The organism is Imperialibacter sp. (assembly GCF_040222385.1).
Taxonomy (GTDB): Bacteria; Bacteroidota; Bacteroidia; order Cytophagales; family Cyclobacteriaceae; genus Imperialibacter.
Map to the genome: position 1 here is coordinate 170542 of NZ_JAVKDF010000023.1, position 56948 is coordinate 227489.

54 protein-coding genes (2 of these 54 only partly in view) are annotated in these 56948 nt (G+C 47.0%); 20 read left to right on the top strand and 34 right to left on the bottom strand.

The genetic code is table 11. From position 1 onward, the window contains the following. On the bottom strand, positions 1–674 hold the 5' portion of the coding sequence (locus tag RIG68_RS11030; RefSeq protein ID WP_350122057.1) for a trans-sulfuration enzyme family protein. The gene continues 508 nt to the left of window position 1, outside the view; only the first 674 of its 1182 coding nucleotides appear in the window; its start codon is at positions 672–674; the stop codon falls past the left edge of the window. 151 nt (positions 675–825) lie between these two features. On the opposite strand from RIG68_RS11030, the gene RIG68_RS11035 reads away from it, so the two are divergent. Continuing rightward, positions 826–1140, top strand: a complete 315-nt coding sequence (locus tag RIG68_RS11035; RefSeq protein WP_151998036.1) for a rhodanese-like domain-containing protein — start codon at positions 826–828, stop codon at positions 1138–1140. Between the two features lie 91 nt (positions 1141–1231). Continuing rightward, positions 1232–1846: a Uma2 family endonuclease gene (locus RIG68_RS11040; protein ID WP_350122059.1), complete on the top strand. Its 615-nt coding sequence runs from the start codon at positions 1232–1234 to the stop codon at positions 1844–1846. Here RIG68_RS11040 and RIG68_RS11045 read toward each other — a convergent pair. The 8 genes from RIG68_RS11045 to RIG68_RS11080 all read right to left on the bottom strand — a co-directional run bounded on the left by RIG68_RS11045 (position 1843) and on the right by RIG68_RS11080 (position 10251). Continuing rightward, entirely contained in the window at positions 1843–2310 is a 468-nt protein-coding gene (locus RIG68_RS11045) for a nucleotidyltransferase (RefSeq protein ID WP_350122061.1), read from the bottom strand. The genes RIG68_RS11040 and RIG68_RS11045 overlap by 4 nt on opposite strands. After that, positions 2303–2503, bottom strand: a complete 201-nt coding sequence (locus RIG68_RS11050) for a hypothetical protein (RefSeq protein ID WP_350122063.1) — start codon at positions 2501–2503, stop codon at positions 2303–2305. Before RIG68_RS11050 ends, RIG68_RS11045 begins: the two co-directional genes overlap by 8 nt. Positions 2504–2512: 9 nt before the next feature. After that, entirely contained in the window at positions 2513–2857 is a 345-nt protein-coding gene (locus RIG68_RS11055) for a TfoX/Sxy family protein (protein ID WP_350122065.1), read from the bottom strand. A 4-nt stretch (positions 2858–2861) separates the two neighbouring features. Further along, positions 2862–5258: a glycoside hydrolase family 95 protein gene (locus tag RIG68_RS11060; RefSeq protein WP_350122067.1), complete on the bottom strand. Its 2397-nt coding sequence runs from the start codon at positions 5256–5258 to the stop codon at positions 2862–2864. A 91-nt stretch (positions 5259–5349) separates the two neighbouring features. Further along, on the bottom strand, positions 5350–7734 hold the full coding sequence (locus RIG68_RS11065; RefSeq protein ID WP_350122069.1) for a T9SS type A sorting domain-containing protein: 2385 nt from the start codon (positions 7732–7734) through the stop codon (positions 5350–5352). 249 nt (positions 7735–7983) lie between these two features. Then, positions 7984–8541 (bottom strand): GNAT family N-acetyltransferase, encoded by a 558-nt coding sequence (locus RIG68_RS11070; protein WP_350122071.1) that lies wholly within the window; start codon positions 8539–8541, stop codon positions 7984–7986. Beyond that, positions 8538–9482, bottom strand: coding sequence for a bifunctional helix-turn-helix transcriptional regulator/GNAT family N-acetyltransferase (locus tag RIG68_RS11075; protein ID WP_350122073.1), 945 nt, complete (start codon positions 9480–9482; stop codon positions 8538–8540). Before RIG68_RS11075 ends, RIG68_RS11070 begins: the two co-directional genes overlap by 4 nt. A 97-nt stretch (positions 9483–9579) precedes the next feature. Then, positions 9580–10251, bottom strand: coding sequence for a LamG domain-containing protein (locus RIG68_RS11080; protein WP_350122075.1), 672 nt, complete (start codon positions 10249–10251; stop codon positions 9580–9582). A 152-nt stretch (positions 10252–10403) separates the two neighbouring features. On the opposite strand from RIG68_RS11080, the gene RIG68_RS11085 reads away from it, so the two are divergent. Then, positions 10404–11705 carry a flagellar basal body-associated FliL family protein gene (locus RIG68_RS11085; protein ID WP_350122077.1) on the top strand — a complete coding sequence of 434 codons (1302 nt, stop codon included), beginning with the start codon at positions 10404–10406 and terminating at the stop codon, positions 11703–11705. A gap of 7 nt (positions 11706–11712) precedes the next feature. On the opposite strand, the gene RIG68_RS11090 is transcribed toward RIG68_RS11085, so the two are convergent. From RIG68_RS11090 to RIG68_RS11105, 4 genes are all read right to left on the bottom strand, one after another. After that, positions 11713–14955 carry a DUF7948 domain-containing protein gene (locus RIG68_RS11090; RefSeq protein ID WP_350122079.1) on the bottom strand — a complete coding sequence of 1081 codons (3243 nt, stop codon included), beginning with the start codon at positions 14953–14955 and terminating at the stop codon, positions 11713–11715. A 201-nt stretch (positions 14956–15156) separates the two neighbouring features. Beyond that, positions 15157–15525 (bottom strand): plastocyanin/azurin family copper-binding protein, encoded by a 369-nt coding sequence (locus tag RIG68_RS11095; protein WP_350097988.1) that lies wholly within the window; start codon positions 15523–15525, stop codon positions 15157–15159. A gap of 27 nt (positions 15526–15552) precedes the next feature. After that, complete coding sequence (locus RIG68_RS11100) at positions 15553–16101, bottom strand: carboxymuconolactone decarboxylase family protein (RefSeq protein ID WP_350122081.1); 549 nt, start codon at positions 16099–16101, stop codon at positions 15553–15555. A gap of 78 nt (positions 16102–16179) precedes the next feature. Further along, positions 16180–17061, bottom strand: a complete 882-nt coding sequence (locus tag RIG68_RS11105) for a helix-turn-helix domain-containing protein (RefSeq protein ID WP_350122083.1) — start codon at positions 17059–17061, stop codon at positions 16180–16182. Between the two features lie 183 nt (positions 17062–17244). Between RIG68_RS11105 and RIG68_RS11110 the strand changes: the two genes are divergently transcribed. From RIG68_RS11110 to RIG68_RS11120, 3 genes are all read left to right on the top strand, one after another. Next, positions 17245–17673, top strand: coding sequence for a MarR family winged helix-turn-helix transcriptional regulator (locus RIG68_RS11110; RefSeq protein ID WP_317487881.1), 429 nt, complete (start codon positions 17245–17247; stop codon positions 17671–17673). 80 nt (positions 17674–17753) lie between these two features. Continuing rightward, a complete protein-coding gene (locus tag RIG68_RS11115) occupies positions 17754–18758 on the top strand; it encodes an NAD(P)/FAD-dependent oxidoreductase (RefSeq protein ID WP_350122085.1) in 1005 nt (334 codons plus the stop codon). Position 18759: 1 nt separating this feature from the next. After that, positions 18760–19086, top strand: a complete 327-nt coding sequence (locus RIG68_RS11120; RefSeq protein WP_350122087.1) for a 2Fe-2S iron-sulfur cluster-binding protein — start codon at positions 18760–18762, stop codon at positions 19084–19086. Positions 19087–19088: 2 nt separating this feature from the next. Here the strand turns inward: RIG68_RS11120 and RIG68_RS11125 are convergent, their stop codons facing one another. The 3 genes from RIG68_RS11125 to RIG68_RS11135 form a co-directional block, all read right to left on the bottom strand. Then, complete coding sequence (locus RIG68_RS11125; protein WP_350122089.1) at positions 19089–19559, bottom strand: OsmC family protein; 471 nt, start codon at positions 19557–19559, stop codon at positions 19089–19091. A 120-nt stretch (positions 19560–19679) separates the two neighbouring features. Continuing rightward, entirely contained in the window at positions 19680–20204 is a 525-nt protein-coding gene (locus tag RIG68_RS11130; protein WP_350122091.1) for a hypothetical protein, read from the bottom strand. 40 nt (positions 20205–20244) lie between these two features. Beyond that, on the bottom strand, positions 20245–20769 hold the full coding sequence (locus RIG68_RS11135) for an RNA polymerase sigma factor (protein ID WP_350122093.1): 525 nt from the start codon (positions 20767–20769) through the stop codon (positions 20245–20247). Between the two features lie 374 nt (positions 20770–21143). On the opposite strand from RIG68_RS11135, the gene RIG68_RS11140 reads away from it, so the two are divergent. Together RIG68_RS11140 and RIG68_RS11145 are read left to right on the top strand one after the other, a co-directional pair. After that, on the top strand, positions 21144–21725 hold the full coding sequence (locus RIG68_RS11140) for an outer membrane beta-barrel protein (protein WP_350122095.1): 582 nt from the start codon (positions 21144–21146) through the stop codon (positions 21723–21725). A 66-nt stretch (positions 21726–21791) separates the two neighbouring features. After that, positions 21792–22409, top strand: a complete 618-nt coding sequence (locus tag RIG68_RS11145; RefSeq protein WP_350122097.1) for a hypothetical protein — start codon at positions 21792–21794, stop codon at positions 22407–22409. 17 nt (positions 22410–22426) lie between these two features. Here RIG68_RS11145 and RIG68_RS11150 read toward each other — a convergent pair whose 3' ends face one another. Further along, positions 22427–22933 carry a GTP cyclohydrolase gene (locus RIG68_RS11150; protein WP_350122099.1) on the bottom strand — a complete coding sequence of 169 codons (507 nt, stop codon included), beginning with the start codon at positions 22931–22933 and terminating at the stop codon, positions 22427–22429. A gap of 214 nt (positions 22934–23147) precedes the next feature. Beyond that, positions 23148–24020, bottom strand: a complete 873-nt coding sequence (locus RIG68_RS11155; protein ID WP_350122101.1) for a M55 family metallopeptidase — start codon at positions 24018–24020, stop codon at positions 23148–23150. Between the two features lie 318 nt (positions 24021–24338). Between RIG68_RS11155 and RIG68_RS11160 the strand changes: the two genes are divergently transcribed. Beyond that, on the top strand, positions 24339–25535 hold the full coding sequence (locus RIG68_RS11160) for a hypothetical protein (RefSeq protein WP_350122103.1): 1197 nt from the start codon (positions 24339–24341) through the stop codon (positions 25533–25535). A 263-nt stretch (positions 25536–25798) separates the two neighbouring features. Here RIG68_RS11160 and RIG68_RS11165 read toward each other — a convergent pair whose 3' ends face one another. The 3 genes from RIG68_RS11165 to RIG68_RS11175 all read right to left on the bottom strand — a co-directional run bounded on the left by RIG68_RS11165 (position 25799) and on the right by RIG68_RS11175 (position 30077). Further along, positions 25799–27892 (bottom strand): hypothetical protein, encoded by a 2094-nt coding sequence (locus RIG68_RS11165; RefSeq protein WP_350122105.1) that lies wholly within the window; start codon positions 27890–27892, stop codon positions 25799–25801. A gap of 159 nt (positions 27893–28051) precedes the next feature. Continuing rightward, positions 28052–28855: a PDDEXK family nuclease gene (locus RIG68_RS11170; RefSeq protein WP_350122107.1), complete on the bottom strand. Its 804-nt coding sequence runs from the start codon at positions 28853–28855 to the stop codon at positions 28052–28054. 34 nt (positions 28856–28889) lie between these two features. Then, on the bottom strand, positions 28890–30077 hold the full coding sequence (locus RIG68_RS11175; RefSeq protein ID WP_350122109.1) for a hypothetical protein: 1188 nt from the start codon (positions 30075–30077) through the stop codon (positions 28890–28892). Between the two features lie 232 nt (positions 30078–30309). Here RIG68_RS11175 and RIG68_RS11180 point away from each other — a divergent pair, with 232 nt between their 5' ends. The 5 genes from RIG68_RS11180 to RIG68_RS11200 all read left to right on the top strand — a co-directional run bounded on the left by RIG68_RS11180 (position 30310) and on the right by RIG68_RS11200 (position 34059). Then, positions 30310–30777 carry a helix-turn-helix transcriptional regulator gene (locus RIG68_RS11180; RefSeq protein WP_350122111.1) on the top strand — a complete coding sequence of 156 codons (468 nt, stop codon included), beginning with the start codon at positions 30310–30312 and terminating at the stop codon, positions 30775–30777. A 106-nt stretch (positions 30778–30883) separates the two neighbouring features. Then, complete coding sequence (locus tag RIG68_RS11185) at positions 30884–31429, top strand: DUF4199 domain-containing protein (protein ID WP_350122113.1); 546 nt, start codon at positions 30884–30886, stop codon at positions 31427–31429. After that, positions 31426–31815 (top strand): VOC family protein, encoded by a 390-nt coding sequence (locus RIG68_RS11190; RefSeq protein ID WP_350122115.1) that lies wholly within the window; start codon positions 31426–31428, stop codon positions 31813–31815. Before RIG68_RS11185 ends, RIG68_RS11190 begins: the two co-directional genes overlap by 4 nt. Before the next feature lie 184 nt (positions 31816–31999). Then, the gene (locus RIG68_RS11195) at positions 32000–33139 is read left to right on the top strand and encodes a glycoside hydrolase family 26 protein (protein WP_350122117.1); all 1140 of its coding nucleotides are present in this window, start codon (positions 32000–32002) and stop codon (positions 33137–33139) included. Between the two features lie 71 nt (positions 33140–33210). Beyond that, a complete protein-coding gene (locus RIG68_RS11200) occupies positions 33211–34059 on the top strand; it encodes a class I SAM-dependent methyltransferase (RefSeq protein ID WP_350122119.1) in 849 nt (282 codons plus the stop codon). Here the strand turns inward: RIG68_RS11200 and RIG68_RS11205 are convergent. Beyond that, complete coding sequence (locus tag RIG68_RS11205) at positions 34037–34504, bottom strand: hypothetical protein (RefSeq protein WP_350122121.1); 468 nt, start codon at positions 34502–34504, stop codon at positions 34037–34039. The two genes, RIG68_RS11200 and RIG68_RS11205, sit on opposite strands and share 23 nt — an antisense overlap. A gap of 143 nt (positions 34505–34647) precedes the next feature. Between RIG68_RS11205 and RIG68_RS11210 the strand changes: the two genes are divergently transcribed. After that, a complete protein-coding gene (locus RIG68_RS11210; protein WP_350122123.1) occupies positions 34648–35013 on the top strand; it encodes a BlaI/MecI/CopY family transcriptional regulator in 366 nt (121 codons plus the stop codon). Continuing rightward, positions 35006–36814 (top strand): M56 family metallopeptidase, encoded by a 1809-nt coding sequence (locus RIG68_RS11215; RefSeq protein WP_350122125.1) that lies wholly within the window; start codon positions 35006–35008, stop codon positions 36812–36814. Before RIG68_RS11210 ends, RIG68_RS11215 begins: the two co-directional genes overlap by 8 nt. Before the next feature lie 87 nt (positions 36815–36901). Here the strand turns inward: RIG68_RS11215 and RIG68_RS11220 are convergent, their stop codons facing one another. From RIG68_RS11220 to rnhB, 5 genes are all read right to left on the bottom strand, one after another. Next, positions 36902–37816 (bottom strand): sugar phosphate isomerase/epimerase family protein, encoded by a 915-nt coding sequence (locus RIG68_RS11220; RefSeq protein WP_350122127.1) that lies wholly within the window; start codon positions 37814–37816, stop codon positions 36902–36904. Positions 37817–37891: 75 nt separating this feature from the next. Next, complete coding sequence (locus tag RIG68_RS11225) at positions 37892–38815, bottom strand: sugar phosphate isomerase/epimerase family protein (protein WP_350122128.1); 924 nt, start codon at positions 38813–38815, stop codon at positions 37892–37894. Between the two features lie 183 nt (positions 38816–38998). Next, a complete protein-coding gene (locus tag RIG68_RS11230) occupies positions 38999–39505 on the bottom strand; it encodes a DinB family protein (protein ID WP_350122129.1) in 507 nt (168 codons plus the stop codon). Positions 39506–39542: 37 nt separating this feature from the next. Next, positions 39543–45725 carry an Ig-like domain-containing protein gene (locus tag RIG68_RS11235; protein ID WP_350122131.1) on the bottom strand — a complete coding sequence of 2061 codons (6183 nt, stop codon included), beginning with the start codon at positions 45723–45725 and terminating at the stop codon, positions 39543–39545. 99 nt (positions 45726–45824) lie between these two features. After that, the gene (rnhB, locus tag RIG68_RS11240; protein ID WP_350122133.1) at positions 45825–46421 is read right to left on the bottom strand and encodes a ribonuclease HII; all 597 of its coding nucleotides are present in this window, start codon (positions 46419–46421) and stop codon (positions 45825–45827) included. Positions 46422–46507: 86 nt separating this feature from the next. Between rnhB and RIG68_RS11245 the strand changes: the two genes are divergently transcribed. The 4 genes from RIG68_RS11245 (at position 46508) to RIG68_RS11260 (ending at position 51165) form a co-directional block, all read left to right on the top strand. Further along, on the top strand, positions 46508–47956 hold the full coding sequence (locus RIG68_RS11245) for a Gfo/Idh/MocA family protein (RefSeq protein ID WP_350122135.1): 1449 nt from the start codon (positions 46508–46510) through the stop codon (positions 47954–47956). A gap of 69 nt (positions 47957–48025) precedes the next feature. Beyond that, positions 48026–48937 (top strand): ROK family protein, encoded by a 912-nt coding sequence (locus tag RIG68_RS11250; protein ID WP_350122137.1) that lies wholly within the window; start codon positions 48026–48028, stop codon positions 48935–48937. Positions 48938–49042: 105 nt separating this feature from the next. After that, positions 49043–50446, top strand: a complete 1404-nt coding sequence (locus RIG68_RS11255; RefSeq protein WP_350122139.1) for a flavin monoamine oxidase family protein — start codon at positions 49043–49045, stop codon at positions 50444–50446. Continuing rightward, positions 50443–51165, top strand: coding sequence for an outer membrane beta-barrel protein (locus RIG68_RS11260; protein ID WP_350077688.1), 723 nt, complete (start codon positions 50443–50445; stop codon positions 51163–51165). Before RIG68_RS11255 ends, RIG68_RS11260 begins: the two co-directional genes overlap by 4 nt. Before the next feature lie 8 nt (positions 51166–51173). On the opposite strand, the gene RIG68_RS11265 is transcribed toward RIG68_RS11260, so the two are convergent. The 7 genes from RIG68_RS11265 to RIG68_RS11295 form a co-directional block, all read right to left on the bottom strand. Next, complete coding sequence (locus RIG68_RS11265; RefSeq protein ID WP_350122141.1) at positions 51174–52580, bottom strand: MATE family efflux transporter; 1407 nt, start codon at positions 52578–52580, stop codon at positions 51174–51176. Between the two features lie 22 nt (positions 52581–52602). Continuing rightward, positions 52603–53151, bottom strand: coding sequence for an NUDIX domain-containing protein (locus RIG68_RS11270; RefSeq protein WP_350122143.1), 549 nt, complete (start codon positions 53149–53151; stop codon positions 52603–52605). A 113-nt stretch (positions 53152–53264) separates the two neighbouring features. After that, entirely contained in the window at positions 53265–54365 is a 1101-nt protein-coding gene (locus RIG68_RS11275) for a hypothetical protein (RefSeq protein WP_350122145.1), read from the bottom strand. 6 nt (positions 54366–54371) lie between these two features. Continuing rightward, complete coding sequence (locus RIG68_RS11280) at positions 54372–55223, bottom strand: hypothetical protein (RefSeq protein WP_350122147.1); 852 nt, start codon at positions 55221–55223, stop codon at positions 54372–54374. Beyond that, positions 55213–55797, bottom strand: coding sequence for an RNA polymerase sigma factor (locus RIG68_RS11285; protein WP_350122149.1), 585 nt, complete (start codon positions 55795–55797; stop codon positions 55213–55215). Before RIG68_RS11285 ends, RIG68_RS11280 begins: the two co-directional genes overlap by 11 nt. A 111-nt stretch (positions 55798–55908) precedes the next feature. Beyond that, a complete protein-coding gene (locus RIG68_RS11290; RefSeq protein WP_350122151.1) occupies positions 55909–56361 on the bottom strand; it encodes a carboxypeptidase regulatory-like domain-containing protein in 453 nt (150 codons plus the stop codon). Continuing rightward, positions 56358–56948, bottom strand: the 3' end of a protein-coding gene (locus RIG68_RS11295; protein WP_350122153.1) for an MBL fold metallo-hydrolase RNA specificity domain-containing protein. The gene runs 807 nt beyond the window's last position; the window shows 591 of its 1398 coding nt (coding positions 808–1398); its start codon lies off the right edge, out of view — the gene reads right to left on this strand; it ends in the stop codon at positions 56358–56360. Before RIG68_RS11295 ends, RIG68_RS11290 begins: the two co-directional genes overlap by 4 nt.

The following is a 56948-nucleotide window of genomic DNA, read 5'->3' on the forward strand; positions in this document are numbered from 1 at the left end:
TTGCTGCCGAGCACAGCACCGCCAATCGCTCTTCCCTGGCCGTCGATAAACTTAGTGGCTGAGTGGGTAACGATGTGCACACCGTATTTGGCTGGGTTTTGCAGGTAAGGGGTAGCAAAGCAGTTGTCGATATTGACAATCAGGTTGTGTTTTTTACCGAACTTCCCTAACCACTCCAGGTCTATCAAGTCGAGCGCTGGGTTAGAGGGAGTTTCCGCAAAAACCATTTTTGTATTGGGTGTTACAGCTTTTTCCCATACTTCAGCGGGGTCGCTCAGGTCTACGTAAGTATGTGTGATACCCCAGCGAGGGAAAAGCTGCGTCAGAATCTGGTGGGTGGAGCCGAAGACAGAACGGGAAGCGATGATATGGTCGCCGCTGTTCAGAAAAGCCGCCATGCTGGTGAACATGGCTGCCATACCCGAGGCCATGGCCATACCGTCCTCTGTTCCTTCTAACAGACATAGCTTCTCGATAAATTCGTCATTATTGGGGTTGGAAAACCGGCTATATATGTTGCCTTGCTCCTCATTGGCAAATAACGCACGGGCTTGCTCAGCATTATCGAATACGAAACTAGACGTGGCGTAGATGGGCACACTGTGTTCTCGTTGTGAAGAACGTTCTGCCTGTATACGGATGGCATTGGTTTCGAAATGTTTTTTGCTGCTCATATGCTGTAACTACAAAATTGAAGGCGACAAAGTGAAGGCTTATTTGGAACTTTTCAAAAAAATTAGTGGCTTTAAATACTGATTAAGCATTTAATTGTTGTTTTTTGAAGGACTTAATTTGATCTTCGAAGATTAAAGAACGGGAATAGCCATGAAGGAAATAAGTGTAAACGAACTGAAAAAACTGATGGATTCAGGAGCTGACTTTCAGCTGATTGACGTAAGAGAGCCCAATGAAGTGGCTCAGGCCAATATTGGCGGGCTGCACATACCTATGGGTAACATGGCCGACAATATTGATAAAGTGGAGAAAGGTAAGCAAGTGGTTGTGTACTGCAGAAGCGGAAGAAGAAGCGGTACGGTTGTGGAGTTTCTCGAAAGAAAGGGACTTGATAATGCCTATAACCTGGCCGGTGGAATTTTGGCCTGGAAGGCTGAATTTGACCCGAACATGAATGTGAACTAACGTATATTCGGGTAGATATATACAAGCCCTGATCATTCAAAATGGTTGGGGTTTTTTGTTTAAAGAGGCGTTAAATCTTTATATTTACGTGATGCCTGTAAAATATAAAATTCCAGAGGAAAACGTAGACGATATTACCCTCCTTGATTCGGGAGCAGCCTATTCCTATGCCGACTATTTGCGGTGGACTTTTGAGGATAGGGTGGAGCTTATCAAAGGAAAGATTTTTCATATGTCGCCTGGCCCTAACCGCAAGCATCAAAAGGTGAGTATTGACTTGGGAGCTCGAATTTACAACTTCCTTCAGGGGCAGAGTTGTGAGGTTTATATGGCACCTTTTGACGTCAGACTTCCCTCGAAGAAAGGTAGCAAAGACAAAGAGATTTTCAATGTAGTTCAACCTGACATAATGGTCGTTTGTGACCAGAGGAAGCTGGACGACAAGGGATGCATAGGTGCTCCTGACCTGGTGGTGGAAATACTTTCTCCTTTTACAGCAGCGAAGGATCTGAAAAACAAATACAGCCTGTACGAAGAAAGCGGTGTTAGAGAGTATTGGATAGTGTATCCGGGTGAGGAGATTATCGAAATTTTTGCGCTGACCGACAACCGTAAATTTGAACTGCAAAATCGGTTTATTGGCGAGGACGAAATCCAGTCTGTTGTGCTAGTCGGTTTTAGTTTGAAAGCGAGAGATATATTCTAATCCTTTCTTATTTTCCTTAACTCTTCGAGGTCAAGCAAGTCCTTATTTCTACCAGTACTTTCCTTGTTCATTAATAACTGCCGAAACCCGATGTAAAAAACGGGTACCCCCTGAATAATTGCCGTTTCACATTGCGCCAGGTCTGCGTCGAAAGCCAGCGGATCAATTCCTGGAATTTGTGCCATCAGGTCGACGTACATCCCATCATCCATCATGATCTCACAGTAGCCAGCTATCATAGGAACATGAAGTAGTGAGTCAAACCGCCCATAACCGAGAGACTCAATGGCGTTGATAAGGTTCTGACGATTTTCTGTGGAATCTTTTAGGTATAGATCGATGTCTCCTGTAGCCCTGCTGTGACCATAGTAGTTAACTGCAAACCCACCAATCACCATGTATAGTACCCGATGTTTGTTGAGCGAATCAATTACTCTAAGGAATTCCGGAAGCTCGTTAGTCATTTTTGACCTGCTTTGTGATCAAAAGCCCTTTTCCCTGCGGCCTTTTTAAGGGCTCTCTTTTCATCATTGCAGCATAGCTGTTGAGCTTTAGTAAAAATGCAAGTTTCTCCTCGGCCGACAGGCTGAGGAACCTGTTCATCCGTTCTGCCTCCTGCTCTTTGATGCTTTTTTTACTCAGGATAACTTTTGACATAGCCACAATTTACGATTTCTTTTTACTCGCTTTGGCCTTGGGGTTAAATTCCACTACCAGCCCGACCCAATAGTCCAGATCATCATCCAAATCTATTCCTTCAGGAGACACAAATACATAGCCTTTCATTGGTCGGCCAGTGAAGTCCATTTCTTTCGCTCCTTTTCGCTGTAGTGCTTCCTGGTAGATGTCAGGGTCGATGCGGGCCATCAATTGATTTTTCACAATACCCACAGTCATTTTTCCATCGACGAGGTAGCAAAGCCCTCCCATCATCTTCTTGGCCTCAAACGACACTTTGTGTGACTTCAGACTTTGGCCAATTCGCTCAGCAAGGTGCTCATCGTACGCCATATTGTTAGAATTTTATTGATTGCCTGCTTCCTTTCTTCGCAGCTATTGTCTGCATTTTATCTCCGAATCTGATCGTGTATTCCCCGTCATAGTCAGGCGTGATGACTGCCGATACCAGGTTTCCATCCTTCCATTCTATGTCAACTGTTACTGCGCCACGTGCACGCAGCCCGGTGATTTTTCCAGTTTTCCATTCAGAGGGTAATGCTGGAAGTAGATGAATCACGCCTTCGTGGCTTTGCAGTAGCATTTCGGCGATGCCGGCTGTGCCTCCGAAGTTTCCGTCAATCTGAAAAGGTGGGTGGGCGTCCATGAGGTTAGGGTAGGTGCCACCGCCCTGGTATTGCACTCCTTCCTCGGTGCCGATGTAGTTGAACAGCTTTTTGATGGCATCCAGCGCCATGTCGCCATCCAGCAACCGGGCCCACAGCGAAATCTTCCATGAAATAGACCAGCCGGTGCCATTGTTGGTGCGCAGTTCAAGTGAACGACGGGCTGCCTTCATCAGATCCGGTGCGCTGTCTGTGGTAATAGAGTGCCCAGGGTAAATGCTGAACAAATGGGAAATATGCCTGTGGTGAGGGTCTTTGTCCTCCCAGTCGTGGTACCACTCCTGTAGGTTCCCTTTCTGGCCCACCTGATAGGGGTACAGCTTGTCCAATGTGCTTTCCAGCTCCTTCCTCAAATCTTCATCCCTGTTGAGTACTTTGGTAGCTTCTATCAGGTCAATGAACAACTCCCGGATCATGGCATGGTCGGCTGTGCCGCCATAGAATGTGGCGCCGACGTACCCTTTGTCAGTGATATAGTCGTTTTCAGGCGAGGTGGACGGGGCGGAGACCAGATAATCATCGGGCCCTTCCACCAGATAATCGAGGCAGAACTGTGCGGCACCTTTCATCAGCTCATAAGCGTGGTTTTCAAGGAAGACGGTGTCTCTTGTAAAAGCGAAGTGCTCCCAAAGGTGAGTGCTGATCCAGGGGCCGCCCATGCTCCAGTTGGCCCAGCCGGGATAGCCATTCCCAAAATCACCTACGGGGTTGGTCATTGCCCAGATATCAGAGTTGTGATGAAGCGCCCATCCGTCTGCATCGTAGAAGTTTTTGGCGGTGACTTTGCCGGTTTGAGCCAGCTTTCCGATGAATTGCAGAAGCGGCTCATGCAGTTCCGACAGGTTAGCCACTTCTACCGGCCAGTAGTTCATTTCCACATTGATGTTGGTGGTGTAATTGCTGCTCCAGGGTGGGCGCACATGCTCATTCCATATACCCTGCAGGTTGGCGGGAATGCCTCCGGGTCTCGAACTGCTAATGAGCAGGTAGCGGCCGTATTGGAAGTAAAGGGCGGCCAGGTCCGGATCCGCTTCACCTGCTGTGAATCGTTTGAGGCGTTCCGGTGTTGGTAGCGTGTCGGCAGGTGTATGCCCAAGGTCGATGGACACCCTATCGAATAGTTTACCAAAGTCTTCTTTGTGCCTTCTTAATAAAATGTCGTAATCGGAGCCTTCAGCTTTGGTGAGATACTGTGTGGCGGCGGCAATCTCATCTTTTCCCTCTGCGCCCGGTTGCTTGTCGAATCCATTGAAGCTGGTGCCAGCGGAAAGTGCTATGATGGCATACGAGGCCCCGGACACTTTTACTCGATCGTCGGTGGCAGTCGAGGTTCCGTCGGTCGACAGCACTTTGGCGATGGTGCAGAAGCGCATGCTCTTCAAGCTATCATACCTCACCGCATCGGGCATATCGCCCCGATAGCTTGGCTCCGACTTGAGGGGAGAGAAGCCTTTCATGGCCACTTGTGCTCCCTCTGCTACAGTGGAAAACGGAAGTTTGCTATTGAGGCCCAATTCAAAATTCAGTTGATCATTTCCTTCAGCAGAAAGCCTCACCAGCATTACCTGATCAGGGAATGACACAAAGCTTTCCCTATGGAAGGCTGTGCCATTTATTTCGTAGTCGACTGAAGCGATGCCCCGGCTTAAGTCGAGCGACCTGCTATACTTAGCTGGGTCGCCAGCATGGTCAAAATCTATGGTAAGGAAGCCTAGCGGTTCATAGGCCTGTGAGAAAGAACCCTGCATATTGCGGACGAGGCTGTCGGCCAGTTGATAGTTTTCGTTAAAAAGGGCTGCTCTTACAGCCGGGAGATGCTTATATGCCTCCGGGTTCATATTGGCGTCGACAGGCCCGCCCGACCAAAGCGTTTCTTCATTCAATGAGAATTTTTCCCTTGCCACGTCGCCATACATCATAGCGCCCAAGCGGCCGTTGCCGATAGGCATGGCTTCTTCGAAGACTTTGGCAGGGGTGTTGAAACGGAGCTTTATTTCTGAGGGCTTTTCAGGCTCAGAACAAGCAAAAAGGATGAAAGGCATTAAGCAGAGTTGGTAGGGCTTATTCATTAGTCAAAGGTTTCTTTCAGCCTTTAAATTAGAATAATCTTACAAGTTATTCCCAATAAGGATTGCCACACTTGCCTGGACTACCTGCAAATTAGTCTTTTATGAGCCTTATAGTCTCCTGTCCGGTTACCTTGTTGAAACGCAAAATATAGGTGCCTCTCTGGAGATCAGCTATTTCCACCGTGTTCTGTTCAGCAAGATTTTGGGTTTCTATCAAACGAACCAGCGTTCCGGTAGAAGAGTAGATAGCTACAGATGCAACGTTCTCGTCCGAGTTCCAGGACACATAATCACTTGCCGGATTAGGATAAACTGTGAGAGGAGTAGCTACAGAAAAGCTCACCGACACAGGGGCGAAGTGCTCAAACTGACCATCGTAGTCTGTTTGCTTCAGGCGGTAGTAGCTGATTTTTGAAACCGGCTGATCGTCAACGGCTTTGTATTTCAGCTGAGAGATGGAGTTGCCAGCGCCCGGAAGATGGAGGATTGGTTGGTAGTTGATTCCGTCTGCAGATCTTTCGATGGTAAAGAAGTCGTTGTTTTCTTCCTCACCGGTAATCCATTCCAGTACAACTACATCGTTCATCACTTTGGCTGTAAAACTCACTAATTTGATTGGGAGTATGACGGCGCCGCCGGTAGACATATCGTAAGGGTTGAAGGTGGGGATATTAGGAGAGTTGAAAGTGCCTCCGGGTCCGGTGATTGTGCCGGAGTTTGTGAAAGTATCCCACTCCAAAGTACCATCACCTACTATCGTACCATTGTTTTGAATATTGCCGGAGTCCAGACCTCCGTAAACGGTAAGTGTGTTTCCTACAGTGGTGGTACCGCCAACTTCCAAAATGCCGTCTTCTATCGTCGCTCTACCTATGGAAAAATTACCTCCTACCGATCCGCCATCAGCGAGTATGATGTTACCGTTGTTGGTCATGGTAACGTTTTGATCAACAGTAAGGGGGCCGTTGAAATCGAGTAGCGTGTTGCTATTGTTCGTTGTTATTGAACCTCCAATATGTGCACTGCTTCCTACCGACAAATCGCCACCGTTGTCGATTGTTAAATTTCCTGTTGTGGTTAATGCCTGTCCAAAGTCAAATTGCGTATTGGAATTATTAGAACTCAATGCACCATTTATAGTGGCGTCACCCGTCACAGCGAAGTCTCCTCCGTTATTAATTTGCACATAGGATCCTGTAGTAAGGTTGCCACCGAAGTCGAAGGTGGTATTTGAATTGTCCGAGGCAACGTGGCCGCCAATGTTGGCATTACCATCTACAGCGAAATCACCGCCATTGCTAATGTCGACACTACCAGAGGCAGTAAGGTTATTCTGAAATTCAATTGTCGTATTTGAGTTGTTGGACGATATGCCCCCACCAATGGAGGCTACACCAACCACAGTGAGATCAGTTCCGTTTGACAAAGAAATTCCACCGCCTGTTGTAGTGACGGAGCCGTTCAGGCTGATTGATCCGTTGCCGTCTCCAGAAATTCCTCCGGCAGTGGTAGTTGTGCTACCCGTTACAACAAGTGAACCATTGCTGTTAACGGTAATAGAAGTACCAGAAAGGTTGCCGTTAACAGTCATAACCCCACCTCCCTTGGTGATGGCCCCACTCACGGTAAGGTTGCTTCCGAACAAGGCATTGTCTCCGCCGGTAGCTGAGAAAGTCCCTGTTACGTTTGCCGCGCCGGTGACAGACAGCCCAACACCGTTGGTTAAGCTCACAGATCCTGATGTTAAAGTGCCGCCGAATGAAAAGTCGGAATTAGTATTGTCGCCATTGATCGTTCCCGTCACCGACGCATTGCCTGTTACACTCAGGTCGCCCCCGTTTGAGACGCTGATATTGCCACCAACTGATAAGGTATTTTGAAATACGAGGGCTGTGTTTGAGTTGTTGGTTGAAAGATTGCCGGAGATCGAAGCTGCGCCGGCTACGGTCATGTCACTGCCGTTGTTGAGTGTTGCAGCCCCAGTCACTGTCAGCGAGCTTTGAAAAGAAAGTTGTGTGTTTGAATTGTCGGTGCTCAAAGCCCCGTTAACGGTTGCTACACCACTTACGGTCAGGTCAGCTCCTCCATTGATCGACATAGACCCTGCCGTGATCGCACCGTTGACGTTAATGGTTGGGTTGCTATTTGTACTGAAAGCGCCATTCATTTTGAACAGGTTACCGTTTGTATTGATGGCTACAGTACCGCCGGAGCCATTTTGGAAATTGAGCTGAGCAACTGTGAAGCTGGCAAACAGGTTAATGGTGACGCCACTCCCCGGCAAACTGATAGTTGCGTTGCCGCCATTAATGGTATGGTTGATGTTGATAATGTCTCCTGCCGCCAGGCTTGATGGCTGACTCGGCGACCAACCAGCGCTACTCCACGAGCCAGATGAGGTGGTGTTGTAGGTAATAGCCCAGGCTTTTTGCGTCAGGATGCTAAGGCTTACAAGCAGAAGAAGTCTAAGTTTCATTTCTTAAATAGCTGAATGAACATTACGAAAGTAATGTAAGTAGCTCTAATTCCTTTTATCAGGTTAAGTGGCTTTCGATGAATGATGTATTTTATTCGTTAAAGCTATTTAAATGAGGAGTGAGTACATTTTATTCTTTCCGGCAGCAAAGATAATGATGTAACTTTTTTATCAAAAATGTTATTTTTTTGATAAAAAAGTTAATTTTTGACGTGGGGCAAACACTCTTTCAGAAAGGTGAAGAGCTGCTTATTTCCAGTCCCAGGCCACGATGTCCCAGGTGTCAGTGGCATCGGTAAAGGTGTGTATGGTTTGAAACCCAACCCGCTGGTGAGCCCTGAGAGAACGGGGGTTTCTAGAGGCAATCTCCGTGATGCACATGTCGAATTGATTGGCATACAACGCTTTGTGCTGTTGATACATGCCATCAAAAACACCCTTTCCCCGGTATCCTTCAGCTACGCACACCTGGCCCATCACGTAATAGTTGTAAGACTGCATAGGCCTGTTCCGGTAACTGAGCGATTCAAGCGTTACAAACATGGGCTTTAATACGGGTATCAGATCTTGAAATGACTGAAGCATGACAAGCGCATAGCCCACCACTTTACCACCATCTTTGGCGATGACCTGAGGCGCAGATTCATTCATTGAGCGAAGTAAATCCAGGTTGTGCCGCACTGTTACAAAACCCTCTTTGGCCAGCTGCTCGGGTGTTATATTATGAGGTTGATTTCTTTCCTGGACGTTAAGAACCTGCTGGAGATCGTCATCGGAGGTGGGTGTAGTAAAGACAATGCTGCTCATAAAATCAATTCCATTTGTATGTTGGCCCTCTCATAAGGCGATGGAGGTCCGGTCACCTTTTGGAAACCCAATTTATGATAAAGATTGATAGCTGGTACCAGCCGGGTATTGCTCTCAAGAAATATACGCTTCGCACCTAGCGCTTTGGCTTTATTGATACAGGCCTGGCCGAGCAACCAACCTATCTTCTTACCCTGGGCCTTGGGGCTCACTCCCATCTTTGCCAGTTCAAAAGTTTCATTGTCCATCTTTGCCAGGGCACACGTCCCGACGATTTCTCCGTCGTATTCAGCGAAAAAAATATGCCCACCCTTGTCGATGATGTATGATTTGGGGTTGTCCAGATAAAGGAGATCCGTTTTCTCGACCTTGAAGTAAGCCTCGATCCATTCGATATTCAACTGCTTGAAGTCGTTTTGATATTGAGCATCGTAGTCGAAGATTTTCACTTTTTGCACCTCTCTTTCTTTCCTTTTAGCCATTACTCTGTCGAAAAGGCTTCTCTGTTCCAGCAGGAATTCCATTTCCTCGATGGATTTCCACATGTCGTATTGCATTTCCGATAGCAACTCTTCCGAGGCGCTCTTGACGTCTACCATTTGCTGTTCCAGCTTTTCACTCACTTCTTTACCTTTTGCTGAAAGCTCGACTACACTTTTTCGGCCATCGGCCTGGTCTTTCACTTCAGCGATCAACCCTTTCTTTTTCATCTTCTTGATTATCTGGCTGACTGAGGCATGACTTTGTCCTATGCTCTGTGCAATTTCCATTACGCCAAGGCCTTCGGTTTTCGCAAGGGTGTAGAATACCGGGAACCACCTGGGCTCCAGGTCAACCTGATAAACATCGTATACCTTGGCGGCGTTTTCAGTAAGTGTGTCACTGAGTTTTCGTAGTCTGCTGCCCACGGCCATTTTGCCAGCCATTTGATAAAAATCCATAAATGATTTTAATTACGTAAGCACTTACGTAAATATATAAAAGTAACCCTGACTGTGTCAATAGTCAGGATTAAAATATTTCATCATTCGGCAAGTTTCATTTTGACTTCTTTATGGTGAGATTGGCGAAATCACCATTGGTGGCGTAACCCACCCATATTCCCACGCTGCCCGTGGTTCTGTCGTTGAGTTTGGTCACTTTTAAACAAGGCTCTTTTGCGTCGTCGACGTAGACAGTGATTTCTTTGCCTTTTACTTCTATGCGGGCATGAAACCAACCATTCGGATCAGGTGGGGAGGGGATCTCATTTTCGTATTTTCCGGTATACTTCTCCCGCAGCTCGCTCCAGTCCCACCGGGGTGGGTTTACATACTGTACTGAGTGGCTGCGACGGATTTGCTCACCTGATTTGAAGTTGAATGGACGGAAATAAACAATATCGGCGGCAGTCTCCTTGCCGTCCTCAGGCACGGCGTGAAAAGCAACGCCAACAAAGTTCTTGCCCTGAACGTCTTTTCCTTTGATGTCAACTTCAATCGTGCCTTCGCTGAATTCCAGACCTTTGATCAGGGCATAGCCACCTGCGTCGCTTTTGTCGGAAAAGGAGACCGCCTTTTTGCCGCCGTCATTGAGTGGTGTCACTTTGCGGTCGATGACCATAAGATCACCACTCTTTAGCAATTGCTGTAGATCGTAGGATTGGCCCATGGCTAATTGGCTAAAAAACAAAGCGATACATAGCAGTGTCAATGGATTCAATCTTTTCATTTGTTTTGAGTTTTGTTTGACAATGCCAACAAGGTCGTCAACAGCCTGATGAGATCAAGTCCAACCGCAGTTCAAGTTTGTTCAAGATCATTCACAGTGGCACGACATACCTTTGGCCGACTTTTTCGTATTAAATTGTATCTTCAACGAGAATGGAATATTTGATAGCTCACTGCAGGAAATTAATTGAGTCACAGCTTGGCTGGGGAAATGCCAGCTTGTGGACCAGCGAGGACTTTGAAATACTCAGTGAAAAGATATTTGAAAAGACACAGGTAAGGCTGAGCGTGACTACGCTGAAGCGGATTTGGGGCAAGGTTAAATATGAGAGTTCGCCCAACGTGGCCACGCTAAATGCTTTAGCTCAGTTTGTCGGATATGACAATTGGAGGCAGTTTCGTCAAAAAGGCGGTATTCCGGTGACACCGCCAGAGGTCACCGCCAACGAGGTTTCTTTTAATTCTGACAGGGTTATTGGCCCGAAAAAAAGCAAAAAGAAAAATGGCTTGCTGCTGATTGCACCGGTAGGTGTGATTGCATTGGTTATCGCCTCATTTTTGATGATGGGCAAGGAAGAAAAGAAGCCTGAAACGCTGGAGAAGAAGAAGCTTCCCAAGCCTTTGTTCGAAAGCAAGAAAACTTCCGACGACTTACCCAACTCCGTCATTTTCCACTACGACGTTGCTCAGTATGAATCCGATAATGTCTACATCCAGCAGAACTGGGACCCTGAGCGGAGAGAAAAAGTAGATGAAAAAGGCAACTACCACACCTCTATCTACTACTACCCGGGCTATTTTGGCGCCAGGCTTATAGTCGACGGTGAAGTGAAAGCGATGGACAATGTATTCATTAAGTCACTTGGCTGGAAGGCCATGGTCGATAAGTCGCCGGTACCGGTGTATCTGCACCCTGACGAAATAAAAGGAAAAGGATGGATGGGTATCTCATCAAAGGTTTTCAGGGAAAAATCAGGTGCCGCCGTTTTTAATGAGACATGGGCCACGTTTCATAATGTGAGAGAATTTGAGGGGATGAACGGAACCAATTTCGTCTTTGAAGCAAGTTTGAGAAATACTTCCACTGTTGAGGAGTCTGTTTGCCGCAATGTGATCGTTTATTTGCTGGCCACCGAAAGCGCTGTGATTATTCCTTTGTCCGACAAGGGCTGTGTGTCTAACCTGGGCCTGCTAACCGGGAACAGGTGGATCGACGGGAAGACAGAAGACTTGAGTGCTTTTGGGTGCGATTTTTCGCAATGGCAGACATTAAACGTATCAAGAACGGGAGATAAATTTGAGGTTTTGCTCAACGGAACTTCCGTGCTAACTGAGAATCAGTCTGGCTCAATAGGAGACATTATAGGTATACGATTTGCTTTTGAGGGAGCCGGGCAGGTCACAGAGGTGAGGCTGGGTAACGCTAACGGCACTGTGTACGAGGAGAAGTTTTAACACACACTTATCTGAGCAAATGTACCCATCCGTTGCAGGTGGTAAAATCGGGTAGCACCACATCATAGTAGTAGATACCTGTTGGCAGGTTGCCGCCGTCCCACTGGTTGGTGTATTCATTGTTTTGGTAAACCACCTTCCCATTCCTGTCGACAATGCTGACAGGAAGTGGCTGGATGTACTGGATTTCAAACCTGTCGTTCACGCCGTCTCCATTGGGAGAGAAGGCGTTGGGCACCATGAGCTTACCTGCTTTGATCACCTCAGCCACTTCCTCCACACAAAGCTCATTGGGCGCTATAAGCCTTGAGGTGAAGGTTCCTTCCGTTGCATATTGATGGGTGCCAACCAATGCTGAAGATTGTGTCCCGTCGCCAAAATCCCAGTAGGCTAAGTCTGTGCCTTGTACGCTGCCTGTAAAGTTGTATTCCGATACGCCGGAGCAGTTGTAGATGGCCTCGATTTCTGAGTTGATAGTGATCTCTTCAAGCACATTGACGGTTAGAGAGTCAATGAAAGTGCATTTGTTTTGGTCGTTGTAAATCTCCACAAAATAGGTGGTGGTGGCATTGGGGCTGGCTGTCGGGCTGCCGATGTCGGTGGAGCTTAAACCTCTCGTACCTGGCGTCCAATAGTAGGAAGTACCTCCGGTGGCTTCCAGTTGAATCGATTCGCCATAGCAAATAGTTGCTGAGGGACTCAATGTGTACGTTCCCTGTGTGAGCACCAGCTGCCTGGTTGTCACATCAAGGTTTTTGCAGGTATTTGGGTTGGTAACAGTAAGGGTGATCGTGTACTCGCCTGCGGACTGATAGGTGTGCCGCACGGTGTCGCTATTGGTTGATGTGGCACCGTCCCCCAAATCCCAGAAATAAGTTTCTCCTCCCACACTTTCGTTAGTGAACAGGAACTCAAAAGGAGCACACCCTTCTTTGATGTCCGGGTTTTGCAGGTCGGGCGTGTTGGTAACAAAGCTTGCCGAAAGGGTGGAGAGGTCAAATTTGAAAACGCCAAGGTTGCAGTTGTTGCTGTTGTTTGTTTGTGACCAAGCCTCCTCGGTTGTAGGGAAGGTGCCATGTGTAGGAATAGGGTTATTTGAAACTATGCAACCTGCGCAAACAGCATGATGAACCACCCCTCGTTTATCGAATCGGCTGGTGCCTCCGTCCACATGATCCGTACCGGGGTTTCCACCAAAGTAGGTGGCGTACAAAATATCGGTTGCATCAGGTTCTAAAACTATCAGGTAAAAATCCCCTCCGTCCGTCGTGGATTGAAATGCATCTGGAGTTAACGGCATGCCGAAAGTATTTCCCTGATTGTAGTAACTACTTTGATTGATTGAGCTACCTCCCCAGCCGCTGATGTAGATATTGTTACAATCGCTTACCAGAAAGGCCGTGGGTGAAATATTTGAAGGTAGGGTTCTTGACCCAAAAACCGTCGACCAAATAGTGTTTTTTAGATTTGGGCTTAGCTTGTGCAGAAACTGCCCACTTCCGGGGTTGATGTAGGCGTTGCCAACAATAGGGTAAGCACCTTTGGTCTGACCCACTACGTACACATTGCCTTCAGTGTCTACATCCATGAGATACACCTGATCGGTAGCTGATGAGCCCAAATAGGTAGCAGCATCAACGGTGAGCAGGGACTCATTGATATGAATGACATAACCGTCGGCATCGCCAGCAAGTGATTTTTGCCATCCGGTCACGCCGAGTGGAAAAGCTGTACTTGTTGTTCCTCCGGCAGCATAAACCCCACCTTTTCCGTCAGGTTTTACGGTGAACAACACGTCGGTGGTGTCGCCACCAATGAAAGTGCCCCATTTCATCCCAGAGAGCTTCGAATCCATTTTAATCAAAAGCCCATCGACCTGCCCACTATGAGGAAGTATTTGGTTGGACATGGGAAAGTCTGCCGAGGGAGAACTGGAAGCAATATAGATATTGTCCTCATCATCGATATTCACTTCACCTCTGAACTGATCGCCATAATTTAATGTCAGCGCACCGCCAACCGAGATAATTCCATCGTTTTTGCTTCCACCAAGGAAAGATGAGGCTTTCAGGGATGTTCCATCTGTGGTTAGTATGCTCACGAAAATGTCTGTACCTTTCGTGTAAAGATTGAATGCGTTGCCAAAGGGATCCACGCCCTCTCCTCCACCGTAAACGGTTTGAAATGCATTGGAAGTCACCGGAAAATCAAGGGACGAAGTCACCCCCATTACGATTAAATCATTGCTGCTGTTCACAATCAGGCTAACAGGTGTTTCAGCTAAATCACCGCCCAAGTAAGTGGCGTAGAGAAGCTGCCTCCCTGTAGAATCGAATTTCATGATCACTGCATCATACACTCCCTCGAAACTTTCCTGAAACACGCCAACAGAGGGAACAAAAACTCCGGTGCTTGCTCCAAAAATAATGCCTCCTGCATAAGTGTTGCCGTTTTTGTCGAATGTGGCGGTGTTTCCCCAGTTGTCGGTTGACGAGCCTGAGTAGGTACTGAAAATAAGCAACGGGTCGATGACCAGCGTTTTGTCTTTGTCGTAGCCGTTAGGGAATTCAAAAGAGACCTGCTGGTCATCTACGCTGAAACGAGCCGGCACCTCCACAGTGTCTTCATTTATCAACTGGTAAGCAAACGGCTTCTGCTCTATCATTTGTCCAAACTCGGTTTCCACGATCAGGTTGTTATTCAGCAGGTACACGTCTCCGCAGCCTTTCCACTCCATGGCAATCTGACCGGGGTTGCCTCCCGCCGATACAATCAGGTCATATTTGAATGCCCCGCCGTAAGAAACCATTTTCAGGTCAATGCCCTCGTAGAGGTCACAGTATTGCACTTCGTTGAATTCCGGCACGCTGCTGGCCCAATGATCCTCCGTTCCCAGAAAGAAATTATGGTAGTAACTCTGCGCTTCCATGCTGGTGGTTGTAGGGTTTTTGTTGGCACCTACAAACGTAGTGGAAATGGCCTGCGACACCCCAAGTGCGGCCGACTCCTGAAGTGCTCCGCTGTTTTGACCGTCCAAATGACCATGTGAGCTGTCAAAGGTGTTGCTTAAATAGTAAACCCAGCCAGCGTCTTGAAGTAGCAAAAAGCCGTGTGGAACCTTTTTTCTGAACTTCACACTGTTGTCCCATTGCCCCTTGTTTTCAATAAAGCCATTGAAGGGATTTTTTTCCGCTGAAAGGAGAAATGGGGAGCCTGCAAAAATCAGAAAAACAAAGAGCCACCGCTTCATTGGTGATGTGTGTAGGGTTAGTCAGTTGAAAATATACAGGAAGAAGTTGAGTGAACAAAGGTGATTGCCATGTTCATGTATGCAAACAACTTGAATACTGGCTTCCCTATTCTTTTTTATCAGTGGCTACGTCGGATGTTTGTAAATAAAAAAGGCCTTCCCAGCAGGAAGACCTTTCAACACACCTTCTTAGAATCTCCATCATTTAACCACCAACCGGTAGTGAGGTGTTGGGTTAAGAGGGCAGAAGTAGACATACTCTCCTTTTTCCAACGTCACCTCGCCGGATTGAGCTGATTCACCATTCTCAATTATTTTCGACAGATACGAACTTTGGATGTGATTCTCCTGATCTGTTTCTCCTTTAGGTGTGATCACAAAACCAACAGCGTGATCCACACCTTTGTTGGTTACGTCAAACACATACTTGCCCGGTTTTAGAGTGAGTTCAGTTGTTTTGAACTCGCCGGGTGTTTGGTCAAGCTTGATGGTTTTTGCCTCCTGAGCGAAGGTTACAAACCCAGTAAGCATGGCCAGGATAGTTAATAAAAATGCCGTTGGCTTCTTCATTGTTGTTTTAGTTTACGGAGCGATGGATTAAAGAGCTACCTCGGCCAATTCTGGTGCCAGAGGAAAATCGACAGGCACCTGGGTAGCCCCGTGGATGAAATTGGAAATGACTTTGTCGCCAATTACAATAATGATATCCACCAGGTTAGCCGAAGAATACCCGGCTGAAAACAAGGCTTCAACCGACTCTCTGCTGGGCTTGCTGCGGTTGACAGTGGCGTCTTTCACAAACTTGGCCAGGGCATCCAGCTTGCTGTCGAACGAGGCCTGGCCAGTTCTGATCTCAAGGATTTGCTCGTCACTGAAGCCATTCATTCTTCCGAGCACGGTGTGGGCCGACAAACAATACTGACATTCGTTCACCTGACTCACCACCAGATTGATTACTTCCCGCTCTTTGGCTTTCAAGGTGCTTTTCCGGTTCTGCAGGGCCATGTAGTCGCCTAGTGCAGTTTCATTGTGAGCAAATGAAGCGTAAAGGTTGGGTACGAAGCCAAGGCCTGCTTCCAATTTCTCAAAAATAGCTTTGTTGCCGTCGCTTACTTCGTCTTTCGTGGGTACTTTAAATGTTGACATTGTTGTACTGTTTTGTGATTTAAAAGTTAAATACTGTTTACAGTACAATTTTACGCTGCCCGTCTGCCAAGGTGAGAGTCAGCTTTTCCCTACTAATTGTTCATTTTTCCCAATAGTGATGTTTTTGGCCTCATGTTTGAATCGCTGCGGCGCCATTGAGGTGATTTTTTTGAAAAGTTTGTGAAATGAGGACACCTCGTCGAAGCCTAGTTCGTGGGCAATTTCCTTGGTGGTTTTGTCGGTGTAAAGCAGCTGCCTTTTTGCTTCAAGCACAATGCGTTCGTGGATAATGCTCAGGGGCGACTTCTGGTTGAATTTGGCAAATAGGTTAGAAAGGGTTTTTGGCGACTTGAAAAGCAAATCAGCATAGTCGGCTACCTGTTTTTTTGTTTTAAAATGCGTTTCCACAAGCACATTGAACTTTCTGACAATCTCAATCTGGTTATTATCCAACTCTTTGGTGATAAGCTGCGTCCTGGCCAGCCTTGTGATTTTGATGATCAGCCGCTTAAGCAGCATTTGCAGCATTTCGCCCTGGATATTGTCCCGGGTAGTGAACTCGTCAACAAATACACGATAAAGCATCTCAAATTTATCGATCTCATCGTCCCTCAATGTTATGATGGGAATGCTCTGTGTGCCAAAGAAGATGATGCCGTTGCACGAAACTTCATGGTCGTGGGTGTTAATACAGTAAAACTCCCGATTGAATGAAAACGCAGCGATGGGAGAGGAGCCTTTCTCGAAAGCCACTTTTTGCAAGTACGTGCTTGTTGTTAGTTGGTTGGGTTGCAGCACAATGGGTGTATTGTCTACAAGAACCGTGGAGGCCCGGTTGCTTCGGTTCCAAAGTATGTGGATGAGTCCCTGCTCCTTCGTTAGCTGATCTCTTTCTCTGGCATAGTCGGTGCTGAGCCCAAAGTAAGCGTTGAGCTCTGACCCGTTAAATGTGTAAATCATGGCGATGCAAATATTTCGATGTAACAGATTGGCAGGCCTTCATAGTTTTTTTCAGAGCCCTAACCACGCCTATATGTCTTCCGCCTTACAAACCGGAGTAACCCGCCTTTTAATATTTATCAGGGAAAGATTGCAGGATCGTTGTGATTACCTTACTTTAGTTGGTGCACTAACTAATTTGACTTGAAAGAGCCCTACAATCAATATTCATTGTTGCTCGACCGCACTGCCCGCAAGGTAAAGTGGTATGCCCAGCAGCAGTTCAAAGAGCTGGGCTTCGACATGACGGTGGATCAGTGGTTGGTGATGAAGCTGACAGATGAAAATGAGGCGCTTAGCCAGAGAGAGTTGGCTGCTTTGATGTACAAGGATATGCCTACCGTTACCCGTATTGTAGATATTCTATGCACTAAAGGGTTGGTGGAAAGAGCTGAAAGTCCGGCAGACAGGAGGGTGTCGATACTTAAGCTTACAGAAGAAGGGCGTGAGAAGGTGACCAGTAGTCGAAAGCAAGTGCGCTCAATCCGGCTGAAGGCCTGGGAGGGGCTGAATGAAAAGGACTTCGATGAATTCAACAGGATACTCAATAAGATTTACGAGAATTTGACTTAAAGCAGGAAGGTTGTCAAAACCAGAAAGAAGATAATTCGTTATATATATTTGTTGCACTAAATATTACTACACTAAATAATATGATTAAGACTGACATTTGCATCATTGGAGCGGGTCCTGTAGGGCTTTTTGCTGTGTTCGAGGCTGGGCTGTTAAAGCTCAAGTGCCATTTGATAGATGCCCTGCCGCAGGTGGGAGGACAGCTTTCTGAAATATATCCTAAGAAACCCATTTATGATATTCCGGGTTTTCCAACCGTGAATGCGCAGGAGCTGGTGGACAACCTGATGAAGCAAATAGCGCCTTTCAAGCCTTCGTTTACGTTGGGAGAGCGGGTGGACGGGCTGACGAAACAGGAAGACGGCAGCTTTCTTCTCTCTACCTCTGATGGTACTGAGGTTCATGCTGGTGTGGTAGTAATAGCTGCCGGATTGGGAAGCTTTGAACCCCGCAAGCCGGTTATTGAGAACCTGGAGAAGTTCGAAGGCAAAGGGGTGGACTACATGGTCAAAGACCCCGAGAAGTACAGGGATAAGAAGATCGTGATTGCAGGCGGGGGTGATTCAGCATTGGACTGGACAATTTTTCTTTCTGAGGTGGCTAAAGAGGTGACGCTGGTGCACCGCAACCAAACTTTCAGAGGAGCGCTCGATTCAGCCGATAAAGTGTTTGAACTGGCACAGGAGAACAAAATAAGGCTGCTTCTTAATTCCAATCTGCATAGCCTCGATGGAGACGGAGTGATGAAGGCGGTGCATATCACAGACCAGGCCAGTGCGGTTAATACTTATGACGCCGACTACCTTATTCCGTTGTTTGGCCTCAGCCCCAAGCTCGGGCCCATTGCCGATTGGAACCTGGGTATCGACAAAAGTGCCATTGTGGTGAATACGGAAGACTACAGCACCAATATCCCTGGCATTTATGCCATTGGCGACATCAATACGTATCCCGGTAAGCTGAAGCTTATTTTGTGTGGTTTTCATGAAGCTGCACTGATGGCGCAGAGTGCTTTCAAATACATTTACCCGGATCAGAAGCTCAGCTTCAAATACACCACTGTGAATGGCATAACTCCTTTGTGAAATGGAATTAATCAAATTTAAAGTAGAAGACAGGGCAGGTGAAGTGCAGGAAATTGAAGTGCCCGGCGACATGGGTCTCAACCTGATGGAAGTGCTGAAAGCGTCGGAGTATCCCGTGCTAGGCACGTGTGGGGGAATGGCTTTGTGTGCCAGCTGCCATGTGTCGGTAGAGGAAGGCCTCGATCAGCTGGACGAGCAAAGAGATGCCGAGCTCGACATGCTGGATACCCTGCCCAATGCCCTGCCCAACAGCCGCCTTGCTTGTCAGCTTCCCATTAACGAGAAGCTGGTTGGGGCATATGTGAAACTACAGGAGGTGATGGAGTAGGGTTAGGCGATGTTAATAACAGGCTCATGCCTAACCTTAAAATTGACCGACCTCGCAATAAAGCACATCTGGTTGGCTTTGTGATGGAGCCTTTGGGTTTCATCAGCTCTCGTAGCATCGGTTATTGTTACCGCAGGTTTTAACAATACGTCGGAGAACTGTCCGCTGCCGTCGGGGTTTTCCTCCATGGTCCCTTCCGCATGGTCTTCATACGCTGTAACCACTATTCCGGCATCACCACAGAGATGTAAAAACCACAGCATGTGGCAGGAAGATATAGAAGACAGAAATAGCTCTTCTGGATTGTGCCTGCTTTTGTCGCCCCGAAATGATGGGTCGGAGGAAGTGAGGATGTCGGGCTTTCCGTCGATACTGATCGTGTGGCTCCGTTCATAATCACGGTAGCCTGAGGTGCCGGTGCCTTTGTTGCCTGTCCAGCGAATGGTGGATTGGTAGTGGTGTGTTTTGGTCATTTAAAATTAAGCGTCAATTATTGCATGATTTACGGCGTTGGTGAGTAAAAGATACAGTTCTTTTCCATCATTTGACTCCGACCAGGCTACCGGCCTGGCCGATACTAGTTTTGGCCGTAGCTATTGATCAGCAACCAGCTTGTCACGCAGGCTCTCCAGCTTTCTCTTTCGGGGTAAATGTACCCTTCGCAACTCCCAGGTAACCACTAAATAAGAGAGCAAGAAAGCCCCCAGTACAAGCAGGTATTTCTCCCAGGAAGCGTTGTTCAATGCCAGGTTAGGAAATGAAAAGATGGCAGCAGGCAGCAGGAACCACCACACAAAAGTTTTGGCAAAAGTAACCAGGTAGCCTGCATTTTTGATCGCCTCTTCAAGCTCGCCAAGCATCGACTGGTCAAACCTGTTCTCATTCCTCTTTCTGGTGCGACGACTGAAGAATACAAAAACACCAATAACAAGGAAAGCCAGCCCACCCACGTACGAATAGGCCTTTTCCTGATCACGTATGGCATCAATCAGTAAAAACCCTCCTGTTACCGTGGCAATGAACATCATGCCGATCTCGTTAATATGGGCCAGCCAGCCTGTTTTGTTTTTGTGCTGATGGATGCGCTGGTGCAGCGCTGTTTCGTTAATAGCGTACATAGGTTCGTTATTTTGAGTGTCCCAAATTTTTTTTAAATTCTCAAACTCCATGGTGCTCATATTTTTTAGATTGAGTTGTCAAATGTTTTTTAATCCGGTGAATCTTAACGCCAATATTGGTTTCAGTTAAACCGACCACGTCGGCCATTTCTTTGTAGCTGAAGCCATCAAGCAGTAGCAGGGTAAGCGACCTCTCTAATTCGCTCAACAAAGCGATTTCGGCGTAGAGCCACGCCAGCTTTTCGTCGTTGTGCATCGCTTGTTCCTGGAGCAACAAGGGGTGTGCTGATGGCAGCCCTTCTATCGACTCCCGGCCATCCTTGTGCTTTTTTTCCTTCATCGACCAGCGCATGGCCGTATTTAGCGACACCCGGTACAACCAGGTGCTCGCCGCCGACTCACGTCTGAACTTTGGAATAGAATGCCACACCTGTATGGTGATCTCCTGAAACAGGTCATCCCGGTCAAACTCCGTGAACGCATAGGCCCGTACCACTTTAAAGAGGAGTGCCTTGTACTGGCCGAGCCATGTGTTAAAAATCTGTTGCTGTTCGCTTTCGTTCATTTTTAAGATCAATCAGTATTCCTGTGCGTTGGATCTTTTGCTTTTTATGGCCACCAGGGATATTGTGGTTATAAGTTAGTCCTCAGATGTTCGCCTTACCCCATTCTACCGGATCATTACCTAGCTAGTACCGAGGCCTTAGGAAATCTTACAGAATGAAGGTAATTATTTAATAGTAGCGATGATTAAATAGGCTACTTTACAGTCTCCTGTAGTTCACAACCTCCCTGAATCTTTATACTTTGGAGAGATGCTGGCCTGGTCGGCGGTCAATCAAAACCCCATCTTATGGAGCATGATTTTCTTAAAGATGAGTTTGCAGGCAATAATTTGGCTTAATTATTGTTGTATTTTTAGCAAAAAAACACATACCAATGAAAAAATTTCAACTAGCTTTTCTCCTTTTGCTCTTCGCTGGGTCGGCTTCCGCTCAGTTTGAAGACACCAAATTTGTGATCGGGGGCGCTATCGACTACAACACCGATGCTTCCACAAACGCATCTTCGTTGGGCATTCGTCCGAGTTTCGCTAAGACCATTAAGGCCAATGCATTAATTGGGATTTCTGGCGGGTTCTATACCACTGTTTCAAAAAGTGACAACTCTTCCTCAAAAAATACCAATAATCTATTCCATGCAGGAGTCTATTACCAGAGGTTTCATGGCATTGCCGGGGATATTTTTTTCAACTGGCAAGTTCTTGCTGGAATGAGTTTCATGAATCAGGAGGGCAATTCTTCATCTTATGATGGTAAGGGATATGACTTCAGCCTATTACCTGGACTAAGCTGGAAAGTAATGGACAAATTGATTCTCAATGCTTCCCTGGGCGGAGCCAGTTATAGCTATCAAACCAATGACTCGAAGTCGCCGGGGTATTCTAATAGCAATAAAATGAGCCATTTGAATATTCGATTCAACAACCCTCAATTTGGATTTACTTATCTGATTAAATAGGGACCATTTCTTACCAAAGGGAACACCTTCAAATGATAGCAGGGTAGCCCTTCAAAAACCATAACCATGAAAAAGATTCAACTATCTATATTTTTCGTCGCAATGTATTCTGCTTCCTTAGCTCAATTTGATAGCGCTAAATACGTACTGGGGGGAGAATCAAGTTATTACCTTAATAACAACACCAATTCTCAAGAATACACTGACAAAAGCTCAAGTTCTTTCTTCCACATTAGCCCATCTGTTGCCAGGCCAATAAAAAGCAATGGTTTGGTAGGCGTACAGCTTGGATTTGGAGCGGGCTCCAGTAAAAATGAAAGCGATAATTTTGAAAGCAAGGGCACGAATCAGAATTACAGTCTGGGTGTGTTTTATCAAAGATTTTACACCATTACCAATAAGGTTTACTTTAACTGGAAGGCGGGGGCTCAGGTGGGTGTGAATAAGTCTGTTAATGAGTATTCTGTGGGTGAATCCTTTGAATCAAAAACAACCGAACACACCACTTCTTATGACTTGCTTGTGACACCAGGTGTAAGCTGGAAGGTGATGAACAGACTCCTTCTCAACGGCAGTATTGGAGGTGCATCTTTCGATTTTATAGATAGATCTTCGGGGGGTACCACCAGCTTCAGTATCTTCTTCAACAGGCCACAATTCGGGTTTTCCCTCCTATTGAATTAAAATTAAAGAAATGATAATCAGGTGGGCACCGTGCCCACCACTTTCACGCCATAGCTGGTGAGCGTTTCGGTCTTGTTTGCGTTCCCGGTAATCATGCGAACAGACTTCACTCCAAGGTCTTTCAGAATCTCTGCTGCAGCCCGAAAGTCCCTGGCGTCTCTTTTGAAGCCAACTACTTCGTAGGCATCGGCTTGCTTTACCCCTTTGCGCTTGTGTTCCACACTTTTGAGCAAGGCAAAGTGGCCATTACCCTTGCCTTCCTGCTCCAGCCAGATCACAATGCCCTTGCCTTCTTGTTGTATGAGCTGCTGCGACTTTTCCATTTGTTCCCGGCAGTCGCACTCAATACTGTTGAAGGCGTGCCCAAAAAGGCAGGATGAATGCACTCTGCAAAGCACTTCTTCCCCATCTTTCACATTGCCCATCACCAGGGCAATCGACTCTTTCTGTCCGTCATAATAGAGCACCTCATGGTACTCGCCATATTTTGTTTTGAGGTTACCCTCTGCCATTCTAACGATCATAACACTTTTCTTTGAAGCCGTGAAGTTAGTGAACGTTGGCAAAAGCCGAAACGGCAGAGTATAATGAGGAGACACTCGCCAAAGCGATGCTCAGCGGGCTCGCCAGAACATAATCAGGTTTCCGGGTGTGTTTTCAAACCCCACCGCCGTTTTCGGGTAAGTCTTCACATCCTTATCACACCGCCGTTTTTGGGTGTGTCGTCACACCTGGAAACTACCACTGCAAATACTTATAAATAATCCTGATCAGCTTGTACGCCTCGTCCATGTCTTTGGCCTGGTACGCCACCGTGTACCCATCCACCCGCTTCATGCCCGGAATGCCCATGGCTACATCGGCCCGGGTGGGGGCGTCTACTTTGATCACAAATTCAATGGGGTTTTGCACCGACAGAGGCTTCGCATTTTTAATATCCTTCAAAGCGGCTTTGGTTTGTGCCTGTAGCTCTTTCTTCACCACGTCAGGGTGGAGGAGTTTGGCGGCACTGGAGCCGATGGCTTCTTTTGTGGAGACCGTGCGAACGCCTGGTATTAGCTTTTTGATCTCTTCAGCGAAAGTTTTATCACCGCTGGCCAGGATGACTGGCACACCGATGGCACCAGCGAAAAAAGTGTTCAGTCCGCCTTCGCCCACTTCAGTGCCATTGATCCAGAGGCCTTTTACCGAGCCAGATCCGGTGTGGGCCAGAAAGCCATTTTCGGTGCCTGCCATGGCATGGTAGCCGATGTAGATCACCCCATCGAAGCTGCCGTCCAGCCCCTGCACCATGCCTAGGGGCTTGATATTGCTCTGGATGTATTCTACTCTTGGATCGAGCTGTGTGTGAAGGAGGTTCTGCATGTCGCCATGGCTGTCGTTCACCACAATGGTGGCGGGGCCGGTTTCAAAAATGGCCGCCACCACCGCATTCACCTCGTCGGTCATCAGCTTGCGGCCGGTGTCGTAATCCTTGCCGCAGCTGGTCATTTTGGAAGTGCCTATGCCGCCAATGCCCTCCATGTCGACCGAGATAAAGAGCTTTACGGGTTGGGGTTGAGCGAAGACGGTGGTGGAGACCAGCAGGAGTAGGAACAGAAGGGTTTTCATGGGAGGAGGTTGAGTTGGTAAAAGAATCTAATGAAAATAGGGTGCGGATACAATTTAGCAGGTTGGAGGGAAAAAGAGGCCAATAAATAATGGAAATTGAACCTTTGAATACATCGATGGGATGGGCTATACTGGCAAATTAAAAGTAATAGAATATGTTATATTTCGAAATTACTTATGAACAACAACCATATGAACCACTTTCGAAAATGTTTTTTAGTGATTTTATTTTTGGTCTCACTCCTAAGCAAGGCATTTTCTCAGATAAATAGCCCGGTGATACCGGTCAATATTTATCTAAAATCGGGTGATAGTCTCATGGTAAATATTCTGGTTTCTAACCAAAAGGATCTTTTTTATGAGCTAAGTGTCTTGGATACCAATGCAAAAGTAGTTCGACATCTAGCCCCAGAAGAGGTTTTAAAATACTACCTGCCAATTTCGGAGGAGTGGTATTTTGCAAAATCCTCTATCAATACACGATTTGCATTTGACGAAAAAGATCACTTTGTGAAGTTAATCGCAAAGGGCACCTTAGCATCGCTTTATAGCGCATTTCTAAAAGACATAAGAACCACATTTTTTGTGGAAGTTGGGAACAAGTTTATCCAGCTTGATAGAAATATTAATGAAACTAAAGTTCTGAATACGGGAAACTCTGGCTCGATGACCAAGCCCTATCTGTTTCAAATGCAGGAGTTGTTTGATGAGTGTTTTGTTGGGACAACCGAATTGGAATACAGCGAAAAGGACTTAAGTACAATAATTTCGAGGTTCAATAAATGTCGAGGCGGTGACTATACAAAGCTAAGTACTGTGGCAAAAGGGCACTTGAATGGACTGGGAATTATTTTGTCCATATCTCCGTCCAGTCTAAGCTTTCATGATAAGAATACAACTTTAAGAGGTTATCAACTTCCAGTTTTATACCCTGAAGGGATCTATGATCTGTCGGAAATGGTGGAAGAAAGGCCTAGCCAGACCTCGCTGGTCGTAGGCATGGCAGGTACTTTTTATATGCCACGAGCTAAACACCTCTCTTTTGATTTAGCAGCATCCTTAACAGCAAGAAAATGGGAAGCAAAGTCGCAAAATATCCTATTGAAAACTTTCGGGTTAGAGTTACCCGTCTTGATGAGGTATAGTTTCAATATCCAAAAAACTGTGCAGCCTTATTTGATAGCTGGAGTTGTCTCCGTCATTCCTATTTCTTCCAAAGATGAATCCGGGTATGTAGAAAGAACTATTTATTTGGATACATACTTGGCAACTTCGCAGGGGATACCCGAGTCAGTGGATGTGGTGATGCCTAGCACCGACCCAAGAAACTATAATCCTTTGACCTTTAAGCCTAGCTTTGGTTTTGGTGTCGATTTCTTTAAAAGTTATCAAAAAATAGGCTTATTCTATCGGCTCGACACTTTTTCAAGGATATTGGACAACACTATTTACTACGCTAACCTAAACACCCACCAAATTGGTGTCTCGTTCATGAAGTTTAAGCGAAAAGGATAGTGTTACTTTCTTAAGCCGACAGGCTGTGTTGGACTGATTCGGAGAAAAAGAGCAGTACCAGGCGTTTCGTCTTCAAAAGAAACGACCTCCGCTAGATGAAAAGTGGTTGCTCGAAAAAAGGTTTTGAACTAAAGAGGTTACTACTTTCTCTGGGGCTAGAGTAACCTCTTTAATTTGGAGTCGAGTTAGCCTCTTTAGTCAGTGACGAATCGTTCTTCTAAGATTAAAGAGGTTACACTTTCTCTGGGGCTAGAGTAACCTCTTTAATTTTCCACCTTCACCCTCCATCCCTCCGGCCACATTTTTTCCTTAGCCATCAAAGCCACCGCCGCCAGCACACCGCCGTTGCCGGGGAGGTAAAGACGCAGACGTTCCGTTTGGTAGTTATGGCCGTTGGGCAGGTAAATATTGGTGGTGATAGGCATAAGGAGGCCATCCACAGCCTTTTCGGCATCGCCCAGCCGGGTGGCGGTCATGGCCACCATGGGGAAATCCCAGCCCCAGGTGTCGTGCCACTGCCAGTCGGTCCATATCTTGTTGAAGGTTCGGTGCATCACAGCCGTGTCGAGCCTCTGGGTGGCCGGTAGCATGCCATAGGCACCCAACACGCTGGGGTGGTCGGTCATGTAGTAAAGCGAGTCGTACGACTCAGGGGCACTTTCTGCCGCCAGGTACAGCCCGTCCTTTTGCGGCAGGGGCGAGAGGCCGTTTAGCACCTCATCCCATTTTTCGTTTCGTGGTTGTCCCTGCCGTTCCCTCCATTGCTGGGCTGCCTCCAAAGCCCAGCGCCAGTAGGCCAATTCGTAAGTAGGATTGAAGGTGGTTTTAGGATCGAACCGCTCCTGGGCGGCGATTACGCCAGGGCCGAGGATGTAGCGCTTGAGCTCAGGATCGTACCAGGCAAAGTCGGCCATGAAGGCTGCTGTCTGCTGCACTACCTCGTTGTACTTTTCAAGCACCTCTTTGGTGGGCTTGCCCTCGTAGATCAGCTCGGCAAACGTAATGATGTGCGGCTGTTGCCAGAGGAGGTAAGAACCCACGGAGGAGGCTGTTTCTCCTCCCCAGGGGTCAGTCATCTTCTGCCAGCGCACGCCCTCAAAGCCCTGTCGTTCTGCTATCTGGCGGGCCACCCCAATGCTTCTCAGGTACCATTCCATGTGGCCTTCCAGCACCTCGGATCGGCCCCACATGGCGAAATGAACGCCATGCCACCAGGCCATTTCCATGTGAGGCTTGCCGTACCATGAGTTGTAGGTAAGCCCTGTTTCCTGAGGTGGGGTTTTGCCCCCGCAGTTGATTTTGGTGAGGTAAAGCGATAATACCATGCGTCGTTCAATCTCAAAAGCCCTTGGGTCTTTTGTTGCTCCAAAGTCGATCATCATACCAGTGTCCCAGTAGTCGATCAGCGCCTGATGGGCTTCGGATCGCAGCACTTCAAAGGCCTTCTTTGCAACTGCTCCGTCTTCCTGAGAGAAAGTGACGTCGAAGGTCCAGGCATCCTGCCCAGGCTCAGGCTTTAGAAGAAAGCCTTTGTCTGTAGCGTCGACTGTGGGCAAGGCCACCGACGACTGCAACTGTGTGAAGTAACGAGTGGTGTCCAGCTGGCGCCTGATGGTCACCTGCGAAGGGTCGGGTTGGCTGACCTGCAAACGGCTGGGCTCATTGGGATCAAATAGCACGGCTTCGTCCTGAAACTGGTCAGTGGGGTAGGGGTAGTTGATGGTGATGCCAAGCCTGCCTTCTTTCAGCAGGGCACTTTTTACCTTCACACCGAGGCGATCTTCCGTCTGGCTGACAAAAGAGATCACTTCCACCGGCACGCCTTCAACGGCAAAACGGCTTGTGAGCTCTCCTGTCCAGGGGTCTAGTGTCTGGTCAATGTTTTGAATGTCGGAAATGGCCACCTGGGTTCCGTCAGCTTTTGTGATGTGCCAGCCGATAGCGGCCAGGTGAATGCGGTGAGGGTTTTGGCGAATGTAGTTGGCTGCCTCCCAGGCCCTGGTGCCAGCGGGCCACTGGCGGGCATAAGGCACTTCACGGCCATGAGACATGATGGGTGCCAGGGTTTCTTCGATGGAATAGGTTTCGTTGGTAGGGAAGCTGTGCCACCCCCATTCCGACATGGTGCCGAGGGGCACACCTTTCTGGTAGTGCTGGGGGAAAGTTTGCAGGCCTGTGACGTCCATGGTCATGGCGAAACGGCCATTGCCCACGCTGAGAGAGGCCAGGGTGTCTACTTGGGTGACATGGACGTTGTGGCGGTTGAAGACGGCCTGCCGGTTGATGGGAGGCGGGGTGTCGGGTTGGCAGGCGGGCAGAAAGAAGAGAAGGATCAGGCACGGAAGTAGTTGACGCATTTGATGTTGGTTTCTACTTCTTATGGACGGTTTATTTGGCCACTACCCTGAAACCTGCCCGGGCAGGGCAAGAGAATCGGGTGGGCTGGCAGTTGACCAACCATAAAAAAAGGGCTGTTCCAATGCTATTGAAACAGCCCTAAATGTGGTTCGGTGCATCTAGTTGGAAGCAGTTAGTTTCTCATTCACAATTTCCTTTATCTGCTCCTTCTCCTTGCTGATCGCCCCCCGTTTGATAAGTGTGTATTCTTTGATGTCAATCTTGTCGAACCAGTCTTCCCAAACAGTCATGATGCGGTCCCACTCCATGTCTTTTTCTCTGGGCGAGGCCTCCAGCAGCACAATGTTCAGATCCGGAAACTGATCCTTTACCTCCCTCAGCTTCACCTGGTCTTTGCCCACAATGGGATAGCCGTCGGTCAATATGAAGAGGTAATTTTCGGTCAACGTATCCCTCGAATAGTCGACTTTCAGGTCTTCGTAGAAATACTTCCAGATGTCGGCGCCGTGGTAGTCTTCCGGGTTGCTGCTGAAAATGGCTTCCTTATAAAGGCTGTCAATGTTTGCTTCAAAGGCAGTTTTTCTTTCTGCCTCATTTCTTTTCCGGTGCACCATGGGTATATTTTCCATGTCTACATACAGCCGGTCTTCGAAAATGTCGGTTCGCACCCGAGACCCAAGCTGGGGTGCCACCACCACTTTGAACTCATCCCTGCTTTTTACATAGAGGGCACTCTTTACCTTTTTTTCAAAAAGGGAATAGATGTGGTCGATGATTTCCTTGTCACGTTCCGGTTGATTTTGTTGCACTATCAGGCGATCCGACAGGTCGAGCAACACAATGTAGTTGTGTTTGACGGTCATTGGGCTTTCTTCTTTTGGCGGCACGCTGCACGCCGAGACCAGGCCAATTCCCAAAAAAAGCATGGCCAGTCCGGTTTGTTGATATATTGATTTTTGCATGGTTTTAGTTTTTAAGTATGAGCTCAATAAGTGACTAAGCCCTTTTGGCCACCACTTTTACCTGTCCTGGTCTGACCTCGTACTTTTCTTCGAAGTTTTTCTTCACCATGAGGCATTTTTCTTTCACGTCCTTCATGCTGGCAGGCGACAGGTAGGAAATCCATCCTGAGCTGAATTGATCGATGTACTTTGTGAGGTTGCCGCTGAATGTGGTGGCAAGATCTTCCCTGTAGTCGCTTATTTTCATTTGTATGGCCACTGTGTCAATGAGCTCGGCCTGCATTAACACAATGTCTTCCCGAAGATGGGCAATGATCTTTTTGATGTTGCCGGTAACGTGCTTTTTGTCCCATTCCCGCAAAAGTGAGTCGAGCAGGATACTCCAGATAATATAGACCAGAAAGCCCAGGAAGAGAATGATGTAGAAGGTGGGGCTCACCATCCAGGGTATTGTGTTAAGGCCCATGAGCTCCTTGGCGGTTTCGGTGTTGGTGTGGATGATCATGGCCAGCAGAAAGTCCACTGCAAAGGTTACGCAAATGAGCCCAAACAGGAATACGAACTTTCGGTTGCCTTTCATTTCAAGGAGCACATGGAAGGCCCAGCCAAAGGCATAAAATACGAAAGGCACGAGGATCAGCATAAAATTGTACTGGATGGCTTCAGCCAGCTCGGCTGCATTGGGCATGATGCTGCCCGTTCCGCTGCCAGCGGCGATGCTCTCGGCGATTCCCTCAAAGTCGACGTAAAGCGCTTTGAATGCGGCAGAAACATAGAAGAAAAACAGATAGACCGACAAGGCTGCCAGAATCACCAGGTTGATTGAAAACTTGAAAACACTGAAACTTTCCTCTTTCAGTTTTTCAGAGTCGTTGGCCCGTGCTTCCCTGATATTCAGCAGGTCGTTCCGATGGTTCTCAATTGTCTTTTCCTTTTCTTTTACTTCCTCTTCTATTTCTGCATTGGCTTGTTTTGCTTCCTTGAGTTCCTTTTCAAGCATTTTAAGGTCTTTGGATCGCTCTTTTTTCTCGTCATCAGAAAGGCCCCGGTAACTTTCTTCTACCAGATCGCCGTTCATGATGCGGTCGAGGTAAGTGGCGTACACATCAGGGTCACCGTTCACGTTGCCGGCTCTTTCGTACCCGAAATCGAAGAGATTCACCCTGTCGACTTTGTGCGTCACAATAACGTCTTCATTCAATTCAATAGCTGGATTGGTCATAATAATGGATTTTAGAAAGAATAATTTGGATTTAACTTATAAAACGAAGGCTCTTGGCAAAAGTTTTATGGAGGTGGCCAACTTTTTTGCGTTATCTGCAACTCGGCACTGGAAGTGATGGGAAGGTGGTCTTTTCAGGAAGTGAGTGTTTTTCTTGGTCTCCTTTTGTTTAAGGACTGATGGTTTTTGACTAAAATTACTCGTCAACAAAGCACCATTGATTACGCAGCAGATGAGCAGTTGGAACATTTTCGGAAGGCACAGACACATGCTGATCTATGGCCTTGCCATGGCTTTGTTTCTCATTGTGTTGAGATGGTTGGAGCTGCGCTTCCTTATCATCCACAATGCCTTTGCTATCTATATCGGTGGCCTGGCTCTCCTTTTTACCGGACTGGGCATTTGGCTGGCACTAAAGCTCACAACCCCAAGAACAGTGACTGTAGAAAAGCCGGTGTTTGTTGAGCAGGATGAATTCTCCGTTAACCAGCAAGCACTTTCTGAGCTGGGCATTAGTCAGCGAGAGCTGGAGGTGTTGCAGCTGATGGCAGCCGGCAAAAGCAATCAGGAAATAGCTGAGCAGCTTTTCGTTTCCCTGAACACCGTAAAAACGCACTTGAAAAACTTGTTCGAAAAGCTGGAGGCCAGTCGGCGGACACAAGCAGTGGACAAGGCCAGGAGGCTGGGCATTGTGGCCTGAAGCGTCATACTTTTGGGTGAATTCATCAAAATCACCCAAAAGTGTGAAGAACCGCCAGCGTAAACCGAACATATTTGCCCCAGATCTACAAACGAAAATCATAACAATGAAAAAGACAGTGCTCGTTTTCGGCCTTATTTCTGGCGCCATCATTACTGGCATGATGCTGTACATGGCCAATTTGTGTTATACCAACCCTGAATTTGAAAGCAACGATGTGGTGGGGTACGCCCTGATGATTGCGGCTTTCTCCTTCATTTTTGTTGGAATCAAGACTTACAGAGACAGGCACAATGGTGGCTATATTACCTTCGGCAAGGCATTTTTGTCGGGTCTTTACATCAGCCTGATAGCTGCTGGTATGTATGTGGTGGTGTGGCTTTTTGATTACTATTTGTTCATGCCCGACTATATCGACAAATACAGCCAGCATGTGATGTATATGGCGAAAATTGAGGGAGCTACCGAGCAGGAGTTATCCGCAAAGGCCGCCGAAATGGCCTCCTTCGCCGACATGTACGAAAGCCCCGTGGCCGTGGTACTGATAACTTTTTCAGAGGTGTTTCCCATCGCCCTTTTCATTTCTCTTGTGAGCGCAGCGATCCTTCGAAGAAAGGAAGTGACAGAAGACAATAAAAAACAGAAAAAATGAAAATAGCACTGACAAGCGTATTCGTTAATGACCCGATGGCCGCTTTCAAGTTCTACACGGAAGTACTGGGTTTTGTGAACAAGGTGTACATGCCTGAAATGGCGCTGGCCATTGTGGCCGCTCCCGACGAACCGGATGGAACCTCCCTGCTGCTGGAACCCAACCAAAATATGGGCGCCGACACGTTTCAAAAGACGATTTATGAGGCCGGACTGCCCACCATCGTTTTTGGCACGAAAGATATTGCAGCAGATTATCAAAGGCTGAAAGCACGGGGAGTTGTATTCAAAGGCGAGCCGAAAAAGACCGACTGGGGCACGCAGGTGCTGTTTGAGGACACCTGCGGCAACCTGATACAGTTGCACCAGGTGGAGGAGCAACTCTGACCAGGCAGAGAGCCGGGTACAGGGGCGTGTGCCGGGCTTTCAGTTCGCATGCGAGCCGTTGACCATGATTGATTTTACCCCCAATTTTGATTCAAACCACCTCTACCACTAGTGGACAAGGCATTGAACGGCGGATGAGAGGGTGTTATTTTTGATGAACGTTTTTCACCCTAACACACCTTCCATGTCAATTGCACGCCTGCTCCTGCTCTATGGGTTAACATGGCTGGCCGCTCTGCCGGTTTCAGCCCAAAAGAACCGGCTTATCGACAGCAATGCCACCCGGGAGACTCAAAAACTCTATAAAAGCCTTAGAAAGCTGTCCAAAAAACATACGCTCTTTGCTCATCAGCATGCTACCGAATATGGCCATGGCTGGAGTGGGGATGAGAACCGTTCAGATGTGAAGTCGGTAACAGGCTCTCACCCTGCCATGATAGGGGTGGACATCATGGGCTTTAGCGGCCGCTCATCGGAGCAAATCGCACAAGCCAAAGAAGCGCTGCGCAAGAATGTGGTGGACACCTACAACCGGGGAGGAGTAACCACCGTAGCCTGGCACTTTTCGAATCCGGTGTCGGGTGGAGGTTTCTACTGGAGAGACACCGTGTCGCTGCCTGCGGTAAGTTATATCATTCCCGGAGGTCAGGCACACGAACAGTACAAAGAAATTCTCAAAGGCATAGCCGATTGGGCGCATAGCATCAAAGGAGCCAACGGAGAGCTCGTACCTGTCATTTTCAGACCCTATCACGAGTTTGACGGTGGCTGGTTCTGGTGGGGTGCTTCGCATTGCACCAGAGAAGAGTTCATCGCCTTATGGCAATTCACAGTTAGCTACCTGAGAGACGAGCTGGATGTACATAACTTCATCTACGCCTTTTCACCTGACAATCAATTTCTTACAGAAGAAAAATACCTGGCTCGCTATCCCGGCGACGAATGGGTGGACATGGTGGGCATGGACAACTATGGCGACATGGGGCGCAACCGCTATGCGATTGACACGGCTGCATTGAAACTAAAGATTGTGTCGGACTACGCCCGAAAGGCCGGTAAGCTGGCTGCTTTTACGGAGACGGGCCTGGAGTCGATACCCAACGAAACCTGGTGGACGGAGACGCTGCTCAAGACCATGCGGATGCACGAGATGCGGCTCGCCTACGTGCTGGTGTGGCGCAACGACATCCGCAGCCCCACGCACTACTATGCGCCTTATCCGGGGCAGGTAAGTGTGCCCGATTTCATGAAGTTCTACGATGACCCTTATACACTTTTTGAAAAGGATTTGGACAACATCTATCGGAAGAAGAAGAAACGGTGAGTGAACTTTTAGTAGAAAACTGAATAATACCCGCATATTTGCATTTTATTTTGCGCCAGCTGAAATTGACGATGAAAGAGAAAGTAGAAATGCGGGAAGAAACCCTGGGGATTTTGGAATTGTTACGTCCTGTTGCTCCGGCGGATTTGATACGAGTGGGCAGAAATTACGACGGAGGCTACGTTTTTTCTTCTCAAAGCCTAGCCAATTGCAGCCATTTTATCTCTTGCGGACTGTCGTACGATTGGTCGTTTGAGATCGAACTGAAAGAGCGGCGACCTGATATGCCCATCGTTGCTTTTGATAGAACCTCAGGGTTCAACAGCACCATGCTTTACTGGGTGCTCAAAAATTTTGGCAAAATCGCCTTGTACCCTTTCCGGTTCCTGGGTGTGCAGGATACGCCTGCTCAGTCGTTGGGTAAAATATCGATGATGCTCCGCATGAAGCAGATATTTTCTGGCAACCTGACATTCGTAAAAAAGCACATCGGGCTTGAAAGCAATTCGCAGGTGCAGTCGTTTGGAGACCTTTTGGAAAAAAGTAGCGGATATGGGGTGAAGCTCGATGTGGAAGGAACCGAATACGAGCTGCTCGACACCATTATCGGCAAGCTGGATAAAATCGAACTGCTGCTGATAGAGTTTCACAACGTCGAAGAGAATATCGAAGCCATTGTACCGTTCCTGGAAGCCACCAGGGCCACCCACTATGTGCAGCATGTGCATGGCAACAACTACGACAGCGTGAACAGCTTTGGCTTTCTGAATTCCATTGAGCTAACCATTGCCAAAAAAGATAGCGGATATCAGCCGGAGTCGGCGGAGGTACTTACCTATCCCGTAAAAGACCTGGATTTTCCGAACGACAGAAGGAAGCCGGATCAGGGATTTGATTTTACAGAACAGAGGAAAAAGTGAAAGACCAGGTGCCAGCTGGATCCGCTGAACAGGGGTATTCAGGGCAGGCGATTTCAACCTGGCCTCTGTCAACAAAGAATACTGTATTCAGCTTCGTTTCGCCCGTGAAGCCCACCATCATTGTAATATCGTCGTTTCTCACTATCCTGGTAGTATCGTCCATCACCCAGGTGCCACTCAGTGGCCATACCAGTGTATCCGGGCTTTCATAGAAGTGGAAAGCACCACCGTTGGTTTCCAATTGTTCAATTTCCAACTCCAATCCCTGCCAGGCAGAGACTAGCAAACCGTCCTCCATGGCAGCTTCCACCTGCCATTTCCCAACGAAAGGTAATTGGTCATCGGGAGCCGGAGGTGGGTGGTTATCACCGTCGCATGCGACACACAGCAGCAGCGCAAACAGCCCAGTTAAGTGGTTATTCAGAAGAAGTTTGGAGTGATTCATCGTTGTACAGCCATTCTTCGTTATCTATACCAATGTAGCAAATAGATTACTTTTCCTCTGTTTTTTTTATCAAATACGTTACCTGATTCATAAAAACTGATTAATCAGTTGTATAACTTATTTTTTAGTTATACATTCATTTCATGGAACGATTAACCCGGGCAGAAGAGCCTGTCATGCACATTATCTGGAGCAAGCAGAAAGTGTTTGTAAAAGACATTATCGAGCTGCTACCTGAGCCCAAGCCGCCCTACAATACTATTTCTTCTTTGGTAAGGATACTGGAAACGAAGGGTTTGGTAGGTCATGAAGCCTACGGAAAAACGCACATGTACTACCCTAAGGTGAGCAAGAACGAATACCGGCGAAGCATTTTCTCGGGCATGATGAGCGACTACTTCGATGGCTCGTACGAAAGCCTCATGTCGTTTATTGTGAGCAGCAAAGACCTCTCGGCCGATGAGGCAAAAAAACTAAAGGACATCATAAACAAGAAAAACCATGAATAGCTTTTTCATCTATCTACTTGAAGTAAGTGGGGCCAGTGCTATCCTCTACTTTGGTTTTTTGATCTTAGCGAAGAGCACTTCTGTAAAGTTCAGAAGGCTCTATCTGCTAAGCTGCCTGTTTATGTCAGTAGCCATCCCGTTTTCCGGTCTCCATCTGTCGTCGCCTTTGACTTTATCTTTTCAGGAGCAGCCCAGGGCCTCATCGTTTATTGCCACACCGTCGCCGGTTGCCTCTCCGGTGAGCACCACCTCAATGGACGAAGCACCTGAAATAGCTACGGCGGCGCTTCCCGTGGAGCAGGTAAGCAGCTTAGAAATAGGAGATATCCTCTTGTTCGTTTATTTAATTGGTGTGACGTTTTTCCTGGTAAGAATCGTCATAAGTATGTACGGCGTTTACAGGCTAATGAAATCAGCGGAAAAGGTTGATGGTGAGTTTTCTTCTTTTTTTATTGTTGACAAGGAGGCCTTTACCGGTGCTTCATTTTTTCACCTTATTTTCATTGGCAAAAGCCTTCTCAATACCTCAAAGGAATCGATTATTTATCGGCATGAGCACGTGCATGCCACAAGGTGGCACAGTCTCGATCTTCTCCTTTCCGAAGTCTACACAGCAGTGTTTTGGCTTAACCCGATAGGCTGGTTGATGAAAGGCCAAATTCGACTCAATACCGAATATGAAGCTGACGAGGCGATGATGAACCATGTAGACAGGAAGGCATATTCTCATATGCTGATCGATCTGTCGAGTACGCTTTACTATGAAAGAGTAAGTAATTTCTTCAGTGCCAAAAGTGTGAAAAGAAGGATCGAAAGCCTGCATTCTTTTAGGGAGAACAAGTTCTATCGTGGTTTGGCATGGACAAGCTTGTTTTATGGACTGGCTCTCCTGATGGTCGCTTGTGTGGAGCCCTGGGAAGGAAGCAGGAATGCCGACCCGATAAAAGCGATGGAGAATATTAAGACTATCACCACCCGCTTCACCAGTCACCAGAGCGACACCCAGGAGAAGGACGACAGGGTAATCGCCGTCGCATATTATCACCCCAACGGCACGATTGATAGGGTAGACCAGCACATGACTTATCCTTACAACTATAAAAATCCCTTTCGTCGGGAGTTCTGGACAGACCCCGATCCTATTAATGTGCCACTTATAATGGATGGACTGGAGCTAGGGGCATCTGAGAATAACACCTTGTATGGTAACGACTGGTCCGTGAAGTATTTCGAGATGATCCAAAAAAAGCAGCATCCAGCACTCAGACTGACGGGGCTATGGGAATCTTTTAGCTACACTTCTACTGTGGAAGGCTATGAAGAGGGTTTGCCATTAAAAATAGTGACGCTTGAGTCTGGGACTGATCCCCAGGTGTATATGAATAATTTGCTTATCCATGGAAGCGGCGATAGCTATTACCAGCGACCGAAGGGTTATGAGGATATTTTTGAATACACCGACGGCAAGGTGGTTATGTATTCAGGAGCTTTTATAAGAGAAACTGGACACTATAATAGCTCCACTGGTGAAAAGTCTGTGGAGACCTCAATCGACAGAAATGCAATCAGGTACAGCTATGAAGGAGACAATATTTCTACTGTTAGTCAGGGAAACAAGCTGTATCATTTCTTCTACGAAAATGAGTTATTGAAGAAATCCGAATACTTCATCGCCGGTAAGATGTACCACTACAAGGAGCATTTCTATAACTCCGATGGGCTAAGAACCAGAACTGAGATTTATAACCTTTACAAAGAACTGGAATTTACCATCGACTATGACTATGAGTTTTACAAATAAGATTTTGTTAGGGTAGTACGATTAGAAAAAGGCGCTAATTGGCGCCTTTCTTTCAAATCCTCAAATATTCAGTTCTCAAATCCTCTCCTAATATCCCCACTTCTTCATAATTCCCAGGTCTTCTTTCATGCTGGCGAGCGGTGCCATACCCTGGTAGCTTTCCTGCTCGATGATGAAATGGATGGTGCCGTCCTTTTTGCCAAGGTCAATCACCTCTTTTACTGGTACGATGCCTTTTCCAAGCACACAGCTTTCGTATTTTTCGTTTCCTTCCTTGCTCAGAATCTCGTCCTTCACATGCATAGAAGCAAAGCGGCCCGGCCACTTTTTGGTGATATCGAGCGCCGTGGCCCCACCGTTGTACAAGTTGCCGATATCCAGCTGTTGCATCACCAGGTTGGGATCAGCATTTTTCATGATGATGTCATAAAGAAGCTGTCCGTTCAGGCTTTCGTTGAACTCAAAGTCGTGGTTGTGGTAACCGAACATCATGCCTGACTTTTTACAAAGCTCACCACTTTTATTGAAGCGCTCCATCAGCAGCATCAGCTGGTCATATTCCTTGCGTTGCCCCTGCGTCATCGACGGACTGATGACATACATCTGGCCCACCGTAGCGGCATCTTCTATGGTATACTTCCAGGCGTCTGTAAAGTCCTTCTTGTTGTCGTCCCAGTGGTCACTGCGCATCACGGTGTGGCCGCTAGGCATTTTCATGCCCAGATCGTCGAGCACTTTCTTAAACTCTTTGGCCGACCAGCCATAGAATTTGCGGTCGATGTAGTTGGCGTGCTCCACGTGCTTATAGCCCATGTCAGCCAGCGCTTTCAGGGTAGCCATCGGGTCTTTCTTCATGTCATCTCTCACCGAGTAGAGCTGAAGGCCCGTGAGCTGCTTGCCTTTTGCAGCAAATAACGATTCGGATAGCAACGAACTGCCAGCGAAGGCCAAAGTGCCTGCCAGCGCACTTTTCTTGATAAAGGATCTGCGTGAGTTATCCATTGTGTTGTAGTTGTAAACGTGAAAAGTAGGTATATAAAAAAGCTGCCCTTCCGAAGACAGGGCAGCTATATTGTTTTAAGCAAATACAAGTTTTGAAACGTACTCGGCGTCGGCTTTGGCACTGTCCATAGGGGTGGAGTTGGCATACTTCTCTTGTTCCACCACATAGTACTTCACACCTGAGGCCTTGGCTGCTGCCAGCACTTTGGCGTAATCGATGCTGCCGGTGCCAACGATGCATGAAGCGTCTCCTTCGCCCGCAGGGGCATCTTTTTCACGGTCTTTTATGTGGCAGGACACCCAGCGACCCGGGTACTTTTCGAAATAAGCTATCGGATCAGCTCCGGGCGTCACCACCCAGAAAATATCCATTTGAAAGTCTACCACTGCCGGATCGGTATTTTCAATCAGGAAGTCCTGCGGCATCTGCCCCTCCAGTGCTTCAAAAGTGTAGCCATGGTTGTGGTAAGCGAACCGAATGCCGGCTTTTTTGGCTGTTTCTCCCCATGCATTAAATTTATCGGCTACTACTTTCCATTCATCCATGGTTTTTTGAGGCCCGATCCAGGGAGCAATCAGGTGTTTCATGCCTATTTCGGCTGCTTGTCCACATTTCTCTTCAAAATTTTCGTTTACGTTGCAATGGCTGGAAATGAAGCTTACGCCAATCTCATCCATATAGGCTTTGAATTCAGTGTGGCTCATGCCCCAGAACATGCCCTGAGGGCCTTCGTAGCCTTCAAACTGCTTGTAACCAAAACCTGCCAGCTGTTTCATGGTGCCTTTTGGGTCGGCGGGGATCACATCACGGACTGAATAGAGCTGGATACCAAATTTATCAAGGGTCGGCTTGGCCATGGTCTCGGCAGTGGCTGCTGCGCCTTCGGCAGCAGTTTCAGCACCACTTTTGCTGCTGCCACATCCCATTTGTGGTAAAATAAGTGCTCCTGCTGATACCGCTCCGGCAGTACGGATGAAATCTCTACGGTTGTAATTCATAGTAAGTAAGGTTTTGTACTCATTTAGTTAAGCAATGGGCCGATTGAGAGGTTAGGACTGGCCCGTATACCTTACAATCTAGTAAATTAATGTATTGAAAGGAAGAGATGATTGCCCCACCGGCTTGCAACTTATGGTCTGTTCAAAATTGGCAGGGTATTTTGTGAAAAATGCCACCTGCGACTAGACCTGTTGGCCGGAGGATATTCGCAGGTACGTGATCAGGTCTGTATTGTCGATTTTGGTGATGCCCAGGCCTCTGATAATTGTAATGGCCTGGCCCCGGTGGTAGCTGCCGTGATTGACTACATGAAAAAGTATTTCTTCCTTAACGGTTTCGTACGGCATGTTGCGCATGTTACGGTAGACCATTTTTTCAGTCAGGAACTCAGCCCCCGCCTCCGAGGCGAACTTCTGCATGTCTTTTGCCGAGGTAACTAACGCTTCCATCACCTCCTTTTTTCCCCCAACAAACGAAAGCCGGGGCCACTTGTCCATCACTTTGTTCTGCATGCGTGAAGGCCAGATCACCTGTGCTTCCCAGATATGAAGCAGAGTTTCTCTGAGGGTAGGGTAGCTGCTCAGCACTGGCTGCACCAGCTGTTCTTCTGTTACCCGGTCGATGGTTTTGGCAAGTTCTTCATTGGCCCACACGTTGTAGGCAAGCTGTTGATGAATGGTATAAGGCATTGGGCAAGATTACTTTTAGCTCGTAATTTCGCAAAGTTTAATCTCTATCCAATAGGACTTTCTTGAAATGGATACTGCGTCCTTCATCGTCAGTTAGCATTAGGATTACCGATTGTACTGAAGGGATATCATTTAAATCAATTTTGGTAGTAGTTTCGGTTATGTCAAATTCCAGGAGTATCCTTCCGTCCAGAGAGATAATTTGTCCTCTATAATTCACAGGAGCTTGTCTTAGGAACTCAAGGGTCAGATGGCTGCTTGCTGGGTTAGGGTAGATTTTAAAACTCGCCTCTGCTGACTTGCTTACCAATAGTGGAAACAGTGATATGCTTTCAACATCAGCCATCCCGTTTCCAGCCCTATCTGTCACATTTTTGTTATCAATATCTATAACACCCCCTTGGTTCTGTATAGGAAAGGAATAATAGACCAAATAGGAGTTTGGTGAGTTCTGTACGCTGACCGAATCTATCTTTATATCTTCAGTTTGTATAACATCTTTGTTAAATCCTACAATCTCTTCTGAAAACTCTACGGTAAAATATTTGGCTAGCAATGTTTCACGGTTAACGGTTACCTGGGCCGTTGGTGCTGTAATGTCATAGATAAGCTCAAGCGTTTGGCCTTGGTTAAAATTTCTTGACTTGTCGAAAAAAACGGAATCACCAATAACAATACTCAACAAGCCTTCTTCTACTGGCTCAATGTGCAGCATATAATTCAATGAATCGGTTGCTGTGAGGGAAAAATCTCCGTTTGTAACAATTACGTCGTTTGGTAAAAAGTCCTCTACTGGCTCCGACAAAGAAATAGTGATATCGAAATCCTTGTTTACAAATGCTTCCGAAGAGGCAATCATTTGAAATGAAGGTGGGGTTGAATCGTAAAAAAAACTATACTTGAATTCTTCGTTATTTGAATTGCCAGCTAAATCGAAGAAAGACTCTCTATGGAGACCTACTTCTGCAGTTCCATCATGCACTGGCGCTCCAGTAATATAGGCATTGTTGTTGTCCACGGAGAGGTTCGCAATCGTGAAATTTTCTATGGTCAAGGCACTTGCAAAATCTACTTCAACAGGCTCGTCGAAAGAGATAGTTATTGTTAACCCTCCTTGCGACTCGTCATTTCTTTCATGGCTGCCCGATGCCAGGGGAGGAGTTGCATCATACACTAGCGTCTTCACGGCTTTTGTTTCATTGAAGTTGCCGGCAAGATCTGTTAATTTTTCAATGTCGATTGACAGTTCGACAATTCCTTCCGACACGGGAGTAACCTTGCCCACAATGCTTGAGTCATTTCTTGACTGAAGCGAAAATGTAGCATTATGGACTGCTACGTCTAAAAAGTCAAATCCAAGAACTTTCTCACTTGCTACCACCTCAACCACAAAAGACTCATTGGTATAGTCCTCTTTTTCAGTTACAAAGGATATGTGGGGGCTGGTTTTGTCAAACCAGAATGTCCTTGACTTTGGTTGGGGAAAAGGATTCAGGGCTTTGTCGGTAAAGGAGCTCTCAAGTACTGTAATTATTGCTTTTCCTTCAGCCAAGGGGTTAAGGGTTAAACTGTATTGGTTGCTGCCCAATTCTTTGAAGCCTGTTATTTCGCAGTTGTCAGTAACGACGTCAAGTGAGTCAAAACCCAACACCGGCTCATTAAACGTTAGCGTTATCTCCTGTTTTTTATTGATGGGTTGATTGTTGTTCCCAGAGATAGTGACGGTTGGTGGAGTATGATCAAAAGTAATCGAGGGGCTTGCAAACGTTTCGGCACTAAGATTTCCATTCAGATCCGAAAAAGCACCTTTATTTATTAATGCCTTGAAGATACCACCTTTAGACGGGGTGATTAGGGCTGTGTAGAGGCTATCGCCTATCTTGGAAAACTCACTTGCCGACATGTTAGTGCCTTGAATGTCCGAGAGTTCAAATCCTGTTACAGGCTCGTCGAAGCGGAAAGTTACCAGGAGAGGTTTGTTGATATAAAATATGGTGTCGGGACGTATTTCGACAGTTGGGTAGTGAGAGTCAAATACAAATGAATAAAAGAATTCCTCTATGTTGGCGTTTTCTGCTCTGTCATGGAAACCCCCTTCACCCAGCTTAACGGATACAATACCATCTTTTATTGGTTGAAAAACAACAGTGAGCGTGTTTTCAGTCCAGGATTCTTGAATCAGCTCAAGGTTCTCAATTTGCAAAGCGCCCGAAGAGAAATCTTCAATGGGTTCTGAAAACATCAAATCCAAGGTGATCAGTTTGTCAGGGATGCTGTTCTCTACCAATTCAAACAGCACAGTGGGAGCTGTTGAATCATAAATCAATAATATACTTGCTTCGGCCTCGAAAAGGTTACCTGCTAAATCGGTGAGCACCTCTTTAGGAACGTTGATTACTATTTCAGTCTCCTCTATCGGGTTGATCATGACGCTGTAGCTACTATCCTGCCCATTGAAAGCTACTATTTCTCCATTTGTGACGTTAATATCCCCAATATCAAAAGCTGTAACTTTTTCGTCGAACTTGAAGTTCACAACGAATGGCCCATTGACAAACTGAGCGTGTTCAGTAGTAATAATTACTTCAGGCGAAGTCAAGTCATAGAAGCCCTCCAACAGCACAAATTCTTCATTGAAATTGCCGATGCTATCTGTGAAAGATGCAGTCCCGAGTTTTACCCGAAAGAGGCCTTCGTTATTTGGGATCAATCGCAAATGATAGCTGTTGTCGCCTTCGTCAAACGCTTCATAGGAGCAATTTGAGAACACTAGGTCATCTACGGTGAATTCCTTGATCTTCTCTGATGGATAAAAGGAGATCAGTAGCTCGTCCACATTTATGAAAACAGGAGACTCTCCGGAAAAAAGAAGCAGCGGAGGGGTAACATCTGCTTTGGAAAAAAACTGCAAATGGTCATTGGTGTTACCTGCCCTATCTGAAAAGGAGCTTTCTTCAATTTCGATGATTATCTGCCCATCATCGATCGGGTTGATATCAAACGTAATTCCACTTGCAGTACTTGCGAAGTTCTCAAGGTTGGCATTTACTAAAATGATGTCGTCTGCTGTGAAATCTACAATGGGTTCTTTAAAAGTTAAACTGATCTGAAAAGAGCTGTTAGTGATTTCAGGAAGAATCGGATCTTCGAGAAGTTCTGGTCTTGTATTGTCATAGGTGGTGATGGAAGCATAAGGCTGTAAATTTTCGTTACCCGCTAAATCTCTTATTGAATTGGCATGTAGTTCTATTGTAACTTCACCTTCGTCCGTCGGAGCAATAGTTAAGTAGTAAATAGACCCCGACCCCGAAAGGTCTACAAACGACGAGTTTGACAATGAAAAATCCTCTTGTGAAAGACCAAATATTTCTTCTGAAAAAGTTAATTTGACTTCCCGGTTTTCATCGGAGAAAAACTCCGGCACATCCCATTCAACCAGTTCGGGTGCTACAAAATCGAAGGCAATATTTTGCCCTGTCAGCGATTCCTCGGTTCCAACCGGGGGGAGCACCGTTACTGCCTCTACAGCATCACCCCGGGTTATTGTAAATGTGCCTGCAAAAGCATTTTCATTGCGGTAGTCGAGATGGGTACTTTTGTAGTTTACTTTGGCCTCATAGTCAAGAAAGACTGTCTGCGACTCAGCGTGGCTGTAAAAAGCCGTGTCAATTTTGTGGTCGTCAAATTCAAGAAGTAAGTAAGGTTCTCCTGTTACTTCTATCACTTCGTTAAAATCCACTGCAATTTGGAAGATATCACCTTCCTTGAAAGGCCCCGACTCGAGGGAACGGACGCCTGTGATAAATGGGGCATCTAACTCATAGAAGAAAGCTGACCCTGATTTGAAACCCGATTCGGTATCGTTGTTGGGGGCACCCACTACAAGTGTATGCCCATACATGCTCACGTCGAAGCCAAATTCGGCCTCAGGGGCAGAGTTGCTTGGGAGTAAAGCAGAATCATGCAGGGTTTCTCCATTCCACCCGGTTGAAGGTTTCTTGAAAAGATAGGTTTTCCCCCTTTGCTCGTTGGCAGTAGAATCCATATAGTTGCCAACTGCGACGAAATTTGCAGTCGCTGATACAGCAGAGCCAAATCTTTCCCGATCAGTCTCTTCAGGGCCCATTAACGTGGCTGTGACACTTGCGTTTGTCCAATCGTTGTCTACATTTTCATGTACAAATACTTTACCTGCTTCGAAATTCGGCCATCTCAGAGCTGGTCGTGGATGACCAAAAAAAGCTACACCCGGTGCGATATCGATGTCTGTGAAATCAGTAAATATTGAGGTTTGTGGACTAGCCAGTGTCGCAGTTTCTGTCATATTGTGCCAAGTATTATTTGCTTGGAAAGCAAACATTCCGAATCTAGACCCAATTACTACTTCATCTTCGTAAATAGAGGCTAATCGCCCGAACCATCTGGCGCCAGTTGGATCTTGCATTGTGGTTAATTCCGCCGATATCGAATAGACTCCATCAATTTTCTCAATAATGTAGCCTGTTCCCATACTGTGGGAGTCACCAGTGTAGAGCGCCGTCACTATAATTTTGCCTTTGTGGATATCTACTGACCTACCGAAGGCCCCTCCTTGTTTAGCAATTGGCTCAACAACCTTGATAGCGTTGTCAGAGCTCCAGCCGGTTGGCGACTTTTTATATATGTAGGCAGCACCTGCAGAGCTTTTTCCTTCATTTTTTCCAGGGCTTCCTACAACAAGTGTATTTCCGTAAATTGATACAGAGTACCCGAAATTACCGAGCGGTTCCCCATCGAACGGGATGATTTTTGTTGCAAATTTCCAACCTGATTCCTTTCGCTCGTAAAGGTAAACAGCACCTGCGTTTTGTGCCGCTTCATCATCTTTGTAGCTGCCGATAGCGGCGTAGTTGCCAGAAATACTTACGGCCCAACCATACTCATCCCAAGTAGCGTTTTCAACTTGGAATTCAAGAATACTAGTTGGTTCTGAAATCTCAAAACCCTGACCAAACGTATAAATTTTGCCATGGCCACCTCCTGTACTCTTCATCGGGTCGCTGACAAGTAGGCTCGTGCCACTAATTATGATTTTGGAGCCGAATGCCCCATTTTTGTCAGGGCTAATATTGGTAACTTTCTCGGATATCTTTGAATTTTTCCATCCCTGAACGGGTTTGGTGAATATTAGGGCTAAACCCGAAGAAATGTTGTCATCTAATCCGTTAGCTGAACCAACGAATACTTTATCATTTGAGGCAGCAATTGAACTAATTCGACCAGCTGCCTTTGTATTTACAGTTTCAAGAATCGCCTTTGGTAGGAATGAAACTTCAACTCCTTCAATCTTTGGTAGATCGTATATATGAATGTAATCATTAGTTCGGCCCGCCTGTGAGTCATGCCCGGAGCTGATAAAGAGCTCGGAGTCATTGACGGCAAGGGTGTGGCCAAACTCCATACTTCGTCCTGGCATCGTCGATAGAATGGTGGTAGAAATGTCAGTAGTTTCCCATCCATTTTCAGGTTTTTCGAAGTAGTATGCAGCGCCGATAAGGGCATTGTCGACAGTGTAGTTTGGAGCACCAATAATTGCAAAATTATTTTCTAGTAGCAGTGAGGAGTTCGAACCTCCAAGGTAGGCTCCATTAGGAATCATCAGTTTTGCATTTTCGACCATGTTTTCCCATCCTGTTGCTGGTTTTTTGAAAATATGACCAACAGAAGAAGAACCAACCAATATTTCATCCTTATTGATTGAGAGTCGGCTACCAAATCGACCGCCAAAGCTAGGCTCTGACATCCTTAAAATACATGTTTCGGTACCATCGCTCCAACTGGTACCAATCTTTTCATACAAAAACACAATCCCCGAAAAAGTTTGGCCATCTGCTTTATACTGAGGAGCTCCAACGGCAATAAGGTTATTGTAAATTGAAACTGACGCTCCAAATTGCATTTTATCCATTTTCAAAGAAGGTTCAAGTGTCGCTATTTTCACCCACGTGCCCTCAACTCTTTGAAAAACATAGGCAGCTCCAGCTTCAAACCCAAACTCATCACTTAAAAGGGCCCCAACCACCAAAATGTCATCATGTATTTCCATTGAAGCCCCGAAAAGGTCACCATCTGCCAGATCCTTTGTAGGAATAACGTTGGCTTTCTCGATCCACTCCTGCGAAAATGCTGGAATGCTGGAGAGCAACAAAAATGCAATTAAGTAACTTAAGGAATTCTTCATGAAGAATCGTATGGAGGCTCTAGTCAAATGTCGTTGAACAGATAAGATACCAAAGAAAGTGAAATGGGTAGAATAATCACCTGAAAAATATTTCTATATTCAAAACAACTCCATTTGTTCAGGCAACAACCTGAAAGATTTTCTGTGGTAGGGTGTGATGCCGTGTGCTCGTATGGCATCCCGGTGATCCATAGTCGGGTAGCCCTTGTTTTTAGCCCATTGATAAACCGGAAACTCCTCCCCAAGCTGCTCCATCCATTCGTCCCGGTAGGTTTTGGCGAGAATGGAAGCCGCCGCAATGCTGTAGTAAAGGCTGTCGCCTTTGATAATGCAATTGTGAGGGAGTTCTTTATACTTTTTGAACCTGTTGCCGTCAATCAACAGGTGTTCAGGCACCTTTTTTAACTGATCTACCGCCCTGTGCATGGCCACAAACGAGGCGTTCAGTATATTGATCTTATCTATTTCTTCAGGTGAACACCAGCCTATGGCCCAGGCAACAGCCGCCGATTTCACATCTTCTTTTAGCATCATCCGTTGTTTTTCGCTGAGCTGCTTCGAGTCCGTGAGCACTTTGTGATGGAAGTCGGGAGGAAGGATGACTGCCGCAGCCACCACAGGCCCAGCCAGGCAGCCACGTCCTGCCTCGTCACAGCCAGCTTCGATAACGCCTTTGTTGAAGAATGGTAGCAGCATAGGTCTATTTGGAAACAATAATACGGCATTGAGAAAAGAATGCCTGAAAAATGTAAATTGAAACTAGAAACACCCCCTTACTTGTCATGTCAACTTCAAAAAAACCGCCACGATCCGGCGATTCAGGCTCACGTAGATCTTTTATTAAAAACTCCGCACTAATTGCATCGGGTATCACCATCGTGCCAAGGTTTGTGCTCGGCGGCAAAGGATTCGTTCCTCCCAGCGACACATTCTATGCAGCAGGGATAGGGGTAGGCGGCAAAGGCGAAGTCGATGTGAAAGGCATAGGTGACTGCAAAAATGCCAAAGTCATCGCCCTCTGCGACGTGGACGATAAGAGCGCTGAAAAGTCGGTCAAGCGTTTTCCGGGAGCCACCTACTACAAAGACTGGCGCATTATGCTAGACAAAGAAGGAAAGAACCTCGATGGTGTGTCTGTTACCACGCCGGATCACATGCATGCTCATCCGGCTCTGAGAGCCATGTCAATGGGCAAGCATGTGTATGTGCAAAAACCTCTTACCCATAACATTTACGAAGCCAGGCTCCTTACCCAGGCTGCGGAGAAATACAAAGTGGTAACCCAAATGGGCAACCAGGGCGGATCTGGTGATGATGTGCGTACGGTAAAGGAATGGGTGGATGCCGGTATGATCGGTGATGTTACCAGGGTTCATTCCTGGACCAACCGCCCCGTATGGCCTCAGGGGCTGCCCACGCCGAAGGGTAAGTTTGATGTACCTGAAGCACTTGACTGGGATTTGTGGATAGGCTGTGCCGACTTTGTGGACTACAATCCAGCCTATCACCCGTTCAACTGGCGGGGTTGGTGGCCGTATGGCACCGGAGCACTTGGCGACATGGCTTGTCACATCCTTGATCCGTTTTTCAGAATACTACCAGTGAAATACGCCTCTGATGTCGAATGCAGTGCTTCGACCATCTGGTCCGATTTTTTTGTAGAGGCTGACTATCCTGACAGCTGCCCACCTTCTTCCATTATACACTTTACTTTCCCCAGAACGGATGGCAAAGGTGACATCAGGCTCACCTGGATGGACGGCGGCCTGCGACCGGAGAGGCCATTGGAGTTGCTTCCCGATGAAGAAATGGGCGACGTTGATGGCGGACTGATCATGGAGGGTACCAAAGGAAAAATCATCACGGGAATGTGGGGACGGAAGCCCAAGCTGCTTCCGTCGTCGAGAATGAAGACAGAAACCTTTCCCGCAGAGACAATTCCGAGAATTGCGAAAGGAGTTGATGGTCATTACGCCAATTGGGTTGATGCAGCTATGGCGGGTTATGGCAAAGGAGTGCCTAGCTCCCCATTTAATTACAGTGGCCCGTTTACTGAGGCCATTTTGCTGGGCAATGTGGCGCTCAGAGCCTATCAAATCAAAGGAGGAAAGGGATACCCCGGCCGGAAAAAGCTGCTTTGGGATGCTGAGAACATGAAGGTGACAAATTTCGACGAAGCCAATCAGTTTGTTAAAAGGACTTACAGAAAGGGTTGGGAGCTTGTTGGCTGAAAGGGATTTTAATGTATGCTCTTTGCAATACAGCTATTTATTGGGCTATATTCGGCAAAAGTTTTTGTTATGAGCAGACCACTTTGGGGTATTGACCTTGGGGGCACAAAGGTAGAGGGCGTCATTATTTCTTCAGATAAAAGGCCGGATGTAATTGCCAGACTGAGATTGCCAACAGAGGCCGATAAGGGATACGATCATATCGTTGGGCAAATTTGCAAACTGGTAGATTTGCTCAAGACGGAAAGTGGCCTCACCCCTGAAAGTATTGGTATTGGAACGCCAGGTGCCATGGACCCAACTACCAACACGTTGAAAAACTCTAATACCACCTGCCTCAATGGAAAGCCCCTGCGACAAGACCTTGAAAAGCAGCTAGGAATTCCTGTAGCTATGGCGAACGACGCTAATTGTTTTGCCATTGCCGAAACCTTGTGGGGCGCTGTGCCCGATAAAGTGCCGGATGCGAAAGTTGTTTTTGGTGTCATTCTGGGCACCGGAGTGGGTGGAGGCCTGGTGATGTATGGTAAAGTACCGAATGGTCGCCATGGCATCGCCGGCGAGTGGGGTCATAATTTCCTTGATGCGTCAGGAGGGCCCTGCTATTGCGGGCATACTGGCTGCGTTGAGCAGGTTTTGTCAGGCCCAGCCCTTCAGAGATATTATGAGAGCCTGTCTGGTGAGAAACGAAAACTTCCGGAGATTGTCGAGCGGGCTAAAACAGGAGACGACAAGGCTGCTGTGCAAACCATGGACAGAATGGTTGAGTTCTTTGGAAAAGCCATTGCTGTGATAATAAATATCGTTGACCCTGACGCAGTTGTACTAGGAGGAGGAGTGGGTAATATTGACCTTTTGTACTCAAGGGGCGCAAAAGAAGCAGCGAAGCACCTGTTCAATCCCAGGCTGGAGACACCGTTTCTGAGACCAAAATTGGGCGATAGTGCGGGCGTTTTTGGAGCGGCACTCCTAACAGCATGAGAGCTTTTATAAGTGCATTTTTTTCTTCGAATAGTAAAATATTGGGGCTTTGCTTAAATTTGGTTAAGTTTTCATCGTTTTTCAGCATACTGACTTCTTTATTGAATGAATAATCGGCGTTCCTTTTTAAGGAAACTACTTCTAAGCTTACCGGCAGGATACGTTCTGCCATCAGTGCTGTCGTCCTGTGAAACGCAGGATGATTTGTTCCCCAACGTTAATTTCGGAGGAAAAGTGATTGTGGTAGGGGCGGGAGCTGCCGGTCTACATGCTGCTTATATCCTGCACAAAAATGGTGTTGACGTACAAGTGTTGGAGGCCACAAACAGAGTTGGGGGTAGAATAAAGGCGCTTGATGAATTTACCGGATACCCTTTAGAGCTTGGTGCCGACCACGTGCGGGGAACGAACTCCGTTTTTTATGATGCGGTGCGCATTTCAAATTTTGAGTACTACCAGGACAGAGGTAAAACTTACTACCAACTGACAGGCAAGACAATTGAGGAGAGCGAAGCTAATTCAAACACCTCGTTCAGAGCAGCCACCAAAGTCATAGAAAAGCTTCCACTTTACAGCGGGCCTGACATTTCGCTATCAGAGTATCTCAACAAAGAGCCTCTGTCTGATGAAACACTCACGCTGTTGAACTCATTTATCGCTAATGAATTTGGAACTGACCTCGACCTGTTGAGTGTTGCCGGGTACAACGAAGCACTAGCAAAGCAAACCTCGGGAAATGAAAAGATCATTTTGCGACGCAGGTCATTTAGCGAAGTGCTGGATCTTCAATACTCTCCTATCAGCTCCAAAATAAGACAAAATACGCCTATTAAGTCTATAGACTACGGCAGCGGAAAGGTAGTATTGACTGACGATGCCAATCAGACTTATGAGGCAGACAAGGTCATCGTTACCGTGCCACTACCTATTCTCAAAGAGGGGAGGATATCATTTAACCCTGCCTTGCCGGAGGAAAAACTGCTGGCTATGGATGGGCTTGGCATGGATGGAAGTGTAAAAATCTTCATGCGCTTTGGTCAAAATTTCTGGGGCGATGAAACAAGCACCGTTTATCCGGGTGGAATAATACCTGTATACAAAGCGCCAGGTTGGGGGAAAAGGTCTGAGTTTAACGATGATCTTATATTTTTCAACAACGTGCTGGTGGGTGAAGCCAATGGTTCGGCTGGCGCTACTTTAAGTGAATTGGGCAACGACGCCGTTACCTTTGCGTTGAGAGATTTGGATGACATGTTTAATGGGCAGGCAACCAAGTTCTTAACTCAGAGCTACGTGATGGACTGGTCGAAGGACACGTTTACAAAGGGAGCCTATTCTTACCCTAAAGTCGGCAGCGAGGGTGCAAGAGGCATTTTGGCCAGTGCCATTGATAACAAAATATATTTTGCAGGTGAGGCTACCCACACCGAAGGCCACTTCGGAACTGTGCATGGTGCTATGGAAACTGGTTACCGGGCTGCGTACGAAATACTAAAAAGTATCTCATGAAGAGAATCTTAGTTTTAATGATGTTGATAGCCCCCGGGGCCTCCTTCGCTCAATCTGAGGTTGGTATTGGTTTTCTTGCGGGGTACAACTATATGAATGGAATTGGCTGGAATGAGGTGGTGAGGCACTACAATCTTGCGCATCCACAGTTTGATAATAATCAGCCGTTGTTGCAAAATGGATTCTTTGCCGGATTTGAATTTGACTATGAAATCGGCAATCATATTTTCATCACGCCAGAGCTGGTTTATAAGCGGGTAAGAAGTGTGACGGACAATAAGCTGTATGAAATTGATTTGCTCATGCATTTTATTACGCTCGAAGTGTCCGCCGAGGTATATGTGTTTGAGCTGGGAAAAAGAGTACAGAAGGGTTTTGCTCATGACTTTTATATGATGGCAGGCCCCGGTGTTTCATACATGCTGCCTCGTGTATATCAGGACCTGGAGCTCAAGAACGGCCTTGACGGAGAGCCCTATAAGCCTAGTAAGATGGTGCCTTTTTTAGGGGCTGGCGTTGGATACGACATTTACTTTAATAAAAACTTTGGCGTGTCACCCTTTTTTAGAGTGAATGCCTATTTCCCTTTTGAAATTGACGACTTTCCTGAGGTAGTACTTGGCTCCAATGTGGCCGAAGTGAACGACCGGACAAGCGTTTTCAATTTCCAGCTAGGAATGAGTTGGAGATACCACCGCTCCGGCTACTCTAGAAAATAATCATGTTTTCATACGATGGGTTTGGCAACTGCTTCCTGGCTGTTGGCACTTATATTTGTAGTTTCTTGCGCCTGCGTACGTAGCCGTTTGCTCAGGTCTTTGAACCTTGTAAAGTTGGCCACGGCTGATATCGACAGGCCAAAAAGAAGCCCAATCCAGACTCCGATTGTACCCAGATCAAAGACGAAGCCAAGCACATAGCCTGTTGGCAAGGCAATTACCCAGTAGGCTATCAAAGTCACCAAAGTCGGCACTTTTACATCGGACAGCCCCCTTAGCACCCCCAATCCAACTACTTGCACGCCGTCGGAGATTTGAAAGAAGGCTGCTACCACCAGCATGCCCGCAGCCAGCGAAATGACTTCGGCATCGTCGATGTAAAGAGAAGGAAAAAAGTTGCGCCCAAGTACAAAGGTGATCCCGCAAACAGTCATGAAAATCATGGCCATGATGAAGCTAGCCATGCCGGCCATTCTCATATTCACGTAGTCGTTTTGACCCAGGTAAAAGCCTACCCTTATGCTGGCAGCAGCTGCAATGCCTGTAGCAGCCATATAGCTGACCCCTGCCAGGTTGAGGGCAATTTGGTGGGCGGCCAGCGCATTGGCACCCAGCCACCCTATCATGATGGCGGCAGCAGCAAATGCACCCACTTCAAATATGAACTGCATGCCCGAAGGGATGCCAAGTGCCAATAGCTTTTTGAAAATGGCCTTCGAAAGGTTTTTTAGATGGAATCCGATGGTGTAGGGCCTTAACTTTTGATAGCGAAAGACAAAGTAGCCCATGGCAATGGCCATCAATACTCTGTCTACCAGCGTGGCAATGGCAGCTCCGTTCAGTCCGAGTGCCGGAAAGCCCCATTTGCCGTAAATCAGCAGGTAATTGAGAAAGATATTGAAGAGGTTTCCGATGATCGAGATGGTCATCGCCTGCCTGGTAAGGTGGAGCCCTTCAGTAAACTGCCGAAAGGCCTGAAACACCATCAGGGGAACGATGGAAAACCCGATGATCCCCAGATAGGGTATGGCGTTTTCAACAACATCGGCCTCCTGATCCAGGTGATACAAAATCGGAGAAACACCTACGATCAGGCCGAAAAGAAATAACCCCATGAGAAAGTTGCTGACGACGCCATGGCGGAGCAGGTCAAGCAGTTTGCTGGCGTTTTGCTCACCATAGGCCGAGGCCACCAGAGGAGTGATCCCATAAGAAACACCTATGCCAAATAGCATAAAGACTGCAAAAAGGCTGTTGCCAAGTGAAGCAGCCGCCAGTGGCAAGGCACCTATTTGCCCTACCATTACGCTGTCGGCCACGCTCACGGAAATGTGTCCAAGCTGACTCAGCATAACCGGATAAGCCAGCTTAATATTGTTTCGAAGGTAGTACGACCAGGGATAAGGGTTTGCCATGAAAGCGCTATAGTCAAAAAAATTACAAATTCATTAAACGGGCCGCCTTGAAGATGCCGGCAAGACTCAGGCTATCAGTTATTTCGCCCCTCATCGCCATTTCCAATACTTCACCAAATGGTAGTTTACGGATGATTAGCTGTTCTGTTTCTTCGAACTCGGTTTTACCCTGAGTAAGATCTTCGGCCAGAAATATAAACCCTTCTTCGTCGGTGACTGAATTGGACGTATGGATGCGGAGTATATTGGTCCACTTGGTGGCGGAAAGCCCGGTTTCTTCTTTAAGCTCTCTTTTGGCAGAGTCAAGAATATCAATCTCCAGCGGCCCGCCTCCCATAGGAATCTCCCACGAATATTCGTCAAGCGGAAATCGGTACTGACCCACCAGCCAGGTATTCATTTCTTTGTCAATGGGTATGATGCCTATTGCTTTATTCTTAAAGTGGACTTTCCCATATATTCCGGGTGTACCCGCTGGTGTTAGCACCTGAAACTCTTCGAGTTCGATCCAGGGGTTATCATATATTTTCTTGGCCGAAACCTTTGTCCATGGGTTTGAGTATGCATCCATGGCGCTAAGTTAAGGCAAGGCTGCTAGAATAGCTTCGAATTTTTAGGCAACAAAAAAAGAGGCTGCTCAAAAGTGAGGCAGCCTCTTCGGACTTGAAATAATTGGGCAATGAGTTATAAGATGATACCGAAGCTGATAGCGTTCAGGGAAGGCCCTTTTCCACTTACAAAAACTTCATTGAGGTCGTAGTTAGCAAAGAAGTCGAGGCCCTTGTAGCCAAACTGCGCTCTAACACCATATCGGAAGTTGTTCATATAATAGCTGCCTCTTTCTTTGTCTTTGCTCGATTCAGTTTTCACCTTGGTGCTGCTGCCTAGTCGGTAGCCGCCATACACACCGGCGCCAATCCTGATGCCTCTTTTCTTATAGGAAGTATATTTTAAGCTCCCTCTTTCAAAGCTTTTTACTTTTCTGGTGCCCTTTGCAAAGTCGAAAAGCGGCACAAAGCTGGCGTTGAGGTAGGTAGCAGAAAGCTTGCTTTTGATCGGGTTAAGATTTGGATCTATGGTGCCAAAGCTAAGCCCCTCGGGCGTCTTATCAAGTGTGGTTCTGTCATCATCAAACTTCCAGTTGTACCAGTTGAGCGAAAAGCCCCATTCCACAAACAATGGACCACCTACCTGCGACTTGTTGATGCTTGACAGTCCTACTAACCAGGAGCCCCAGGGGCGCACAGCGTATGGCTGGTTGTTGTCGTTGGGGAATTTGCCATCCTCCAGCCAGTTGCTCATACCAAGCTCAACGTTGAACGAATGCTTGGTTCTGTACCGACGGTCCTCTACATATTCGTACTTTTTCACTTCGAGGTCATCATTGTCGAATTCGTCTTCGATGTCGTCCCAGTCGTCAGCCGCCACTTCCAGCTTTTTGTTGCCGATATTGATTTCAGCTTTGTGCCTTGGGTATTCGTTGTTGCTCCACACAATGGTAGTGTCCTGCAAGTACCTGGTGCCCGACTCATCAGTGATCTGCAAATAATTCACATCGCTTGATGACGAGTCGATCGACAGTTTCAAGTCCTTCAGCATCTTATTGATGTCGTAGTTCTTGATGGTTTCCAGGTCTTTCTGGTCCTTCACCACAAGGATGATCTTGCTATTTTGCCCCAGCTCGATGAGGATGGTGTCCATGCCGGCCGACTTCGCTTTTGCTGAAGTGCCTGACAAGCCAATGGCTATCAGCACAGCTAGTAGAGATAATGTTAAATTTTTCATAATTGTTTATTTTGAGTTATTGACCTTTTCGTGTTTGTTCGTTCCCATTTTCATGCTGCCACTGAACAGCTCATCTTTGCTATCCCTAAGCTCCGCAAGGATGTTCCTATCACCCAGCGTTCGGGCCGATGCAAGAAGCTTGTTGAAGCCACTTTTCTTTTCTTTTGGAAGTTCCGAAGCGATTAGCTCCCTTACCGGATCAAGAAATCTTTCGTCATCGTCTGCCTTGAAAGTAATCTTTACCTCCATTGGTTTGGAGGGCGTCTCGACCTCAGCTACCAGGCTCTTTTCAACTTTTTCTATGTCAAGTGTTTCAGGAACGGTGCCTTCTTCAGCTATTTCGTTCACATTGCTTACTTCGTCCAGTGCTATGAGTGCCTCCGTTTTCATTTCTTCCTTTTGAGCAGTAGATGCCACTTGTGTGGTAGCGGGTTGCACAGGCCTGTTTATTTTTTTCGCAGGCGCATTGGCTTTACTCTCTGTCTTCAGCCCTTCGTTAGCAGCAGCCACTTCCGTAGTTTCCTTTGAGCCAACTTGCGTTTCCGCCATCACATTATCTGGTGTTTGACCGTCGGCTAATGCCGGATTCGTGTTTTCCGGGGTGGTCACTTTTTCTGTGTTATCCATACCTGCCAGGGTATTGGTGCTATTGAGCTCAGCTGTCGATTGCCTGTAAATGAACCACCCTGCCACAAGGATCATCGAGATAGCAGCCGCTACCGACATCCAAAACGCTCCTTTTTTTCGATTGCCAGGATTCATTTTCCCCTGCAGTTTGGCCCATGCTTCGGGGCTGGGGCTTACTGGGTGTGCTTCCAGCTTTGTCCGAAATAAATCATCTATTTTCTTACTGCTCATGGCGTGCTGTTTTATCATTCATTTTTTTTTCCTGCTCAAGCAATTGCTTTTGCAAAAGTGCCCTTGCTCTGCTCAACTGAGATTTTGAAGTACCTTCGCTTATCTCCATCATCTCAGCAATTTCCTGGTGGCTAAACCCTTCGATGGCGTACAGGTTAAAAACTGTTCTGTATCCTACCGGAAGCTCCTGAATCATCGCCATCAGGTCGTCGGCCTCCAGCTGATCACTTAACTGGCTAAAGTCAGGCTCCCTGTCGGCTTTTTCTATCTCCACTTCTACGTACATCGACTTGTTACGACGGAGGTACATCAAACTTTCGTTGACCATGATCCGCCTTAGCCACCCTTCAAAACTCCCTTCAAACCGAAAGCTGTCAAGCTTTTCAAATACCTTGGCAAAGGCACTGATCATTACATCTTCCGCTTCGTCAGAGTCTTTCACATACCTGTAGCAAACCCCCATCATTTTGGCCGAATGCTTCTCGAAAAGTGCTTGCTGATCACGGGAATTGCCTTTTTGACATCCCTTGATTAGCGCTTCTTCGGTTTTCGATTCTTGTAGTATCAGCCTCATTGATTAGGTCGCTCAACGGGTAGATGCACCTGCAGGGGCTGGAGGTTGCATGGGGGCGGTAAAATATTTGAAAAATGTTTCAAGCGAGCAATAAGGTCGCTGCCAAAGTGGTTAAAAAACGGCCTTGTAGTTGATTTCGATAACAATTTCGGAAAAAGCACCGGCTTTTACTTCAACAGGGTTAATTATTCCATTGCCATCGAAGCGATTGGCAAAGAACCCATCAGGCTCCCTGGTGAAGACCGAATAGGTGCCAAGGGGAAGGGAAATTCTGAACGAGCCATTTTCATCGCTGCTAACCCGGGCGATGGGTTCACCGGGAAGGCTTTTATAAATGGGGCCGTGTTCTCCTCCGAGATCGGTAGTATTGACAGGCGCATAGAACAAAATTTCTCTGACGATAGGTTGACGACTGCCGCCCGGCTTTTCACCAATTCGAGGCATAAAATCCCCCTCCATCCAATACACTGCGCCGGTCACTCCCTGTTTGTCGCTCGTGGATGATAACGAAGATTTACAACCGACAGCACTCAGTAGAAGGCCGATGATCAACAGCGGTTTCATATGCCCTGAAAAAGATCGAACGATTCCATGTAATGCGGAATATAGGTGTTAAAGAGCATTTCAGTGCTGGTAGTTATCGCCAATGCTTCGGCTCCTTCTTTTTCGCCATGTACGATGAAAGTGTACTTGGGGCTGTCTTTAATGTTCTTTAACCATCTGATCAACTCGTTGCGGTCGGCATGGGCAGAGAAGCCCTGGATATACTCCACCCGGCACCTTAGGTCTACCATTTCTCCGAATATTCTGATCTGCGGCTCCTTGTCCAATATGCGCCTTCCTCTGGTGCCTTCAGCCTGAAAGCCAACGATGATGACCGTATCGTTGATTCTTGGAAGGCGATGGAATAAATGATGTAACACCCGCCCGCCCGTACACATGCCGCTGGCCGAAATAATGATGGCGTTTCTTTTTACTGTGTTGATGTTTTCGGAGCTGTCCTGTGTCCGTACGTATTTGAAATTGGGGTGGTCAAATACCGGCGCTTTTGATATCATTTCATCGTCGAGGCGGTGGAGTTTGTGAAACTCCTTGTAGAGGCCGGTGACTGAAATGGCCATGGGACTGTCGATATAAACAGGGCAATTGGG

What these genes read in the sequence shown, in the direction of transcription:
- RIG68_RS11135 (WP_350122093.1), bottom strand. Translation starts at nt 20,769, where the DNA reads ATGAACGAAAGCGAACAGCAACAGATTTTTAACACATGGCTCGGCCAG.
- RIG68_RS11055 (WP_350122065.1), bottom strand. Translation starts at nt 2,857, where the DNA reads ATGGCGTACGATGAGCACCTTGCTGAGCGAATTGGCCAAAGTCTGAAG.
- RIG68_RS11275 (WP_350122145.1), bottom strand. Translation starts at nt 54,365, where the DNA reads ATGAAAAATTTAACATTATCTCTACTAGCTGTGCTGATAGCCATTGGC.
- RIG68_RS11185 (WP_350122113.1), top strand. Translation starts at nt 30,884, where the DNA reads ATGAAAAAGACAGTGCTCGTTTTCGGCCTTATTTCTGGCGCCATCATT.
- RIG68_RS11140 (WP_350122095.1), top strand. Translation starts at nt 21,144, where the DNA reads ATGAAAAAATTTCAACTAGCTTTTCTCCTTTTGCTCTTCGCTGGGTCG.
- RIG68_RS11210 (WP_350122123.1), top strand. Translation starts at nt 34,648, where the DNA reads ATGGAACGATTAACCCGGGCAGAAGAGCCTGTCATGCACATTATCTGG.
- RIG68_RS11170 (WP_350122107.1), bottom strand. Translation starts at nt 28,855, where the DNA reads ATGCAAAAATCAATATATCAACAAACCGGACTGGCCATGCTTTTTTTG.
- RIG68_RS11255 (WP_350122139.1), top strand. Translation starts at nt 49,043, where the DNA reads ATGAATAATCGGCGTTCCTTTTTAAGGAAACTACTTCTAAGCTTACCG.
- RIG68_RS11075 (WP_350122073.1), bottom strand. Translation starts at nt 9,482, where the DNA reads ATGGATTTTTATCAAATGGCTGGCAAAATGGCCGTGGGCAGCAGACTA.
- RIG68_RS11175 (WP_350122109.1), bottom strand. Translation starts at nt 30,077, where the DNA reads ATGACCAATCCAGCTATTGAATTGAATGAAGACGTTATTGTGACGCAC.
- RIG68_RS11085 (WP_350122077.1), top strand. Translation starts at nt 10,404, where the DNA reads ATGGAATATTTGATAGCTCACTGCAGGAAATTAATTGAGTCACAGCTT.
- RIG68_RS11090 (WP_350122079.1), bottom strand. Translation starts at nt 14,955, where the DNA reads ATGAAGCGGTGGCTCTTTGTTTTTCTGATTTTTGCAGGCTCCCCATTT.
- RIG68_RS11100 (WP_350122081.1), bottom strand. Translation starts at nt 16,101, where the DNA reads ATGTCAACATTTAAAGTACCCACGAAAGACGAAGTAAGCGACGGCAAC.
- RIG68_RS11160 (WP_350122103.1), top strand. Translation starts at nt 24,339, where the DNA reads ATGGTAAATATTCTGGTTTCTAACCAAAAGGATCTTTTTTATGAGCTA.
- RIG68_RS11200 (WP_350122119.1), top strand. Translation starts at nt 33,211, where the DNA reads ATGAAAGAGAAAGTAGAAATGCGGGAAGAAACCCTGGGGATTTTGGAA.
- RIG68_RS11215 (WP_350122125.1), top strand. Translation starts at nt 35,006, where the DNA reads ATGAATAGCTTTTTCATCTATCTACTTGAAGTAAGTGGGGCCAGTGCT.
- RIG68_RS11080 (WP_350122075.1), bottom strand. Translation starts at nt 10,251, where the DNA reads ATGAAAAGATTGAATCCATTGACACTGCTATGTATCGCTTTGTTTTTT.
- RIG68_RS11230 (WP_350122129.1), bottom strand. Translation starts at nt 39,505, where the DNA reads ATGCCTTATACCATTCATCAACAGCTTGCCTACAACGTGTGGGCCAAT.
- RIG68_RS11205 (WP_350122121.1), bottom strand. Translation starts at nt 34,504, where the DNA reads ATGAATCACTCCAAACTTCTTCTGAATAACCACTTAACTGGGCTGTTT.
- RIG68_RS11105 (WP_350122083.1), bottom strand. Translation starts at nt 17,061, where the DNA reads ATGATTTACACATTTAACGGGTCAGAGCTCAACGCTTACTTTGGGCTC.
- RIG68_RS11035 (WP_151998036.1), top strand. Translation starts at nt 826, where the DNA reads ATGAAGGAAATAAGTGTAAACGAACTGAAAAAACTGATGGATTCAGGA.
- RIG68_RS11285 (WP_350122149.1), bottom strand. Translation starts at nt 55,797, where the DNA reads ATGAGGCTGATACTACAAGAATCGAAAACCGAAGAAGCGCTAATCAAG.
- rnhB (WP_350122133.1), bottom strand. Translation starts at nt 46,421, where the DNA reads ATGCTGCTACCATTCTTCAACAAAGGCGTTATCGAAGCTGGCTGTGAC.
- RIG68_RS11280 (WP_350122147.1), bottom strand. Translation starts at nt 55,223, where the DNA reads ATGAGCAGTAAGAAAATAGATGATTTATTTCGGACAAAGCTGGAAGCA.
- RIG68_RS11180 (WP_350122111.1), top strand. Translation starts at nt 30,310, where the DNA reads ATGAGCAGTTGGAACATTTTCGGAAGGCACAGACACATGCTGATCTAT.
- RIG68_RS11045 (WP_350122061.1), bottom strand. Translation starts at nt 2,310, where the DNA reads ATGACTAACGAGCTTCCGGAATTCCTTAGAGTAATTGATTCGCTCAAC.
- RIG68_RS11235 (WP_350122131.1), bottom strand. Translation starts at nt 45,725, where the DNA reads ATGAAGAATTCCTTAAGTTACTTAATTGCATTTTTGTTGCTCTCCAGC.
- RIG68_RS11070 (WP_350122071.1), bottom strand. Translation starts at nt 8,541, where the DNA reads ATGAGCAGCATTGTCTTTACTACACCCACCTCCGATGACGATCTCCAG.
- RIG68_RS11145 (WP_350122097.1), top strand. Translation starts at nt 21,792, where the DNA reads ATGAAAAAGATTCAACTATCTATATTTTTCGTCGCAATGTATTCTGCT.
- RIG68_RS11290 (WP_350122151.1), bottom strand. Translation starts at nt 56,361, where the DNA reads ATGAAACCGCTGTTGATCATCGGCCTTCTACTGAGTGCTGTCGGTTGT.
- RIG68_RS11165 (WP_350122105.1), bottom strand. Translation starts at nt 27,892, where the DNA reads ATGCGTCAACTACTTCCGTGCCTGATCCTTCTCTTCTTTCTGCCCGCC.
- RIG68_RS11190 (WP_350122115.1), top strand. Translation starts at nt 31,426, where the DNA reads ATGAAAATAGCACTGACAAGCGTATTCGTTAATGACCCGATGGCCGCT.
- RIG68_RS11220 (WP_350122127.1), bottom strand. Translation starts at nt 37,816, where the DNA reads ATGGATAACTCACGCAGATCCTTTATCAAGAAAAGTGCGCTGGCAGGC.
- RIG68_RS11095 (WP_350097988.1), bottom strand. Translation starts at nt 15,525, where the DNA reads ATGAAGAAGCCAACGGCATTTTTATTAACTATCCTGGCCATGCTTACT.
- RIG68_RS11225 (WP_350122128.1), bottom strand. Translation starts at nt 38,815, where the DNA reads ATGAATTACAACCGTAGAGATTTCATCCGTACTGCCGGAGCGGTATCA.
- RIG68_RS11265 (WP_350122141.1), bottom strand. Translation starts at nt 52,580, where the DNA reads ATGGCAAACCCTTATCCCTGGTCGTACTACCTTCGAAACAATATTAAG.
- RIG68_RS11155 (WP_350122101.1), bottom strand. Translation starts at nt 24,020, where the DNA reads ATGAAAACCCTTCTGTTCCTACTCCTGCTGGTCTCCACCACCGTCTTC.
- RIG68_RS11260 (WP_350077688.1), top strand. Translation starts at nt 50,443, where the DNA reads ATGAAGAGAATCTTAGTTTTAATGATGTTGATAGCCCCCGGGGCCTCC.
- RIG68_RS11050 (WP_350122063.1), bottom strand. Translation starts at nt 2,503, where the DNA reads ATGTCAAAAGTTATCCTGAGTAAAAAAAGCATCAAAGAGCAGGAGGCA.
- RIG68_RS11060 (WP_350122067.1), bottom strand. Translation starts at nt 5,258, where the DNA reads ATGAATAAGCCCTACCAACTCTGCTTAATGCCTTTCATCCTTTTTGCT.
- RIG68_RS11250 (WP_350122137.1), top strand. Translation starts at nt 48,026, where the DNA reads ATGAGCAGACCACTTTGGGGTATTGACCTTGGGGGCACAAAGGTAGAG.
- RIG68_RS11195 (WP_350122117.1), top strand. Translation starts at nt 32,000, where the DNA reads ATGTCAATTGCACGCCTGCTCCTGCTCTATGGGTTAACATGGCTGGCC.
- RIG68_RS11270 (WP_350122143.1), bottom strand. Translation starts at nt 53,151, where the DNA reads ATGGATGCATACTCAAACCCATGGACAAAGGTTTCGGCCAAGAAAATA.
- RIG68_RS11040 (WP_350122059.1), top strand. Translation starts at nt 1,232, where the DNA reads ATGCCTGTAAAATATAAAATTCCAGAGGAAAACGTAGACGATATTACC.
- RIG68_RS11130 (WP_350122091.1), bottom strand. Translation starts at nt 20,204, where the DNA reads ATGTACGCTATTAACGAAACAGCGCTGCACCAGCGCATCCATCAGCAC.
- RIG68_RS11115 (WP_350122085.1), top strand. Translation starts at nt 17,754, where the DNA reads ATGATTAAGACTGACATTTGCATCATTGGAGCGGGTCCTGTAGGGCTT.
- RIG68_RS11065 (WP_350122069.1), bottom strand. Translation starts at nt 7,734, where the DNA reads ATGAAACTTAGACTTCTTCTGCTTGTAAGCCTTAGCATCCTGACGCAA.
- RIG68_RS11150 (WP_350122099.1), bottom strand. Translation starts at nt 22,933, where the DNA reads ATGATCGTTAGAATGGCAGAGGGTAACCTCAAAACAAAATATGGCGAG.
- RIG68_RS11245 (WP_350122135.1), top strand. Translation starts at nt 46,508, where the DNA reads ATGTCAACTTCAAAAAAACCGCCACGATCCGGCGATTCAGGCTCACGT.
- RIG68_RS11125 (WP_350122089.1), bottom strand. Translation starts at nt 19,559, where the DNA reads ATGACCAAAACACACCACTACCAATCCACCATTCGCTGGACAGGCAAC.
- RIG68_RS11120 (WP_350122087.1), top strand. Translation starts at nt 18,760, where the DNA reads ATGGAATTAATCAAATTTAAAGTAGAAGACAGGGCAGGTGAAGTGCAG.